General features: G+C 49.0%; 45 protein-coding genes (1 of these 45 running past the window's edge). 26 read left to right on the forward strand and 19 right to left on the reverse strand.

Features of this window, described 5'->3' with window-relative positions:
* Positions 1 to 110: 110 nt before the first annotated feature.
* Genes cobT through cobC form a run of 3 tightly spaced genes read left to right on the forward strand, consistent with a single transcriptional unit; the run spans position 111 to position 2,433 of the window.
* On the forward strand, positions 111 to 1,133 hold the full coding sequence (cobT, locus tag AC1XTG_RS19825; protein ID WP_484843138.1) for a nicotinate-nucleotide--dimethylbenzimidazole phosphoribosyltransferase: 1,023 nt from the start codon (positions 111 to 113) through the stop codon (positions 1,131 to 1,133).
* Positions 1,130 to 1,921 (forward strand): adenosylcobinamide-GDP ribazoletransferase, encoded by a 792-nt coding sequence (locus AC1XTG_RS19830; RefSeq protein ID WP_484843139.1) that lies wholly within the window; start codon positions 1,130 to 1,132, stop codon positions 1,919 to 1,921. The genes cobT and AC1XTG_RS19830 overlap by 4 nt, the downstream gene beginning before the upstream one ends.
* Complete coding sequence (gene cobC, locus AC1XTG_RS19835) at positions 1,906 to 2,433, forward strand: alpha-ribazole phosphatase (protein WP_056284533.1); 528 nt, start codon at positions 1,906 to 1,908, stop codon at positions 2,431 to 2,433. The genes AC1XTG_RS19830 and cobC overlap by 16 nt, the downstream gene beginning before the upstream one ends.
* A gap of 16 nt (positions 2,434 to 2,449) precedes the next feature.
* Here the strand turns inward: cobC and AC1XTG_RS19840 are convergent, their stop codons facing one another.
* From AC1XTG_RS19840 to AC1XTG_RS19860, 5 genes are read right to left on the reverse strand one after another with little or no spacing between them, the layout of a single operon-like run.
* Entirely contained in the window at positions 2,450 to 2,803 is a 354-nt protein-coding gene (locus tag AC1XTG_RS19840; RefSeq protein ID WP_484843140.1) for a hypothetical protein, read from the reverse strand.
* Positions 2,804 to 2,811: 8 nt separating this feature from the next.
* Positions 2,812 to 4,554 (reverse strand): ABC transporter ATP-binding protein, encoded by a 1,743-nt coding sequence (locus tag AC1XTG_RS19845; RefSeq protein ID WP_056284527.1) that lies wholly within the window; start codon positions 4,552 to 4,554, stop codon positions 2,812 to 2,814.
* 31 nt (positions 4,555 to 4,585) lie between these two features.
* The gene (locus tag AC1XTG_RS19850; RefSeq protein WP_484843141.1) at positions 4,586 to 5,263 is read right to left on the reverse strand and encodes a hypothetical protein; all 678 of its coding nucleotides are present in this window, start codon (positions 5,261 to 5,263) and stop codon (positions 4,586 to 4,588) included.
* Positions 5,264 to 5,297: 34 nt separating this feature from the next.
* Positions 5,298 to 5,660 carry a VOC family protein gene (locus tag AC1XTG_RS19855; RefSeq protein ID WP_484843142.1) on the reverse strand — a complete coding sequence of 121 codons (363 nt, stop codon included), beginning with the start codon at positions 5,658 to 5,660 and terminating at the stop codon, positions 5,298 to 5,300.
* A 59-nt stretch (positions 5,661 to 5,719) separates the two neighbouring features.
* Positions 5,720 to 6,715, reverse strand: a complete 996-nt coding sequence (locus AC1XTG_RS19860) for a glycoside hydrolase family 43 protein (protein ID WP_484843143.1) — start codon at positions 6,713 to 6,715, stop codon at positions 5,720 to 5,722.
* 95 nt (positions 6,716 to 6,810) lie between these two features.
* Here AC1XTG_RS19860 and AC1XTG_RS19865 point away from each other — a divergent pair, with 95 nt between their 5' ends.
* Positions 6,811 to 7,419, forward strand: coding sequence for a hypothetical protein (locus AC1XTG_RS19865; protein ID WP_484843144.1), 609 nt, complete (start codon positions 6,811 to 6,813; stop codon positions 7,417 to 7,419).
* Here the strand turns inward: AC1XTG_RS19865 and AC1XTG_RS19870 are convergent.
* The gene (locus AC1XTG_RS19870; protein WP_484843145.1) at positions 7,414 to 8,934 is read right to left on the reverse strand and encodes a GH3 family acyl-acid amido synthetase; all 1,521 of its coding nucleotides are present in this window, start codon (positions 8,932 to 8,934) and stop codon (positions 7,414 to 7,416) included. The two genes, AC1XTG_RS19865 and AC1XTG_RS19870, sit on opposite strands and share 6 nt — an antisense overlap.
* A gap of 354 nt (positions 8,935 to 9,288) precedes the next feature.
* Here AC1XTG_RS19870 and AC1XTG_RS19875 point away from each other — a divergent pair, with 354 nt between their 5' ends.
* A complete protein-coding gene (locus AC1XTG_RS19875) occupies positions 9,289 to 9,822 on the forward strand; it encodes a DUF2911 domain-containing protein (protein WP_484843146.1) in 534 nt (177 codons plus the stop codon).
* Between the two features lie 104 nt (positions 9,823 to 9,926).
* On the opposite strand, the gene AC1XTG_RS19880 is transcribed toward AC1XTG_RS19875, so the two are convergent.
* The 3 genes from AC1XTG_RS19880 to AC1XTG_RS19890 form a co-directional block, all read right to left on the reverse strand.
* Entirely contained in the window at positions 9,927 to 10,673 is a 747-nt protein-coding gene (locus AC1XTG_RS19880; protein ID WP_484843147.1) for a DUF3891 family protein, read from the reverse strand.
* Between the two features lie 64 nt (positions 10,674 to 10,737).
* Positions 10,738 to 11,115, reverse strand: coding sequence for a helix-turn-helix domain-containing protein (locus AC1XTG_RS19885; protein ID WP_484843148.1), 378 nt, complete (start codon positions 11,113 to 11,115; stop codon positions 10,738 to 10,740).
* A 3-nt stretch (positions 11,116 to 11,118) separates the two neighbouring features.
* Positions 11,119 to 11,424, reverse strand: a complete 306-nt coding sequence (locus AC1XTG_RS19890) for a type II toxin-antitoxin system HigB family toxin (protein ID WP_056284503.1) — start codon at positions 11,422 to 11,424, stop codon at positions 11,119 to 11,121.
* A gap of 193 nt (positions 11,425 to 11,617) precedes the next feature.
* Here AC1XTG_RS19890 and AC1XTG_RS19895 point away from each other — a divergent pair, with 193 nt between their 5' ends.
* Positions 11,618 to 12,019, forward strand: coding sequence for a response regulator (locus AC1XTG_RS19895; RefSeq protein ID WP_056284500.1), 402 nt, complete (start codon positions 11,618 to 11,620; stop codon positions 12,017 to 12,019).
* Between the two features lie 75 nt (positions 12,020 to 12,094).
* On the opposite strand, the gene AC1XTG_RS19900 is transcribed toward AC1XTG_RS19895, so the two are convergent.
* The 5 genes from AC1XTG_RS19900 to AC1XTG_RS19920 form a co-directional block, all read right to left on the reverse strand.
* The gene (locus AC1XTG_RS19900) at positions 12,095 to 13,645 is read right to left on the reverse strand and encodes a SusD/RagB family nutrient-binding outer membrane lipoprotein (RefSeq protein WP_484843149.1); all 1,551 of its coding nucleotides are present in this window, start codon (positions 13,643 to 13,645) and stop codon (positions 12,095 to 12,097) included.
* 32 nt (positions 13,646 to 13,677) lie between these two features.
* Positions 13,678 to 16,854 (reverse strand): SusC/RagA family TonB-linked outer membrane protein, encoded by a 3,177-nt coding sequence (locus AC1XTG_RS19905; protein WP_484843150.1) that lies wholly within the window; start codon positions 16,852 to 16,854, stop codon positions 13,678 to 13,680.
* A 429-nt stretch (positions 16,855 to 17,283) separates the two neighbouring features.
* Positions 17,284 to 18,723 (reverse strand): TolC family protein, encoded by a 1,440-nt coding sequence (locus AC1XTG_RS19910; protein ID WP_056284490.1) that lies wholly within the window; start codon positions 18,721 to 18,723, stop codon positions 17,284 to 17,286.
* Complete coding sequence (locus tag AC1XTG_RS19915) at positions 18,713 to 21,919, reverse strand: efflux RND transporter permease subunit (RefSeq protein ID WP_484843151.1); 3,207 nt, start codon at positions 21,917 to 21,919, stop codon at positions 18,713 to 18,715. Before AC1XTG_RS19915 ends, AC1XTG_RS19910 begins: the two co-directional genes overlap by 11 nt.
* Positions 21,920 to 21,947: 28 nt before the next feature.
* Positions 21,948 to 23,030 carry an efflux RND transporter periplasmic adaptor subunit gene (locus AC1XTG_RS19920; RefSeq protein ID WP_056284484.1) on the reverse strand — a complete coding sequence of 361 codons (1,083 nt, stop codon included), beginning with the start codon at positions 23,028 to 23,030 and terminating at the stop codon, positions 21,948 to 21,950.
* Positions 23,031 to 23,373: 343 nt separating this feature from the next.
* On the opposite strand from AC1XTG_RS19920, the gene AC1XTG_RS19925 reads away from it, so the two are divergent.
* Both AC1XTG_RS19925 and AC1XTG_RS19930 read left to right on the forward strand, forming a co-directional pair.
* Entirely contained in the window at positions 23,374 to 25,836 is a 2,463-nt protein-coding gene (locus tag AC1XTG_RS19925) for a TonB-dependent siderophore receptor (RefSeq protein ID WP_484843152.1), read from the forward strand.
* A gap of 89 nt (positions 25,837 to 25,925) precedes the next feature.
* The gene (locus tag AC1XTG_RS19930) at positions 25,926 to 26,927 is read left to right on the forward strand and encodes an FAD:protein FMN transferase (RefSeq protein ID WP_484843153.1); all 1,002 of its coding nucleotides are present in this window, start codon (positions 25,926 to 25,928) and stop codon (positions 26,925 to 26,927) included.
* 9 nt (positions 26,928 to 26,936) lie between these two features.
* On the opposite strand, the gene AC1XTG_RS19935 is transcribed toward AC1XTG_RS19930, so the two are convergent.
* Genes AC1XTG_RS19935 through AC1XTG_RS19945 form a run of 3 tightly spaced genes read right to left on the reverse strand, consistent with a single transcriptional unit; the run spans position 26,937 to position 31,117 of the window.
* On the reverse strand, positions 26,937 to 29,132 hold the full coding sequence (locus AC1XTG_RS19935) for a PepSY domain-containing protein (RefSeq protein ID WP_484843154.1): 2,196 nt from the start codon (positions 29,130 to 29,132) through the stop codon (positions 26,937 to 26,939).
* Positions 29,133 to 29,147: 15 nt separating this feature from the next.
* On the reverse strand, positions 29,148 to 29,636 hold the full coding sequence (locus AC1XTG_RS19940; RefSeq protein ID WP_056284472.1) for a DUF2271 domain-containing protein: 489 nt from the start codon (positions 29,634 to 29,636) through the stop codon (positions 29,148 to 29,150).
* Between the two features lie 5 nt (positions 29,637 to 29,641).
* Positions 29,642 to 31,117, reverse strand: coding sequence for an ankyrin repeat domain-containing protein (locus AC1XTG_RS19945; RefSeq protein WP_484843155.1), 1,476 nt, complete (start codon positions 31,115 to 31,117; stop codon positions 29,642 to 29,644).
* A gap of 172 nt (positions 31,118 to 31,289) precedes the next feature.
* Between AC1XTG_RS19945 and AC1XTG_RS19950 the strand changes: the two genes are divergently transcribed.
* On the forward strand, positions 31,290 to 31,673 hold the full coding sequence (locus AC1XTG_RS19950; protein WP_484843156.1) for a hypothetical protein: 384 nt from the start codon (positions 31,290 to 31,292) through the stop codon (positions 31,671 to 31,673).
* 159 nt (positions 31,674 to 31,832) lie between these two features.
* Positions 31,833 to 33,095: a porin family protein gene (locus tag AC1XTG_RS19955; protein ID WP_484843157.1), complete on the forward strand. Its 1,263-nt coding sequence runs from the start codon at positions 31,833 to 31,835 to the stop codon at positions 33,093 to 33,095.
* Here the strand turns inward: AC1XTG_RS19955 and AC1XTG_RS19960 are convergent.
* On the reverse strand, positions 33,088 to 33,867 hold the full coding sequence (locus AC1XTG_RS19960; protein WP_484843158.1) for a hypothetical protein: 780 nt from the start codon (positions 33,865 to 33,867) through the stop codon (positions 33,088 to 33,090). The two genes, AC1XTG_RS19955 and AC1XTG_RS19960, sit on opposite strands and share 8 nt — an antisense overlap.
* Positions 33,868 to 34,079: 212 nt before the next feature.
* On the opposite strand from AC1XTG_RS19960, the gene AC1XTG_RS19965 reads away from it, so the two are divergent.
* The 10 genes from AC1XTG_RS19965 to AC1XTG_RS20010 all read left to right on the forward strand — a co-directional run bounded on the left by AC1XTG_RS19965 (position 34,080) and on the right by AC1XTG_RS20010 (position 45,472).
* On the forward strand, positions 34,080 to 35,051 hold the full coding sequence (locus AC1XTG_RS19965) for an aldo/keto reductase (protein ID WP_484843159.1): 972 nt from the start codon (positions 34,080 to 34,082) through the stop codon (positions 35,049 to 35,051).
* Entirely contained in the window at positions 35,052 to 35,870 is an 819-nt protein-coding gene (locus AC1XTG_RS19970; protein ID WP_056284459.1) for a helix-turn-helix domain-containing protein, read from the forward strand.
* Between the two features lie 260 nt (positions 35,871 to 36,130).
* On the forward strand, positions 36,131 to 38,506 hold the full coding sequence (locus tag AC1XTG_RS19975) for a TonB-dependent receptor (protein WP_484843160.1): 2,376 nt from the start codon (positions 36,131 to 36,133) through the stop codon (positions 38,504 to 38,506).
* Positions 38,507 to 38,541: 35 nt separating this feature from the next.
* Positions 38,542 to 39,777, forward strand: a complete 1,236-nt coding sequence (locus tag AC1XTG_RS19980) for a DUF4374 domain-containing protein (protein ID WP_484843161.1) — start codon at positions 38,542 to 38,544, stop codon at positions 39,775 to 39,777.
* Between the two features lie 33 nt (positions 39,778 to 39,810).
* Complete coding sequence (locus AC1XTG_RS19985; RefSeq protein ID WP_484843162.1) at positions 39,811 to 40,695, forward strand: helix-turn-helix domain-containing protein; 885 nt, start codon at positions 39,811 to 39,813, stop codon at positions 40,693 to 40,695.
* 30 nt (positions 40,696 to 40,725) lie between these two features.
* On the forward strand, positions 40,726 to 41,058 hold the full coding sequence (locus AC1XTG_RS19990) for a hypothetical protein (RefSeq protein WP_484843163.1): 333 nt from the start codon (positions 40,726 to 40,728) through the stop codon (positions 41,056 to 41,058).
* 3 nt (positions 41,059 to 41,061) lie between these two features.
* On the forward strand, positions 41,062 to 41,361 hold the full coding sequence (locus tag AC1XTG_RS19995; protein ID WP_056284441.1) for a hypothetical protein: 300 nt from the start codon (positions 41,062 to 41,064) through the stop codon (positions 41,359 to 41,361).
* Positions 41,351 to 43,027 carry a PepSY-associated TM helix domain-containing protein gene (locus AC1XTG_RS20000; RefSeq protein ID WP_484843164.1) on the forward strand — a complete coding sequence of 559 codons (1,677 nt, stop codon included), beginning with the start codon at positions 41,351 to 41,353 and terminating at the stop codon, positions 43,025 to 43,027. The genes AC1XTG_RS19995 and AC1XTG_RS20000 overlap by 11 nt, the downstream gene beginning before the upstream one ends.
* 51 nt (positions 43,028 to 43,078) lie before the next feature.
* Complete coding sequence (locus AC1XTG_RS20005) at positions 43,079 to 43,798, forward strand: DUF4198 domain-containing protein (protein WP_484843165.1); 720 nt, start codon at positions 43,079 to 43,081, stop codon at positions 43,796 to 43,798.
* Between the two features lie 132 nt (positions 43,799 to 43,930).
* Complete coding sequence (locus tag AC1XTG_RS20010; RefSeq protein ID WP_484843166.1) at positions 43,931 to 45,472, forward strand: sulfatase family protein; 1,542 nt, start codon at positions 43,931 to 43,933, stop codon at positions 45,470 to 45,472.
* A gap of 10 nt (positions 45,473 to 45,482) precedes the next feature.
* On the opposite strand, the gene AC1XTG_RS20015 is transcribed toward AC1XTG_RS20010, so the two are convergent.
* The gene (locus AC1XTG_RS20015) at positions 45,483 to 46,217 is read right to left on the reverse strand and encodes a FadR/GntR family transcriptional regulator (protein WP_484843167.1); all 735 of its coding nucleotides are present in this window, start codon (positions 46,215 to 46,217) and stop codon (positions 45,483 to 45,485) included.
* 153 nt (positions 46,218 to 46,370) lie between these two features.
* On the opposite strand from AC1XTG_RS20015, the gene AC1XTG_RS20020 reads away from it, so the two are divergent.
* From AC1XTG_RS20020 to AC1XTG_RS20045, 6 genes are all read left to right on the forward strand, one after another.
* Positions 46,371 to 49,757 (forward strand): SusC/RagA family TonB-linked outer membrane protein, encoded by a 3,387-nt coding sequence (locus AC1XTG_RS20020; RefSeq protein WP_484843168.1) that lies wholly within the window; start codon positions 46,371 to 46,373, stop codon positions 49,755 to 49,757.
* Positions 49,758 to 49,761: 4 nt separating this feature from the next.
* Positions 49,762 to 51,339 (forward strand): RagB/SusD family nutrient uptake outer membrane protein, encoded by a 1,578-nt coding sequence (locus AC1XTG_RS20025; RefSeq protein WP_484843169.1) that lies wholly within the window; start codon positions 49,762 to 49,764, stop codon positions 51,337 to 51,339.
* A gap of 157 nt (positions 51,340 to 51,496) precedes the next feature.
* Entirely contained in the window at positions 51,497 to 52,438 is a 942-nt protein-coding gene (locus AC1XTG_RS20030; RefSeq protein WP_484843170.1) for a dihydrodipicolinate synthase family protein, read from the forward strand.
* 47 nt (positions 52,439 to 52,485) lie between these two features.
* Positions 52,486 to 55,089 (forward strand): sodium:solute symporter family protein, encoded by a 2,604-nt coding sequence (locus AC1XTG_RS20035; protein WP_484843171.1) that lies wholly within the window; start codon positions 52,486 to 52,488, stop codon positions 55,087 to 55,089.
* Positions 55,086 to 56,618, forward strand: coding sequence for a sialate O-acetylesterase (locus AC1XTG_RS20040; protein WP_484843172.1), 1,533 nt, complete (start codon positions 55,086 to 55,088; stop codon positions 56,616 to 56,618). The genes AC1XTG_RS20035 and AC1XTG_RS20040 overlap by 4 nt, the downstream gene beginning before the upstream one ends.
* A gap of 6 nt (positions 56,619 to 56,624) precedes the next feature.
* A protein-coding gene (locus tag AC1XTG_RS20045) for an AGE family epimerase/isomerase (RefSeq protein WP_484843173.1) crosses the window boundary here: on the forward strand, positions 56,625 to 57,671 show its 5' portion. 180 nt of this gene lie beyond the right edge of the window; 1,047 of the gene's 1,227 nt are visible here — the first part of the coding sequence; the start codon lies at positions 56,625 to 56,627; the stop codon falls past the right edge of the window.

Here is a 57,671-nt window from a genome sequence, read left to right on the forward strand (position 1 = left end):
GCAAACTTAGGTCTGCTACTGTTTCAAAACTTTAATTTATTTATCCCAAACCTGTATCGGGTTTTCAGGACTAGTCATAACAATTGGAACAAAATATTACAACACCAAAGATGCAGCAGGATTTAGATGCCCGGATCAGGGAGAAGATTGATTTTAAAACCAAACCGACAGGTGCACTGGGCTTGCTGGAAGACCTGGCTTACCAGATCGCCTCGGTACAGAATACGCTCAGCCCCCGCCTGGTTTCGCCACATATCATTGTTTTTGCAGCCAGCCACGGGATCGCTGCAAGCGGGGTAAGTGCCTATCCGACCGAGGTAACTGCGCAAATGGTACTGAATTTTCTGAATGGAGGCGCGGCGATCAATGCATTTACCCGGCAGCATCAGATTGAACTGACGGTGGTAGATGCTGGTGTGGATTATGAATTTGCGCATCACGATATGTTACTTGACCGCAAAATCGGTTTTGGGACAAAGAACATCCTGGAAGGCGCTGCTATGACGGCAGACGAATGTTTGCGCTGCCTAGATGAAGGCGCCAAGCTGGTGGAATTCATTAGCCAAACAGGCTGCAATGTGATTGGTTTTGGAGAAATGGGCATTGGTAATACGTCTTCTGCGGCAATGATCATGAGCCGGTTGCTGGGCCTTCCTCTGGAAGATTGCGTGGGAAAAGGTACCGGGTTAGACAATGCGGGATTGGAAAGGAAAATCCAGATTCTGACGGAGGCTGCCGAAAGGCATAAGCCTGGCGGGAATGATCCGTTGCAGGTATTACAGACTTTCGGGGGATTCGAAATCGTGATGATGTGCGGCGCAATGCTGGAAGCGGCTGCCCGGCAGATGCTTGTGCTGGTCGACGGGTTTATAGCTTCGGCTGCTTACCTGGCGGCTTTGAAAATGAACCATCGCGTGCGACAAAATGCTGTATTCTGTCATCAATCCGAAGAAAGGGGACACCGGATCTTACTGGAAACGCTGAATGCGAAGCCGATCCTGCAACTGGGAATGCGGCTGGGCGAGGGGACAGGCTGCGCAGTGGCTTACCCGATCCTGCAAAGCGCAGTTGCCTTCTTTAATGAAATGGCGAGTTTTGAAAGTGCCGGTATCAGCGGAAAGCCAGATTTATGAAACACCAGGCTGCCCTCTTTTTTGCTGCGCTGCAGTTCTACACCAGGATACCTATCCCGGGCTGGGTAGTATTCAAGCCCGACCATTTGAGCCCGGCGACACGTTTTCTGCCGTTCATCGGCTGGATTGTCGGGGCGATTTCGGCTGCGGTGTGGCTGGTGGTTTTCCCGCTGACGAGCATTCCCATTGCGATTATCTTTTCGGTAATAGCCTCGATTCTCACCACCGGCGCACTTCACGAAGACGGTTTCGCGGATACCTGCGACGGTTTCGGCGGCGGCTGGACACGCGAGAAGATCCTGATTATCATGAAAGACAGTCGCCTCGGTACCTACGGTGCAGTGGGGCTGGTTTGCATTCTTGCGCTGAAATTTGCTTTGTTACAACTGCTGATTAACCTTTTTGGAAGTCAGATCTCCCATGTTTTCGGGTTATGGATTGCTGCGCATGCGATCAGCCGGTTGATGCCGGCATTTATCATTTACAGTCAGCCTTATGCACGTGATACCGACGACAGTAAATCGAAGCCAGTGGCGCAAAATGTAACGGTTGCCACATTGGCGATTGCTGCTGTTTTCGGGATTATGCCTTTGCTTTTCCTCTGCGTAATGGTCAACTCTGCGCTTCCGCTCTTGTCGATCCCATTCCTGGGAATAATTACCTGGGCAATGAGCCGCTATTTTGTAAAATGGATCGGCGGATATACGGGGGATTGTCTGGGTGCGGTCCAGCAGGTGTGTGAAGTGGCTTTTTACATTTGCCTGGCTGCATCATGGAAATTTATCTGATCCGGCACACTACCCCGGCACTCTCGCCAGGCTTGATCTACGGCCGGCTTGAAGTCGCGCTTACCGAAGATTTTGAGAAGGAATTTGAAACTATAAAAACGCAGCTCCCTGCGGATTTCGATCAGGTATATTCCAGTCCTGCCACACGTTGTACGCTGCTCGCCGGGAAGATCGCTCCTGCATTCACAACAGATTTACGCCTCGCCGAGCTCGATTTCGGTGATTGGGAAGGAAAAGCCTGGGATACGGTTGATCAAAATGACCTTCAAAAGTGGATGGATGATTTTGTAAACTGCCGCGTGCCCGGGGGCGAAAGTATGATCGACTTGCAGCAGCGGGTAAGTACATTCTGGAATGAACTCATTGAAACAAAACTGCAACGCATCGCCATAGTGACGCATGCAGGTGTAATCCGGATGCTGCTGACAATCTACCGCGGAACAATGCTTGCCGACTTTTTCAAGATTGAAGTAAAATACGGCGCAGTGATCGTAATCACGCCTGAAAAATGAACAGAAGAAGCTTTGATTACCAAACCATATTTGACGTGGTAGCAAGCATATCGAGCACGTACTGCGCCAAAGGATCGTTCGGGTCGTGGGCGGTCAGGAACTCATTTAATTTTACATCCCAATCCAGCATAGCAGCCCGGGCAGTATCTCCCACGCCCAGAATGCCGGAATCAAGGTCTGGCCCGAGCAGGCATTTGTAAGTATCCCCGTCTTTAAAGACAGCCGGGCGGAAGATTTTAAGATTGCGGGTCAATGCCTCGTTTTCAAAATCCACGGAAACCAGTGCTTCCTGGTCTATTTTCATTTGTTCCATATTGTTCAAAAGAATGTTGACCGGACTGTAAGCAAGGATTGTGCCAAAAACCTGCATGCATTCATTTACCGGCGTTCGCCTACCTGCTGCCGCCACATGGAATAGTAAAGCCCCTTGTGTTCGAGCAGCCCGTCGTGTGAGCCAGACTCGGAGATTTTGCCTTTTTCCAAAACATAAATCACATCAGCATGCATAACTGTCGACAACCTGTGTGCAATCAATATGGTCATTTGGTGCCGGCTGGTGGATATGTCGCGGATCGTGGCGGTGATTTCTTCTTCGGTAAGTGAATCGAGGGCGGAAGTTGCTTCGTCAAAAATCAGCAGTTGCGGATTACGCAGCAATGCACGGGCAATGGACAGCCGCTGCTTTTCTCCGCCCGAAAGCTTCATCCCGTTTTCTCCCAAAATAGTATCCAGTCCATTGGAAGCTTTTGCAACAAGCCCGAGTGCAGAAGCTTTCCGCAACGCTTCCCGGACTTCTTCATCCGTCGCGGCGGGTTTTACCAGAAGCAGGTTGTCGCGGATAGTGCCTGCATAAAGCTGGGTGTCCTGCGTCACAAAGCCGATTTGTCTTCGCAATGGGTTGTACCGTACCTGCGTTGCAGGCGTTTCGTTGAAATAAATGTCGCCACTTACCGGCGTGTACAAGCCCACCAGCAGCTTCACCAGCGTAGACTTACCCGAGCCAGAGGGACCTACGAAAGCAATGGTTTGTCCCAGGGCAACATCAAATGAGATATCATCGATCGCATTGTAACCTGCCGTTTGATGACGAAACACAATGTGATTGAAGCGCAGACTTTGCAGTTTGCCCAGCTCTACCGAGTTCTCGGGTCTTTTTTCGATAGGCTTTTGCATTAACTGATCAAAACTCTTCAAAGAAGCATCGGCCTCGCGGTAAAGGATGATCATATTTCCCAAATCCTGCAAAGGCGTGAAAATGGCGGTTGAAATAAATTGCATTGCGATCAGCTCGCCGGTACTGAGCACTTTCCTGAAAATCAGCCAGAGCAGAATGAAGAGGATCGATTGTTTGAGCAGGTTTAGCATGTTGCCTTGCAGGAAGGAAAGGAAGCTTACCTTGCGCGCTTTCTGCATTTCCAGCTCGAAAATGTCCAGTGTTAATGCATTTAATCGCCTTATCTCGGCAAATGTCAAACCCAGGCTTTTTACGAGTTCGATGTTCCGCAGACTTTCGGTAATTACACCTGCCTGCTTGGTTGTTTGTCTGTTAATGGAACGTTGAATGCCTTTGATGCGCTTGGACAGGAGCCCGGTCAATGAGCCTAACAGCAGGACGCCGATGAAGAACACGGGAACCAGCAGCCAGTTGCGGTTGATACTGTACCAGACCAGAAAACCAACCCCTACAAAAGACGAAAAGAGCACATTAATAAATGCATTGATAAACCGCTCGGCGTCGGTTTTTACCTTTTGCAGTACCGATAGGGTAGTGCCGCTCCGGCTTTCTTCAAATTCCTGAAAGGAAAGGCGGAGGGTCTGTTTAAGTCCGTCGTTGAAAATGTACATTCCAAAACGGGCGACTGCCTTGCGGGTAGTGTAATCCTGTGCGGCTTTACATAAGCGCGCCAGCACAGCTATCCCGAGTGCAAGCAACAGCCAGCGGGTCGCGCCGTGCAGCAATTCCTGCTCGCTGAGCCCGGACGTATTGGTAGCATACTGATCAATGATTTTTCCGAAAATAACAGGATCTATCAAAGTCAGCAGCTGGGCGACACCGGCTAGCAGCAGGGCAAAGGAAATGAGGAGGTAGTGCGGACGCAGGTATTTCAACAGAAGTCTCATACCTGCTCACAGCAAAAAAGTTGCGCCAGTGCTATTGCTGCCAAACCAGCATGCCGAATTTTACGCCAACTGAAACAATGGGTGTGAATTTCTTGCCGGGATAAAAGTTTTCTCCTTCCCAGAAAGGATCGTAGGATACTTCTTCGGCGTCCTGGATTTCGGAGTATTTCACGGTGGTGCGGGCCAGGCCGAGTCCGGTGTACAGATCAATGGTCAGCTTTTTCGGGATCAGGAATTTAGCGCCGATTTTTCCTACTAAGCCAAATTTGGTTTTACTGAAGTCGGAGCGTTCGAAGGAAAGCTGGGTTGTGTCCGAGATATAATGTGAATTCCGCGCCAATTCCTTCTTTACACGGGAAATCACGCCTTCTGCGGCGAGGTACCAGCCCATATAATCCCGTTTCAGCCAGTAGAATTTCACCTCGGGACGAATTTCCAGCATGTTGTAGCTGCGCGGCTTGTCTGAGCTAAAAAGTGTCCTGCCCAATGCAAGTGCCCGCAGCCCGGCGCCTACACTTAAACCGTAGCTCCACCGGCCGCCGGTCATAAACTCACTTCCAATCCGAATGGACGGGTCGGGGAAGGCCAGTGCGACGGGCATAATGTGCACATCCACATTCCGCCTGAATAAATCGGGCTGCTTTTGACCAAAACTTACAATTGCATTCAAAAGCAATGCAGATACTAACAAAAAAGTAAAATTTTTCATGGGCTGTTTGTTGGAAGTGTTTAGCAATGAGTTTTCAGAAGAATTCACCAAAATGCCAGAGAATACCCGACGGATCGTGTAAAAAGCATTCTTTTCCCCAGGTTTCGTTACGGACGGGCGTTAGTTTTACTCCTTCATATCGGCCTGGCAAATCCAGGGCAAAAAGTTCTTTCCAGTAGCGGTCGGCATCGTCCACTTCCAGGAAAAGCATGGTATTCTCAATCCACTCTTTGGCGTAGTAATCCTGCAGGTAAAAGGCGAGTTCATTGAGCTTAAAGACGGACATATTGTGACTGATCACGTGTTCTTCGAAACCAAGATCCCGGTAAAAGCTTCTTGAAATTTCAAAATCCTTTGCGCCTATAAAGGGTCTTAAAGATTTGGCTTTATGTTCCATACGTGCAGTTTTGGCTTGTAAAGATAGGGTGCCTTTTTATTAACTCACAACAAGTTACTTCAAGGCACAAAGGTTTCGCCCACTATAAGTTTTTCACCTGAAAAATCTACTTCAAACAAATGCGGGTACCGGATCGTGCGTCCGTTGACGCTCTTGTGGCTATGTATGGACATCAGCCATTTGCCGCCGAAAGTTTTGAAAAGCATTCCATGGCCGAAGTTTGGTGGGGTGATCGGGTCTTTCTCCTGTACCCAGGGCCCGTCCAGCTTGCCGGACTGAGAATAGGCCACACCCTGGGTATACACGTCGTAAATCCAGCTTGTCCAGATCATACCCAGCTTGCCTGTACCTGTGCGGAATAGCCAGGGGCCGTCGGTTACTTTGTTGGGCAGCACTTTATCCTTTACATTTTCACGGCTCCACGGGCTTTCACTTGCTTTGAATAGCAGCTTGCTGTTGCCGGTAGTGCCGCTCAGGTCAGGTTTCAGTTCAATTTTTTCGATGGTACCATCGAGATTTTGCAGCCATTCATAGCAATAAACGAGGTATGGTTTTCCATTTTCAACCCAGAGCGTACCATCGAGGGTGGGCATGTTGGCAGGAAGGTAAGTGGGGTCTTTCATCGGAACATACGGTCCCTCCGCTTTGTCGCTCACGAGCACGTGGCAAGCGCGGCGCTCGATTACGTTTTCACCTACCGTATCGATTTTTACATCCCGGTTTGTGAAGGTGGCGAAGTAGTAGTATTTGTTCTGATAGTAATGCAGTTCCGCCGCCCAGATCATCGGGTTTTTGCCCATCCAGGATGCAGGATCAGTGTTAGCCACTTTGTACGGGCCTGACCAGCTTTTTAAATCCGGGCTCTTCCACAGCATCCCGCCGGTGCCTGTCATGTAGTAAGTTTTTGTTTTCTGATCGGCAAGGATACACGGATCGCTCAGGCGGATCGAATCGAGCGGAATGTTGTGTTTTACGACTGGCTCGCGGTTTTGGGCAAAGGCTGAGGCAATGCCGGCGGCGAGGAATATATACAGGAACAACGCTTTTCTGATCATCGGGCAAGGATACAGTTTGTAAATGAAATCCCTAAACTAAGGTTTAGATTGGAACAATTATTGGAGATCGAGAGGAGAAATGAATTTTTGATTTTATGCTTAATCCAGACAATCACACACCCGCACCGGCCGGACCGGCGCAGTTCGGTACCAATAAGTGCATCCCGAAGGTGATAGAAACGGAAGTACTGCGCGCATTGTCGCATTACCCTGAACTGAAAGAGACGCACATCAACTTCGTTTTCAAGCGGCGGATCAGAGGTTCCGTCATGCAGGCACAGCCCAAAATCAGTACGATGTTTAGTACAAAACGCGCCTACAACATCAACATCAGCGCGATGTTCAGGCTGACGCATTCGGCTATACCTATTCACCAGATCCCCTCAGATATTATCGTCGGCTGGATCGGGCACGAGCTAGGGCATGTTATGGATTATGAAAATCGCAGCCTGACGGGGATGATGCGTTTCGGGCTGGGATACCTGCTTTCGTCAAAATATGTGAAGGAAGCGGAGCGGGTCGCGGATACTTATGCCGTTAATCACGGTTTGGGAAATTACATTCTCAAAACCAAGCACTTCATATTAGACCATGCATCCTTGTCGGAAAAGTACAAGCGGAAGATTGCCCGCCTGTACCTTTCGCCGGATGACATCGTGGAACAAGTCAAAAAGCTGGAAGCAAAAAGGACACTACCCTCATGAATGTGCCTGTGCAAAAGCGGCAAATTCGAGGAAGTCTTCTTCTTTCATAACGCGTGGTATTTTAACCTGGCCGCCCTTCTTTTTAGTTTCTTCACTCCATTTATAAAATACCTCTTCGGGGATAAGCTCCACTTCAACTCCCTTCAATGCGCGCGTGCGGGCTACATTGTAGTTTTTATTATTCTCGCGTAAAGTTGCGTCCAGTGACTCGGCAACTTTGCTTTTGTCAATGGATTTGTCGCAGCTCAGGTACCATTTGTTAATGTACTCGTCGCCACGGCGGATAGCTGAAATGATAAATTCCTTGATCACCACATCATATTCGTTTTCTATCACGCGCAGCCCGTCGTTCATCTGATTCACGGAAAGCTGCTCGCCCACTACATTGAGGTAATGCTTGGTGCGGCCCGTGATCCTGATCTCCGCGCGGGCTTTGTCCGTGATCATCACGGTATCGCCGATCATATAGCGCCAGGCTCCCGAAACAGTCGAGATCAGCAGTACGTATTCGACATTCTCTTCTGTATCCGCCAGGGAGAGTACTGTGCCGCCGGGCTTTACCATACCGTCTTCATCCACATTGTCCGCATTGAATGGTACAAACTCGTAGAAGATCCCATTGTCCGGGAATAATGCCATTGACGTTGTATCAGGCCGTCTCTGGATTGCGATGAAACCTTCCGAGGCAAGGTAAGTGTCAATGTAAACAAGCGGCCGCGCAAGCAGTCGTTCCAGACTTTTACGATAAGGTTCAAATGCAACGCCGCCGGTGGTATACACCATCAGGTTTGGCCAGATATCGTGGATGGTTTCGAGTTTGTTATGTCTGATAATCTCTTTGAGCATCAGTTCAACCCACGACGGAATGCCTGAAATGCAACCAATATCCCACTTCGGCGCTTCTTCGGCGATCCTTTTCACGCGTTCATCGAAGTCGGCAATGGAGGCAATTTCCTGCCCGGGCTTGTAGAATCCTCCAAACCACGCAGGCAGGTTACTCGCGCTGATCCCGCTGATTTCACCTTCCTGGTGATCGTCTTTCTGGATCAGGTTGGTACTGCTGCCCAGCATGAGAATCTGCTTGGTGAAGAAATCAGCCGGAAGGTCGAATACACCCAGGTTGGTGATTTCCGAAACGCCGGCTTTGCGGATGCAGGCGAGCATATCGTCTGTTACCGGGATGTATTTGCTGTTGCTGGTAGTACCGCTGCTGAGTGCAAAATAATTTTGTCCGCCCGGCCAGGTCACATTTTGATGTCCTTCCAGCAGAAAATGCCACCATTCGGCGAACATTTTGTCGTAATCATGTACGGGAACTTTCTCCTGAAATTCCCTGACTATATCGTCTGCTGCCAGGATTTCGGCGAACTGGTATTTTTTGCCAAAAGCAGTGAATTTTGCTGTTTCGAGCAGCTTTCCCAGTGCTTCTTTCTGGGCCTGGACAGGCTCGGGATCACTGAGGATCTTGCCTGTGAAATCAATTGCTTTCTTGATCAGCTCGCCAATTACAGCCATATTTTGAGTACATATCGTTGGTTTCTAAGAGGGGAGGAAAAAATTTGTGCCATGGAAGTGGAAGAATGTAGAAATGCAGCAAAGCGGCTTGGTGTCAGGAGTGATCTACGATCTTTATCACTACCGGTAACTAAAGGAGGCTCCACAGGACCCCATTTATATGCTCTGCCAACTTTTTTCTATAAACAGGGGGCTCCTCAGGAGCCACTTTTTCCTTGGCTGCGCTTTCTCTCAAAAGGACCGCAGAGCGGTCTCCTGTTTATAGCTGTTTTGCCGGCGAATATCTCTTTCATTATCAACCGAAATGACGATATTAGAGGAGTTTTAACCTATTGTTTAACAACACAGACCGACATGGAAAAAATGGTGATTACAAAAGGGTTTTTAATGCTGGCGTTTGCGCTGGCAACAACGGTTAGCTGGGCCCAGGGAGACAAACCCAAACCAAGTCCTGCTCAAACTGCTACCGGCAAAGCGGGTGCTGCTACTATCACGATCAACTATTCTGCGCCGTCGGTAAAAGGCAGGAAGATTTTTGGAGAGCTGGTGCCTTACGATAAGGTTTGGCGCGCCGGTGCGAACGAGGCTACTATTTTTGAAACGGATAAAGATATTACTGTGGAAGGACAAAAGCTGCCGGCAGGAAAGTACAGTCTTTATGCGATTCCGGGAGAGTCTGAATGGTCTTTTATCTTTAATTCTCAAACCGGACAATGGGGTATCAAAAGGGGCGGAGAGACTTCGAAAGACGTAAGCAAGGATGTGCTGACCGTGAAAGCCAAGCCAAAGAAAAGCGCTTCCATGGCGGAGCAGCTGGCTTACGAGGTAACCGGAAGCGGGTTTGTTTTGCGATGGGATAATACCGAAGTCCCGGTTTCAATCAAATAATACTATTGCAGAGTCTGAAAATCAAAAATGGCGACGGTACTCTTACCGCCGCCATTTTTGATTTTAGAATTTTCCTGGCCGGTTCATTTACAAGTTCGCAATCGTTACTCCTGCGTTTCATCGCTGCCAGGTTCAATGAATTGGTAAACCACTAGCTCCGGCTGTTGTTCCAATATTTTCTTGCGAAAAATCGCCTCGCTCCTGAACGACATATCTGTCAGAATCCTCCTGTCAAAGCAGACTTCAAACTGTGGTGAATCAAATGGCCAGGGCGTGACAGTAAGTACATTTTCAGCCGGAGAAAGCAGGTCGTAGCTGATCCCGCCCGGGCCGATCCCGATCTCAACTTTCCGGTTTTCGGGCTGGACCCATTTCTGGCAGATAAGGAGCGACAAGGCATCGCACCATTGCAGCAGCATATAAGCTTGTTCAATGTCAGCTTGTGTAAGTTCCAGCTGTTTGAGCCAGTTCTGATCCTGCTTCTTCAATCCTTCGCAGTATTTCTTCACAGCGGGATCTTCGGATTTGTCGTATAAAAATTGGATGTGCCTTGAAGTCAGCAGGGCGATATAGCGACTTTTGGTAAGCGCCATATTCAGTAGTTTGTCGAGCTTCGGCCTTTCAAAGTCACGCATTTTGTAGTTGACCGGCCCACCGTGTTCGTTCAGAAGTATATCGTCTTCTTCCAGCTCGTTGAATGCATCGTCGTGCCCGAGGGTAGCGGCAATCGTTTCCATCCAGAATTTGGTTCTGAATTCGGGTTTCAAATGGAAGCAAAACTTTCCGGCGAGCAGTCCGTGTGCGCGCTGTGAAATCAGTTCCCAGCCTTTTTCCGTGTAGTTGACGATCATGTAAGTAATAGTTTGCGGGGCTAGTTCAAATATTATGCCTTATCCCAACCTGACCAGCAAGCTATTACGCATTATCAAGCAAAAATCCTGGATCAATGCCCAGTTTCTGGTACACCGCTTTGAGAAAAGGTACGTCGGGTTCGCGTTTTCCATTCAGGATCTGAGACAATTTTGGTTTCCCAAGCCCCAGCATATCAGCCAGCGCAGCCTGCGTAAGTTTCAGCTGAAACCGCTTCAATTCGACCATTTCGGGGATGGTTTTGGGCTTGGGAAGTGGATAATGCGTGTCCTCAAATGCTTCCGCGGCGACAGCCATTTTGCGGAGTTTTGTCTGTTCATTTTTTGTAAGATTGCCTTCGCCTTTATTCATGAGGCTCAGGATCTCCGCCATTGCAGACTCGTATTCTTTGGTGTTTTTATAAAAAATTTCCTCGTTTTCCATAACCTAACTTTTGTAAATAACTTTTGAAGCATCAACCCTGTCGTATTCTGCGTGTGTGCCGATAAAAAGTATGTATACGGTACGAACATCAAAATGAATCTTGGCGATTAACCTGTAATCGTTGCCTTTGATGTTGAAAACATATCTGTCATTTCCTACAAAGTCAACCGTGTTGAAGCTCTGCTTCATCTCAGAAAATTTTGACCAGTCCGCGGCTTTGCAGCGCTTGTACCAACTCAGCAATGCATCCGTCGCCCGAGGTTCTTTTTCTGAAAAAGCATTTATAATCCTCTTGGAAAGAATTACCATATAGTGTGGTTTGTGTTAATACAAAGATGAAATGTTTTTTCAAATATTGAAACAAAATTTCATTATTTGAAACACCAGGTTGCTGCCGTGCAGTATCGTGTTACCTTAATGTTAACAAAACAGCTACTTGCATTCATTTGAATTTGTAACTTAGCAACTCTGGCAATTTGGTATTATCCACCCTCTCTAAACTATGCAGCAGAAAATCATTTACCTGGTCGATGATGACGAAGATGACCGTTTCTTTCTGACGGACGCCATTCAGGCTGTTTTTGAAAATGTATCTTTCCGGGAATTTAAGAATGGTCTGGAATTCCTCACGCACGTCTCCACGCACGGATTGGAGGAGCAGCAATGCCTTGTGCTGATGGATATGAACATGCCGCTGATGAGCGGGATTGAGACGATCAAAGAGCTGCGTTCCGGACAGCTTTTTTCTGAAGTACCTGTGGTGGTGATCTCCACATCTTCCAGCGAAGAGCTGATCAGGGAATCCCATTCAGTCGGCGCTTCTGCTTACCTCGTGAAACCGGATAGTACCACCGGCCTGCTTCAAACTGCCAAATCCCTGGAAGGTTATTTCAGCAGGGCATAGGAGTGGTCAGGCAACTATAAACAGAAAAAGGATGTCACTTTCGGGACATCCTTTTTCTGTTTCATTCCTTCAAGATTATTTATTCCACCAAAGTGGCGTCGTGATATCATCGTTGCCTTGGGCTTTTACCGCATTCTGGTAATTGGCCAGGTTTACACTCTGCTCTTTCGGCGGGTAGTACAGGCGCTGGGGAACGCCGGTCCCGAATAGCGGCTCAAATTTGTAATTGGTCGTTTGTCCGCCGACAGTTCTGCTCCAAACCACTTCTCCGGGTTTCACCAGGAAGGTCGGGTAACCTGTACGGCGCACCTCGGCCCAGGCTTCGTCGCCCTGGGTGTACAATGCAAGCCATTTCTGGTTGAGTACATTCGCTTTGTCAGCTTTTGGCAATGCAGCCACGTAAGTAGTGATATCCGCAGCAGACACGCCCCATTTCTGTAAGGAAGCAGTTACGCCTTTTATATATTCCTCCTGGTCCCAGTTTTTGTATTCAGAGATCAAAAAGGCAACCTCGGCAAACTCCTGCAAAACCTCCCCGTAGTTGGCTGCATTCACAACAGTGCCCGGCAAGCTTACGTCAGTGGCAGTCAGCAGGCCGGCTGCGGCTACGGGTAATCCGTAAGGCTGACCAACAAATTCGCCAGCTGCATTTTTAGTAGCATAAATGGGCAAACGCGGGTCCTGTACTTTCACTGCGCCTCTTTGTCCTTTCAAAACATCGATCAGCACGTGGGAAACTGCGAAATCTTTCCGGTTGGCAGTCACTGTTGCCCGGTACAATGGCGCTTCATTTGGTGCGAGTGCCTGGTATCTGAAAACGGCATTGTCTGCATTGGAAGTGAAAACACCTTTTGCCAGTGCATCTTCAAAATGCGTGTTCGACTCAGCTGGTGCAGCTTTGCGGATGCGGGTAGCAATGCGAAGACGAAGCGAGTTCGCAAATTTGGTCCATAATTCGTTTTTGCCTTTGTAAATCACATCGTAGTTGCCGAAAGTAGTGGCAGTCTTGTACTTGTTCAGCGTATCGCCGGCTGCTTTCAGCTCATTCAGAATGTCGAGATAAATCTTCTGCTGACTTGCGTAAGCCGGGCTCAGGTTCTCGGGAGTTTGCTGTAAAGCCTGGAACTCAGGATCATTGTTTCCGTAAGACTGATACGGAATATTGCCAAAAACATCTGTCAGGTTCTGGAAAGTGTAAGCTTTCAGAATACGCACAATGGCGATTTGATTCGCATTGGTGCCGGCTGTTCCAGCCGCCGCCACATCTTTCGTCGCCGGATTTGAATTGAGAATAATGATCTCGTTCAGGTTGTTCAGCGCTTTGTAAGCATTGCTCCAGTAAGTGTCCGAATAGGAGCGGGGAATATCGTAGCGGGACTGATCGCTGTAAATATTCTGGCTGTAATATTGCGCAAAGAGCTGCGAGCCACGCAGTGAACTGTTTTCGTTGCGGATGTTATCGATCACCTGTTTTTCTGCATTGAGCAAAATGGTCGTGGTGGTCGCATTCGTTGGCCGGTTAGGGTCCTGATTGATTTCCTCAAAATGGCTGTCGCTGCATGAAGCGAGCAGGCCGGCGCCTAGTGCGAGGAAAAGGATGCTTTTACTATATATGAGCTTTTGCATGATCTTCAAATATTAACTTGTTAATTGGCGGGTTAAAACTTCACATTGACATTCAAACCATAAGTTGCCGGTACCGGAATATTTCCGCCTTCCAAACCCTGGATGTTCCCGCCACTGCTGGTGAATTCAGGGTCAATGTACTTGCTGGCAGTATAAATGTTCGCCAGGTTGCGACCGTATAATCCGAAATAGATCGACTTCACCGTTTTGTTGGCCAGCGGCAGGCTGTACCCGAATGTGATTTCGCGCAGCTTCACGAAGGTTGCATCAAAGATCGTCTGTGGGGTAGGGCCGCTGTACTCGCCGCGCGCCCAGGCTTGTGCCGTAATGCGGGTATCGTTGGGTGAAGTATTGCTCACCGCGTAGCTTCCATCTGCATTGTAAGTCACGGTACCTTTTACACCTTCGAGCACCACGCCGGTTTCGCGTACATTGTTGGCAGCCGTTTTGTCGAGCACACCTGAGTACATACCCACTTTATAGGTTTGCGAGAAGAATTTCCCGCCCACGCGACCGTCGATCAGGAAGCCCAGATTGAAGTTTTTGTAAGTGAAATTGTTTTGGAAACCAAACAGGTATTTAGGTAAAACACTACCCAGCGGCGTCAGTTGCTGCCCGCGGTCGTAGGTACCATCGGCTTTGATCACCTTTTGTCCGTCAGCGGCGTAGATGAAATCGTTGCCCAGGATCTGTCCGTAAGGCTGACCTTCCCGTGCCACCAGTGTAACGAGGCTATTCGCAAGCTGGAAAGTATTCACACCCGGCGCCAGCTGGATCACCTTATTGCGGTTGCGCGACCAGTTGAGGCTCGAATTCCATTCAAATCCACTCGCCCGGATCGGCGTGCCTGTCAGCGTTACCTCGATCCCTTTGTTATTGATCTTACCCGCATTGATCACCTTCGAATCATAACCGAATGCAGAAGAAACCGGGATATTGATGATCTGGTTGCGGCTTACATTATCGTAGTAAGTTACGTCCAGACCAACCCTGTTTTTAAATGCCTGCAAGTTAATACCTGCTTCCCAGGAGCTCGTGATCTCCGGTTTCAGGTTCTGGTTGTTGAGCTGGTTAGGCAAACGATAAGAAGCCAGCCCGTCGAAAGATTGCGTGGCTTCGTAAGCGCGCTGCAGCTGGTAAGGGTCGGTATCATTACCTACCTGCGCCCAGCCGAGACGTACTTTGGCAAAATCCAGCCAGTTCACATCTTTAATTCCATTCAGTTCCGTAAGGATCAGGCTGGTTGTAAGAGACGGATATGCAAATGAATTCCGGCCGACCGGCAAAGTGGAAGACCAGTCGTTACGCAATGTTCCGTCGAGGAACAGCAAGCTTTTCCAGCCCGCCGAGAAGCTCGCGAATACGGAGTTGATCTGCTTGCGGTATGCATTGGAATTGACCAGCACAGAGCTCGCATTTTTCAAATTGTAATATTCAGGAATGATCAGTCCGCCCTGCGTAACCGCGTCGCTGATGCGGCGGCGCTGGCTCATGATATTACCACCCGCATTCACATTCAATGAGAAATCTCCCCAGCTCTTGTTCGCCGAAGCCAGCAACTCGTAGTTGAATTCGCTGAAATTGTTATTGTACTCCTGGTATTGCGATTGTGTTCTGGAATATACAGCAATGCGGTCCTGATACTGATATTGATAAACATCCGCATTTACTTTTCCGCTTACTTTCAGCCAGTCATTTACGTCGTAAACCAATCCTACGTTTCCGTAAAAACGGTCGCGGTTCTCTTCCAGGTAACTTTCGTAAGCCGACCAGTAAGGGTTATCAATAAACTTCGCGGCTTCGCCAGCAGGTGTATTCTGGTAGCCGCTTCTGTTCCACAGGATCTGGGTACCGTCCGCGCGTTTGTAGTTTTTCAGCTTGTCGTAATCCACCTGTACCTGTCCCCATTGAAAAGCTTCCAGGATAATATTCCGGTTGGTAGCACCTGTCCACGGCCGGCCGGTCGACTGGTTTTTGATGTAGTTGAAGTTGTTATAAACTTTCAATTTACCCAGCTGTGACGAACCTGAAAAATTGATAGAATTCCGTTTCAGGGAAGAATTCGGCACGGTACCTTTTACATTTTTATTGGTGTAAGAAAGGCGGTACGTAGAATTGGCATTGCCGCCGCTCACAGATAAGCTGTTGGTATTCGATACCCCGGTTTCGAAAAATGAATGCACATCATTTTTAGGATATGCCCAGGGTTCGGGTTTCAGGTATTCCGCTGTGTTTTCAGGATCGAGGTTATACCAATGTAAAACGGGCGTACCGTCCAGTTTCGGTCCCCAGCTTTCATCTACTGCATATTCCGCAATGTTATACTCGGTTCCGTTGATGGTCGCTTTCTGGAAGGACGGATTAAAACCGCCGCCGTACAATTTCTGGCGTTTAGGCAGACGTACGATATTCTCAAACTCTACGCCTGTATTCAGCGTGATATTCACCTTGCTGTTTTCCTTGCCTTTTTTGGTGGTTATCAAAATGACCCCATTTGCCGCGCGGGTACCGTAAAGTGCCGCCGCTGAGGGGCCTTTTAATACGGATACATTTTCAATGTCGTCCGGGTTCAAATCCTGGATCATGTTACCCACGTCCTTACCGCCCGAGCCCGAGCTGGTGGCCGCGCTGTTCAGGTCCGCATTGTCGATAGGCGTACCGTCAATTACGTAAAGTGGCTGGTTGTTGCCTGATATGGAGTTGATTCCGCGCAGCAATACCCGCGACGAACCGCCCATGTTACCACCGGAAGAAGTTACCTGCAAACCTGCGACGCGTCCCGACAATGCACTTAGCGCATTGGTCGGCCTGGTTTGCAAAGCTTCGCCTTTGATCTCCTGAACTGCATAACCCAGCGCACGTTTTTCACGCGAAATGCCAAGAGCGGTTACAACTACCTCATTCAGGATCTTGGTATCCGGTTTCAGGGCGATGGTAATTCGGTTGGTATTGCCGATTGTCACATCCTGCGCCAGATAACCAATAAAGGAAACCACGAGTACCGAAGCATCGTCGGCCACATTGAGACTGAAAGATCCGTCGGCATCGGAGAGTGTACCTGTAGAAGTACCTTTTACCGCAACCGATGCGCCGGGTAGCGGACTATTGTCATTCGCATCAGTGATAATCCCGGTGACGGTCCGCTGTGCCTGAACAAGCCCGACCGAGAAGATTGTCAGCAAAATCAGGTAGAGAATTCTGTTTTTCATAATTGTATTTTAAAGAGAGTAATTGGTGAGTACTGCGGCATGTTTGTTTGTGTTGTTTGTAATCTTATTTAAATTTTATACTGAAATTAAAGTATTTTTAAAAATATTATTCTGTTTGATTGTCAAATAGTAATTATTTAAACTATCTGAAAAGTTAATCTTCTGTAAAGGTATTAAAAACTGGTTAAAACTTTATTATCTATCGAAGTAATAGAGTAAATACTTTAATTGTGTTATTCCCTGATTGTAGCCTAACAAGAAACCGCATCTTCTGGTGCCTGAGAAGCGCAAATCTTTGCCAGGTTTTCGCGTGGTGACTTACCTGCTGGATGCATTGACGAAAATGACCAGGTATTTGTAAGTTTATGGCAAAGAAAATGCCGGCTCATATTGGGCCGGCATTTTACTTGATTCACATAACTACTAATCCTAGTTCCATCCGCCGCCAAGTGCGCGGTAAATGTTGACTGTTGCATTCATTTGCTGCATTTTGGTTTCAATCAGGTCAAACCTTGATTCCAAAGCTTCGCGTTGTGTTAATAATACCTCCATATAATCTGCCCGAGCTGAGCTGAAAAGGCGGTTTGCGATGTTGGTAGATTCGTTCAATGCCTGCACCTCGGCCGTTTTGGTCGTAAAGCTCTGTTGCAGGTTGTTGATATTCGAAAGCTGGTTTACCACTTCAATATATGCATTCAGAACCGTCCGCTCGTAATTGTAGATCGCCTGTACCTGACGTGCATTGGCGCTGTAATAAGTAGCCTGGATCGCATTCTTATTGATCAGCGGACCAGCCAGATCAGCTACCAAAGTCGACATCAATGATTTGGGCACATTACCCAAATAGATCGGATTGAAAGCCTGTAAACCGACTGCCGCATTCAAACCCAGAGAAGGGTAGAAGTTAGCTCTTGCCACCTGAACATCCAATTTTGCAGCTTCCAGGTCCTGCTCCGCCTGCCGCACATCCGGCCTGTTTTGCAGCAATTGGGAAGGAACACCGGTCTGGACCAGATTCGGAACCATATTCTCAAAGTTCTGACTGTTCCTGAGCACCGGCTGCGGGTAGCGGCCGAGCAGGAAGTTGATCCGGTTTTCAGTTTCCACAATCCGTTGACGAATTGCATACTGGCGGTTCTGCGTGTTCAGTACCTGCGCTTCAAAACGGCGGACAGCCAGTTCCGTTACGCGGGTTGCTTCTTTCTGCATTTTCACAATGCGCAATGCATTGTTCTGGATTTCGATATTCTGATTGATGATGTTCAGCTGGGTATCCAATGCGAGCAGCTCGTAGTAAGAGTTGGCGATTTCGGAAACCAGGTTAGTCATCATAAAGTTTTTACCCTCTATCGAAGAAAGGTAGCGGTTTACGGCCGCCTTTTTTGCGTTGCGCAGCTTGTGCCAGATATCCACTTCCCAGCGTGCATAGGCAGCTACCACAAAGTCAGGCAGCGGCTCGGGCGTTTCCCTTCCGGGTTTGATCTCGGTCGTAGCCTCACTTGAACCTACCTGCGTGTAGCGGCCTGCTTTCTCGATGCCGGCACCGCCCCGCAAGCCTACAAACGGAAGGTACTCTCCTTTGCGGGCGCGGATCTCGTTGCGGGAGATTTCGATTTCCTGCAAAGTGATGTTCAGCTCCTGGTTGTTCTTGAAAGCGGTGTCAATCAATGCATTCAGCTGCGGGTCCGTGAAGTAATTCTTCCAGCTCATTTTTCCTACGTTGGCAGTGGAATCCGCTGTTTGTCCGTCGTAAGAAGCTGATAACGTCTTATTAGGTGATCTCTGGACCAGTGAAGGCGCATTGCAACCTGTATAAGCCAGGGCGCTGATGGTAATCCCGACCCAGGTCAATATTCTTTTATTGCTCATCATTTTGAGTTTCTTGAGTATGGGGAAAAGCGTCGACTGCATGGACAAATTGTTCGGATAGGGAGCCGTCCTCTTCATCTTTGATCATTTTCCGACCGTCAGCCAGCGTACCAAATATGTAGTACAATCCAGGGATGATAATGACCCCGAAAATGGTCCCGAAGAGCATTCCGCCCATTGCAGATGCACCGATCGTACGGTTACCAATGGCACCGGCACCTGTGGCAATGATCAACGGGATCAAACCAGCAACGAATGCGAACGACGTCATCAAAATCGGACGGAAACGAACTCTCGCGCCTTCGATGGCAGCATTAAGGATGGTCTCGCCCTGCTGCCGCTTCTGGACGGCAAACTCGACGATCAGTACGGCGTTTTTACCCAGCAACCCGACGAGCATGATCAGACCGATCTGCGCATAAATGTTGTTTTCCAAGCCCATTAATTTGAGCAGAAGGAAAGAACCAAACACCCCGACCGGCAGTGACAACACAACTGCGAACGGGATAATAAAGCTTTCATATTGCGCTGCCAACACGAAGTAAACGAAGGCCAAAACGATTGCAAATACAACCAGTGACTCATTTCCACGGATGGATTCGTCATAGGAAAGACCTTCGAATGCGATGTCATAACCTTGCGGCAATGTCTTGGCGGCTACTTCGCGAATGGCGCCGATAGCATCTGCCGTAGTGTAACCTTTCGCAGGAAGTCCCTGGATCGCGGCCGAGTTATACAGGTTGAAACGCGTGATCTCGTTCGGGCCCTGGCCTTTTTTCAATGTCATAAAAGAGGAGTAAGGCACCATTTCGCCTGCATCATTTTTTACAAACAATTTCAAAAGATCCGAAGGAAGCCTTCTGAAACTTGGATCCGACTGCACGTACACTTTAAAGAACTGGTTGAATCTTGTAAAACCCTGTTCGTATGTACTACCGATCATAATGTTCAGGTTGTCCATCGCTTTTCCGATCGAGACGCCTTTTTGCATCGCAAGCTGGTTGTCGATCTGCAATTCATACTGCGGATAGTTCGCTGCGAAGAATGTAAACAAGCCCGTAAGCTCAGGACGCTTCGCCAGGTCTTCCATGAATTTCTTATTGATCTTGTCAAACTCAGCGTAATCGGTGTCAGAAGTTTTATCCAAAAGACGCATCGAGAAACCACCTGATGTACCAAAACCCGGGATCGCTGGTGGTTCGAAGAATTCGACAACCGCACCAAGTCCTCTTGTTTCGGCTTCCAGTTCTTCCATGATCTCTTTCACATTTTGCTTGCGATCGTGCCATGGTTTCAAGTTGATCAAACAGGTTCCTGCATTGGAACCGCGACCTTCCGTCATGATCTCGTAACCTGCCAATGAAGAAACGGACTCAATTCCTTCCACTTCTTCGCATATCTTTTGAAGACGGCGGGAAACTTCGTTGGTTTTTTCAAGCGTTGATCCCGGAGGCGTTTGAATGATGGCGTAAATCGTGCTCTGGTCTTCATTCGGAATAAAACCTGCGGGCAGAATTTTATTTACAAAAACAATCCCGGCGCAGAATCCCAACAACACAACCCAGGTTACAACCCTGCGGCTCACAATGCGTTTCAGCAGGCTGACATATCTGCCGGTTAGTTTGTCAAATGTTCTGTTGAAACCGTCGAGCGCTTTGGTAAGGATGTTTTTCTTCTTCGGATGACCGTGGTGATTTTGCAGCAGCATCGCACACAAAACCGGCGTCAATGTCAAGGCGATAAGGGCCGAGATCACGATAGAGCTGGCCATGGTGATGGAGAACTGGCGGTAGAATGTTCCGACCGGACCCGACATGAAGGAGATCGGAAGGAATACCGAAACCATTACGGCGGTGATCGCGATAATGGCACCGCTGATCTCACCAAGCACTTTTTTCACCGCATTGAATGGGGAAATCCCCGGCTCTTCTTCAAACTTCGCATGGACGGCCTCGACGACGACAATCGCATCATCGACCACAATACCAATCGCAAGTACCAATGCAAACAGCGTAATCAGGTTGATCGAAAGTCCAAAACCCTGTATCACAAAGAAGGCTCCGATCAGCGAAACCGGCACAGCCAGGATCGGGATCAATGTAGAACGCCAGTCTCCAAGGAATATGAAAACCACGAGCGCAACGAGGATAAATGCATCGCGCAATGTGTCGATTACCTGCTCAATAGACGCGTCGAGGAACTGCGAAACGTCATAGCTGATCTTGTAATCCACGCCCGGAGGGAAGGATTCTTTCATCACATCCAGCTTCTTTTTCACTTCTTCAATTACATCACTCGCGTTACTTCCGTAGTTCTGGCGCAACACGATCGCCGCCGAAGGATGACCGTCGAGGTTGGAGTAAATATCAAAGAATTCAGATCCAAGTTCCACTTTGGCAATGTCACGAAGGTGAACGCTTTCACCTTGTGCATTGGCACGGACAATGATGTTTTCGTATTCTTCCGGCTTGTCGTAACGGCCTTTGTAAGTAAGCACATATTCCAGGGACTGGGCTGCAATACCGGAGCTTTGCCCGATACGGCCCGGACGACCCACGATACTTTGTTCTCCCACGGCCTTCATTACTTCTTCCGTAGAAATGTTGTAAGCACGCATACGCTCGGGGTTCAGCCAAAGACGCATTGCGTATCTCCTTGATCCTAATATTTGTGCTCTTGCAATCCCTTTTGTCCGCTGGATTTCGGGGATCATTTTTACTGTTGCGTAGTTAAAAAGGAATTTTTCGTCAATGCTTTTTTCCTTCGAATAAAGGTTAACGTACATCAACATACTGGGCTGAACGGGCGAGATAATAACCCCTTCCCGCTGAACCAGTTCGGGCAAAAGTGGCATAACCTGATCCACCCTGGTTTTTACCCGGATCACGGCCACGTTCGGGTCGGTGCCGGGCTCGAAGATGATCCTGAGCGTCGCCTCCCCCGCACTCGTTGCATCGGTAGCAATGTACCGCATGTCCTGAACCCCGTTAATGGCTTGTTCAAGTGTGATCAATGTTGATTTTACCAAAACGTCGGCACTCGCGCCAGGATAGGCGATGAATATGTTGACGGTGGTAGGGGCAATGTCCGGGAACTGGGAAATGGGTAATTTCTCAATCGCCAGGATGCCTATAAATACGATCATGATCGAGATCACGATTGCAAATACAGGTCTTCTTATGAATTGATTGAACATGTCTTTTTGTGCTTTTTAAGATACCTGACTATTCAGCGTACAGACTCAGATTGGAAATCACAGAATCAGGTTTCACGAACGTGGAGTGAATCTTTTCGTTTTCTTTTACCTGACGCAAACCTTCCAGCAGGATTTTATCGTCTGCCTTCAAACCCGACTTCACGACGAAAATGTGCGGAAGCTCGGCTTCAATCTCGATTTCCCGTGAACGGATCTTGTTCTCTTTGTCTACCACATACACATATTTCTTTTCCAAAACTTCGAAAGTGGCTTTTTGCGGAATCAGCAATGCATTCTTCATCGGCACTGTCACCAGGATGTTACCCGTTTCACCATGTCTTAAAAGTCTCTTCGGATTAGGGAATGTGGCCCTGAATGCGATGTTCCCCGTTTCATTATTGAAATCCGCTTCGATCGTTTTCACCGATCCTGAATGCGGGAACATTTGATTGTTCGCCATGCGGAGGTTCACATTCAGCATGCCTGCTGTGGCTTCGTTGGCTTTGTAGTCCAGATATTCAGCTTCCGGGACATTGAAATAAACCCACATTTCGCTGTTGTCTGATAATGTTGTCAGCAAATCACCTTCGTCCAAAAGACTTCCCAACCTCACCTGGAAATGGTCCATAATGCCGTCGAAAGGTGCGCGGATTTCGGTGAAGCCCAGGTGCGTTGTAGCTAAGCCCAGTTCTGCTTTTGCTTTGTCCAGTTTGGCTTTGGCAAGCGCCAGCTCATTTTTGGAAACCACATTGCTGTCGGCCAGCGCCTTGGTGTTTTTGAATTCAATCTCTGCGAAATTGGCCTCAGCCTGTGCTTTTTGCTGTTCAGCCTGGTAGAGCATCGGCATGATCTTGAACATCAGCTGGCCTTTTTTGACAGTCTGACCTTCATCCACATAAATATTCTGGAGATAACCCTTTTCCAATGCACGCAGCTCGATGTGGCTGATCGCGCGGATCTGGCTTACATATTCCTTGGTGACCAATGTGTCTTTTTGAAGGGGGCTCGTAACGAGGAATTTTACTTCTTCCTCCTTCTCTTCTTTTTTTGATTCACAGCTTGTTTGCACAAACAATGCACACAAGCTCATGACCATCAGAATTCTCTTCATGGTAGTTAACTTTTTGAAACAATATGATTTTGTTGGGGAATGCTTTTTCACAAGGCGGGCTGGATCAGTTATAATGCTTTACAAAAAGCGCACACTAACCTTAATGGGGTGTTAAAAACGAATTAAAAACCCGTTAAAAACACAACTATCCGCCCAGAGCCTGCGCCAGGGGAGATTGGATATTCCTAATGTGCTATTAAATCCTCCGATGCTGCTATTGCTGAAATCGCGGCAGATCAGCGCTCCTGAATTTTCTAATTCCGTTCTAATTAATTCCTGGTAACTATTAGAAAAACATAGCTCCGCCACTATATTTGCGACCGTTTAATTAATCTAAATAAGTATGAGTCGTTTTTATAAATATTTACTTTTTCTAAGCTGCCTGTTCTCCCAGGTTGCCAATGCACAGAGTAGTAACGGGACCATTCGCGGGCGGGTAACGACCAGCGACGGAAAGCCGGCTGCGTATGTGAGTGTGGGTATCGGCCATTCGAATAAAGGAACTACTACAGACGAAGATGGAAACTATATGATTACCGACATCAAGCCGGGTAGCTACACTTTGAAGGTTTCATTTGTAGGTCTGCAAAGCCAGGAGCAGGCTGTAACCGTAGCAGCCCGTGAGAAGGCGCAGCAGGATTTTACATTGTCGGAAAGCGCCTCTCAGCTTAATGAGGTGATTATTACAGGCGGCGCCAGTTCCAACAGGCCCGTGTCGCTTGGTAAGGCGGATATCCGTCCGCTCGATCTGCCGCAAAGCGCAGGTGTGATCCAGAGCAAAGTGATCGCCGATCAGCAGGCTGTCCGCCTGGGTGACGTAGTGAAAAATGTGAGCGGCGTTTCGCTGACGCAGTCGCGCGGTGGCGTGGCTGAAACTTTTTCGGCACGCGGTTACAGCATTGGTATCGCAGGTTCAGGCGGCAGTATTTTCAAGAACGGGGTTATCTCCAATACGCAGGGTTTTCCCGATGCAAGTACATTGGAGGCGATTGAAGTGCTGAAAGGAAGTTCTGCATTGCTATATGGTAACGTATCAGGTGGTGTGATCATTAACATGGTTACCAAAAAACCAGTTTTTGACTGGGGAGGACAGGTTTCCATGCTTTTCGGCAGCTATAATCAATTTAAGCCGACTGTGGATGTTTACGGACCGATTACCAAAAAACTGGCATTTCGCGTGATTGGGACGCATGAAAATGCGAGGAGCTATCGGGATGTGGTCAAAACAAACCGGACTTACGTTAACCCGTCGCTTTTATATAAAATCAACGACAAAACAGACGTATTGCTGCAAGTGGATTACCTGAAATCTGACCTGGTGCCTGACGCCGGGGTAGGTATCCCCAATGCTCGCATTACCGTAACCGAAGTACCGGAAGCGCCACGCTCCCGCTTCATTTACCCTAAATGGGCGTTTAACAACACCGAACAAAAAGCAGCTTACCTGACCATCAACCACCGTTTCAACGACAACTGGAAGCTGACTGCAATCGGATCGGCCCAGGCTACGAAGGTGGATGGTTTTGGTGTGGGCGTTCCAACCAGCGTTGCCGCAAATGGCGACTGGAACCGCTCGCTGAGCGCGGTTAAGTCACGCGAGCACGACTATACCGGACAGCTTAATTTAAACGGTAATTTCAAAACCGCCGGCATTCAGCACCAATTCCTGGGAGGAGCTGATTTTACGCGCATTGTCACAGAGAACAACACATTTAAATATACCTCGGCAAATGGAGTGGTAGGTACTGCGTATGACAAGATCAATATCTACGATCCTGCAACTTTCAATGTGCGCACGGATATCCCGACCGTTAATGATACTGCCAGAACAACCACGCCCCAGAACAGACTTGGGATTTATGTACAGGACCTGATCACCCTGACGACCAAGTTCAAAGTGCTGGCCGGCGTGCGCTGGTCTTACCAGAAGGCTTTCCAGACTACTATTTTCAACCAGGAAAAGCAGCAGGAGCGGAGAGGAACAGCTGCTGACAAGTCCGACAATGCATTTTCTCCCAAAGTGGCGCTGATTTTCCAGCCGGTGCAAACCAGCTCCATTTACGCGAGCTATACCAATAATTTTACGATCAATTCGGGTACTGATATCTACGGAAATAACCTGGATCCTTCGATCATCAACCAGTATGAACTGGGGATGAAAAATGAGTTCTTGAACGGACGTTTGGCCGCCAATGTAAGCGTGTACCGCATTCAGAACAGCAACTTTGCGCAAACTGCCCTTTTTGACCAAAACGGAAATCCGAACACGAACAGCAGCATCCGCGAGCTGAACGGACAAACGACCAGCGACGGTTTTGAAGTAGATTTCAATGGAACGCTATCGCGGAACTTCTACTTCCTGGCTGGCTACGGATATAATTTTATGCGGTATACCAACACCACAGGCGCAGTTGGTTCGCAGGTAGAAGGGGAGCGTTTGATCAACAATCCCGCGCACACCGCCAACGGTTCGATTTTCTACACGTTTGATAAAGCGGTAAAAGGCCTCAAACTAGGCGCATCTGCATTTTATACGGGCCAGAGAATGGGCGGTAACAACAATGTGGTAGGTCTTGATGGCGGCCTGAACAACACCGCAGCCAACCAGACTTCCTACAATGCACAGGTGCCACTGAAAGGTTTTGCAACGGTAGATCTTTCGGCGGGTTACAGCCTGCGCGGCGTTTCACTGCTGGTGAAAGTATCCAACATCTTCAACGAGCTGAACTACATTGTTCACGACCGTTACAGCATCAACCCGATCCCGCCACGTATGTTTGCGGCGACATTGTCGTACCGTTTCTAAGTTTTTTTTCGCAGTTTTAACCGGGAGAGGATATACACTCTTCCGGTTTTTTGTTTTAAATGGGGTTTAAAAATTGCCGCTGCTGCTTCATGAGAGTAATTTCCGCTTGTCTTCTCTTATTTTTTGCCATCCAAACCGAGGCGCAGGTGCTGCGGAAGCGGACTACCATGCTCATGGGCGGGCGATTCGATATTACGATTGTGGCGCAGGATTCAGCGGCGGCCGAAATGCACATTGATACCGTCATTTCTGAGATTACCCGCATCGAAAACCTTATTTCGGACTGGAAGCCTTCCTCGCAGGTATCGGAAGTGAATGCAAATGCGGGTATCCGGCCGGTGAAGGTAGATGCAGAAGTTTTTGAGCTGACAGAAAGGGCATTGAGCCTGTCGGAGCTGACCGGCGGTGCATTCGATATCAGTTTTGCTGCCATGGAGCGGATCTGGAAATACGATGGTTCAATGACGCAGATGCCTTCACCCGAGGCAGTAAAAAAGTCAGTAGCGCTTGTCGGCTACCGGAATATCATTCTTGACAAAGCGAATTCAACGATTTTCCTGAAAATGAAAGGAATGAAGATCGGCTTCGGTGCATTGGGCGAGGGTTATGCCACGGACAAATGCAGGCAGATGATGCTTGCCAAAGGCGTCGAGGCCGGCATTGTAAATGGCTCGGGCGATATGAGCGTGTGGGGAAAACAGCCCGATGGCCGCGACTGGGTGATCGGGATCAACGATCCGGCGCGGGCCGGAGAATTGTTCGCGGTACTGCCAATTCACCAGGGCGCAGTGGTCACCTCGGGCAGCTACGAAAAGTTTGTTATGCTGGACGGAAAGCGCTATTCACACATCATTAACCCCGCTACCGGCTATCCCGCTACCGGACTTACCAGCGTAACCGTATTCGGCCCGAGCGCCGAAATGGCGAACGGGTTCAGTACTTCTTTGATGGTGATGGGAAAAACAGCGGGGCTTGCTCTTTTGGATCAATATCCTGCATTCAGCTGCATGATGATCGCCGACAATGGTCAGGTATTTTGTTCCAAAAACCTGGATATTAACAAATACAAAGTCAGGCGGAAAAAGCGCTGAAAATGCCCGTCAGTAACAATCCATCAGCACCTGGCTTCTCGACTGGTAATAGCTCACGGATTTTCCTAAGCGCTTCGCGCAAATATCTTCCAGCAATGCAACCACATTGTTCTGCATAGAAAGTGACCCGCAAAGCATGATCACGCCGCCATTTGCGAGGGTTTCGGTTAGCAGAGGTTCGTCCTTTGCGAGCAGGTCTTTCACATACTCCTTTTCACCTTCCCGCGAGTAGGCGATGTGCAGGCCGCGCAGCTTCTTTTCACTTTTATATTTATGCAATGCATTTTGATACAATGCAAAAGAAGCCCTGTCACGGAACCCGCAGTACAGGTGACAATCTGCATGCTCGGGCTGCTGATCGATCATTCCCAGAAATGGCGCAATGCCGGTCCCGTTTGAGATCATCACCACTGTTTTGCCAGATTCCGGAAGGTGGAAATGCGCATTGTTGACGATCCTGGCATTTAATACCTCACCCGGATTAAGCTTTGAAAGATATTCCGAACCCAATCCACCGGCATGCAGCTTGACACTCAGCTGGATTTCCTTTCCGATTTTACCAATCGAATAAAGGCGCTCGCGGTGGTCATTTGCGGGATAGATAGCGAGCAGGTCGCCGGATGTAAATGGAGTGGGGGATTGTGGCTGCAGGCGGATCAAAAACGAATCACCTGCTACGAACACGGGCGTTTTGTCCATTACGGTCAAAGCTTGCAAAGGTTCCTGCCTCGTTACCGCCAGGCCCGGCGATACCAGCAAAGGTACGCCCGCATGTTGCGACCAGTTGGCTGCCCATTGACTGAATTCGTCAGGGGATTTATCATTCACCGTATGGATTTCCAATAATGGAACTGCCCAATCCTGCCTGGCAAAGAGGGTATCCACCTCAAAAGCAAACTTGCAATAGTCAGGATAAGCATGCGAGCCGAAGCCCACCACCGAATACCGGATTTGCTGTGATTGCCTGTGCTGCTGAATGCGTTTTTCAAAGTGTGCCGCATTGGTTGGCGCATTTCCCAGTCCGTAAGTGGCGCTCATCACGATGATGTGCGAGGCTTTCGGAAATGCCGTGAAATTGTCCAGCTCGGTAACATACGCCGACTTCCCTGCATTGATCAGCTGCTCGTGGATCGCATTGGCGAAGCTGAATGTGCTGCCGTTTTCGGAGCCTACCAGGATGATGAACTCGCTTTCAGCAGCTGTATACTTGTTTTTTACCCGGTTTGCCCTGCGCCGGAATGTAATTGTAAAGCCCGAATAAATAAAGAAAAGGATGTTCCCGGAAGCAATTGCGAGCACAATCGCCCACCATGCATTGGTGCGGCCGGTGTGGAGATCGAGGCTCAGGTTGGTAACTATCACAGCGGCCGGATATTTCACTTCGCCCAGCACTTCACCTGTGATTTGATTAACGGTAACCTCCCGGTCAGTAAGTTTAAGTGTGTAGTAATCTTCCGGATCTTCGGAAAAAGGGAACTCGACCGATTGTACATCAGCCAGTCTGGTGTTTTTAAAAATCTCAAAATCGGCAGGATTATGCTCCGGACCGGACTTGATCGCATCGAAATCGACTTCCATGGAAGCCTGTTTCGTATCGATCAGTTCAAAACGCGCGAGTGAGAGGTAAGTGCCGGTCGCTGCGAGGATCAGAATGGGGATCAGGGAAAGGCGGCCTAGCACTACATGGTAGTATTGTGCAAAGTTATCGCGCACAATCCGCGTGAAGAACCGCTTCACGCCACGCTGCCGCTGGATGATCAGGATCGTGCCTGAAATGGTGATTAACAGCAACAAAAATGCCGTAATTCCGATAAAAAACCGGCCCGCTTCGTGCAGGAAAAGCGAACGGTGCAATGCAGTAACCCACTCGAAAAATTCGGAAGGAGCAGCAGGGGTACCGAGCACTTTCCCGGTCACAGGATCAACATAGGCGAGCAGCTTTTCCCCGGCCGCGTCGCTGCCTTTGATCTGTACAAACTGGTTTGCATCCACGGACAGCTCACTGATGCCGGGATATTGTTTTCTTAATGCAGGAAGGGTTTGGGAAAGATTGGCCTGACTGAATTTCTCGGAGCGGTAGGGTTGCGTTTTTTCTGATAACGGCTTAAAGGCCAAAATAATACCGGTGACGGAAGCCAGCGTAAGCAAAAGAAAAGAAGATACAGCCAGTGCAAGGTGGCTGTATCTCCATATTGAAATTGTCATAAAGTACTCCGATTGTTAGTTGGGGCTGAACCGGACGTAGCGGATGTAGCCGGTACCCTCACTTTTGGCTGAAAGCGCCTCTGTGGTCAATGGAATTTCCAGGTCTTTCACGTGGTAAGCTTTGTCCTCCACTGCACTCTCAAACCTGATCTTATAACCTGCATTGATCTTGGATTTGTCAATTTCGATCACATTCACGCTGCGGTCCCCGCCTGTAACGGATGCACCCGTGATCGCGCTGATGTTATCCTTCTTTTTGGCCTGGTACTTATGCCATTCTTTGAGACTGTTGTACCACTTCTTATCCGGTCCTAAAACGTACAGGGTTTTCTCGTAAGCATTTTTACTGTTGATCAATGAAATCACTACGTAAGCGCCTTCGCCCATATAGTTGGTCATCTGGATCATGCATTTGTACTTGTTTGTCGCCTGCGCAAAAGTGGTATTCGGGCGTGCAAATGTCAGCGCAGTAAAAAGGAGTGCTGTTGTTATGAACTTGGACATGAAAGTTATTTCAGAAAATTAACGGTTACATTGTTTTTGGAGAGCGACTCATTTTCACCCGCCAGGTCGAAGGCTGTTTCATCGAAGCTGGTCATGATGTCCTTCTTCGCGCCGATCGAGATCAGGTATTTGAGCATGCTATCGTCTTTCGCGATCATCGCAGCCTTGTGCAATGCAGTAATTCCTTCCTTGTTTTTTGCATTGACATCGATCTGGTAAGCTTCCAGCTTTTTCACGAGCGCCAGGTCATTTTTCGCAACTGCCAGATGGTAGAGCGTATTCCCGTTTTGCTGCGCTGCATTGAGCTTCAATCCTTTGTCTTGCAGGATCTTCATTTTTGCGTCAAAATCAGCAGCAGTCCGCGGACTGTATGACTGAACCAGGTAAGCAGCCAGGTTATCTCCGCTGCGATCACTTACATTCACGTCAGCGCCTTTGCTGAGCAGGTAACTTACCACCGCAGGCGAATTGCCGCGTACTGCCAGCGCAAGTGCAGTCGCACCTTTCTGGTTAGCCTGGTTGATGTTTTTTACTTTCGGAGCAAGCAGCGCCAGCGTTGCAGTGTCCGGGTTTGATGCCGCTGCATTCATGAACACCGTATTTCCATCCTCGTCAGCCTGGTTCACATCCACGCCTTTTGACAGGAAATAGGTAACGATATCGTCCTGCTTTGGTCTGCGAACCACCGAATGCAATGCATTCTGGCCATTTTTACCCGTTACATTTGGTTTGATATTCAGGCTTTCCAGGTACTTATAAACTTCGATCGAATTGGCACCACGGCGTGATCCCTGAGCAGCCATTAACATGGCGGTCGGATTGGCGGGTACTCCTTTTTGCAAAAGGGCTTTCAATACTTCAATGTTACCACCGCGCGCCGCATAGCTGAATGCGTTGTTGCCGGCAGCATCGGTACTTTTCAGGTCCAGGCCTTTTGAAACAAAATAATTTGTAAGTGTCAGGTCTTTATCGTTCGCCACAGCCAGCAGCAATGCATTGGCGCCGTCGTGGTTCAGGTCTTTTTTCAGGTTAGCGCCATTTGCAATGCAGATCTCGTAGATTTTGGTATTCGCCTGTCCGGCGCCGGCCGCGAAATTCAGCGGGGTGGAGCCGTGGCTGTCAATTACATCTGCTTTCGCACCTTTTGAGACCAGGTACTCCATGATCTCAACATTTCCTCTGCTTGCGGCCCAGTGCAGGTAAGTGCGGCCGTCGTGGGTAAGCTTGTCTACCGTATTTCCCGGTTGTGAGAGTAAAAATTCAATGGTTGACTGGGGAGCTCCCGAGTTGATCGCCATGACGACTGCATCAAAGCTCATCGGGTTCAGCTGAGCAGGATCTGCTCCTTTCTGGATTTCTGCTTTTACTGTATTAACGTCCGGAGAATTCTTCCAGAACGCTTGATCAAGAAGGGTGTTTTTTTGCTGTGCATAACCCGCAATGGAAGAGCATGCGAAGAGGGCAATCAGAAGTTTTTTCATAAAAACAATGTTAATGGGACGCTCGCAGCCTGCGTAATACTTCGATACAGGCACGCTACAAAGCTAACGATAATCAGTCTAAATAAAAGACCTTTTTTGAAAGAATGTGCCTGTTGATGTTACCTGCGGGGGGTTTGAGTGTATAAAGGCTGAAAAAGAAAATCTTTATACTATGGACACTTTCATTATTTTAGCTGTCATCGCTGGCATTGGTTACTGGATGTTTACCGTCTCCAAAAGAAGAAAAACGGTTGTACTGGACGACAATTCATTTTACCAGAACGGGGTTCGGGTAAACTTTACCGAACAAACCATCACCATAGGCAGGTACACCTATCCGGTACACAAAGTCACGGGCATCAAGGCAAATACAGTGGTGAAAACCAAGGCTTCCATTCTGGCCAATGTGGGTACGGTCGACATTGAAGTAGACGATTTTACAAAGCCTGTACACAGCATTAACTTCAATGGTTATTCGGTTCAAAAAGACACCAAGGAATTCGCACAGCGCCTATCGGTTGCATTGCGAAAAGCCGGTGGACCGAGTTTCAGCTAGGCAGACGCTTCATTCAGGGAAAGCCCGGCATATTGCCCGGAAAAAGGGTGGGACAGGAAACAGAAAAAGCCGCATCAAACTAGTTGGGTAATACATAGTGTAAAATGCCCTTGACAGTTGTTACTTTGTGTCTGCTTCCTCTCTCCCAACTGTTGTTATATGATTTACAAGATTACCCTGTTTGTCTTTTTATTCGTATCCTTCCATTATTCAAAAGCCCAGAAATCATTTGAACCCGGCTACCTGCTTGTTTCCGCCGGCGACACGCTGAAAGGGTATATCGATTACAAAAACTGGTCAAGAAATCCCGAAACGATCAGCTTCCGGAATGCGGCAGACGCGGCAGTAAAAACCTACGGATTGAGTGATCTGGAAGGTTTTTATGTGCACGGAGAGAGTTATATCAAAGCAGAAGTAGATGTGAATACCAGTCCGTCGTCCATTGATGAGCTATCATATTCCCCATTGCCAAAGCTAGAAAAAGCAACTGCCTTTTTGTTAACACTCAACAGCGGGCCAAAGGGCCTTTATTATTTGAAAGGAAAGGACGATAAGGTCCAGCTGTATGTGAGCGACAAGCCCGGCGCCTACGAATTGCTCGTGGAACACAGGTACCTCGCTAATAATGCAACACGGCAGGTCGTGACTGTTAACCAATACAGGGAGCAGTTGAAGAAGTTCTTTTCTGATTGTGAGGCTGTTATGGCGGGAAATAAAAAGGTCTTTTATTCATCCAAAATGATCGGCCAGCTGTTTGACAGGTACTATGCGCAATGTGCTTCCACCAAACCGGCCGTCTCCTATAAATCTCCGGCTTCTGTAACCCAGTTCGGGATTATTGCAGGATTAACGGGTTCGAAGTTGAGCTTCGAAGGTGTTTATGATCCCAGGCTCGTGCATGGAAATTTTCCCGTATCGCGCAATGCAACGGGCGGACTTTTCTTTAATATCCTGGTACCCCGACTCAAACAACGCATTTCGGTCTACAACGAACTTGCATTTGTATCCTACAAAACCAGCAGCGTAGATGAGACCCGATACAGCGGAGACAGCTACAATAGGTGGACCAGCACAATGGGGTACAACTATATCAAGCTTACCAATATGGTGAGGTACTACATTCCGGCGGGTGGGTTGAAGCTGTTTTTGAATGCGGGTATTTCCAATGCAGCCGCCATTTCTGAAACAAACGAGGAAATCATAGAAAGCAAATTTTCCGGCCCGCAGCCGCTCGTTTCGAAAAACATAGTATTGGGCGCTACCCGCAAGCATGAACTGGGATTTGTTGCCGGCCTCGGAGCGACTTACAAGAAGTTCGGTGCCGAGTTCCGCTACGAGTCCACCAATGGGATGTCGGCATTGCAGGATTTAAAGTCAAAAATCAGCAGGACCTATTTGCTGGTCAGCTACCGGATTAAGTAGGTAAAAGTCCGGGCTTCAAACGTTCCGCATGGAGAATGTCCTTGCCGGAAGCCGCGAGCTCTCCTGATCTTATAGCCGGTTTTTCATGTAGTAACCTGTTCCATACCAGCAATCCTGCGACAGCGCAGGCAATGCCGGTTACGAAAACCAATCCCCGGATTGTACCTGACAGTGCACTGCGACTTCCGGATTCTGTCGCGTCTTTCCAGCCAACAGCCCAATGTAGAAGCAGCGGGATAGTCGCCAATGCGTTAAACCAGGATAGCTTGTTGTGAAAATTTTCAACGGCAGCCTTATATGCAGCATCCGTAGCGTACAAGTACATGATCAGTGTAATGACAAGAACCGCCGTGCTGCCAGCTATGTAAAATCCGGCCGTTTTCAGCCAGACCCGCCTTGTTTCAGCAGTAAACAGGAGACAAATTCCATACAAGCCCCACGTAGCCAGCACCAGGGAATAAGACGGAAAGTACAGGTTAATGTAATCGCCAACTACGAAGACGCGGTACATTATATAGTATCGTAGGATAGTTGCGATCAGGTGTATTGTGACGGCAACTTTGGCCGCATGATGACCGGCAGTAACGTGATACCATAACAAAGCCGCCAGCCACAGCATGGAAGTAGCGAATGCGACAACAAGCCACGGCAGAAAGGAGGGCAGGAGAAATAGCCTGGAATCAAGCAGGGCTTGTAATGAGATTTGGAGCGCGGTACTGGCCGCGTAAATCACGCCGCAAAATATCAGTAATACATACATGCTTTTTGTCATGGCTGAATGTGGGTCAGGCTATCAAATGAATAAACAGGACTTCGACGGGCAATGTACTTCGCTGCAAACTGATTTGCTGCCCGGTTAAGATTATTTAACAGATCACTTGTGCAGCTTTCCATCTCCGAGAATGGAAGAGTGTGAGCCGTAGAGACAAAACATTTGAGCCGCAGGAGCAACTCGCGCGCGGCCGGAAACCTGATCTTTGTGTTATGAAAAACATCACAAAAATTCAGTTGGGCCAAAACGGCCCGTTCGTGTCCAAACTTGGTTTGGGCTGCATGCGTATGTCGTCTGTCTGGGGTGGGCCCACAGCTGACGAGACCGAAAGTATAGCTACGATCCAGCAGGCGCTGGATAGCGGCATCAACTTTCTGAACACCGGGGATTTCTATGGCGCAGGCCACAATGAAATGCTGATAGGAAAGGCTGTTAAAGACAGGCGCGACGATGCATTTATCAGTGTCAAATTCGGCGCTATCTTTCACAATGGTCAATGGCTGGGAATGGACCTTCGTCCTGTTGCTATCAAAAATTTCATCAACTACTCGCTGACCCGTTTGGGCGTTGAAACCATCGACCTTTACCAGCCAAGCCGAATGGATGGAAGCGTGCCCGTTGAAGATATCATCGGAACAGTAGCCGACCTGATCAAAGAAGGCAAGGTTCGTTACATCGGCGTATCAGAAATTACAGCCGAACAGCTTCGCGAGGCCAACAGCGTTTATCCGATCAGCGCGCTGGAAATCGGCTACTCACTCGCGGACCGCCAGATAGAGAGCGACCTACTTCCCGCAGCAAAAGAATTGGGAATTGCCGTGGTTGCATTTGCCAACACCGCCGAGGGACTGTTGACAGGTAACATGAAGGCCCCGCTTTCCGAAACCGACCACCTCAACCATTTCTCGCGGTTCCAGGGTGAAAACCTGGTGAAGAACCTTGAAAAAGTGGAGGTGCTGAAGCAACTCGCCGGCAGCAAAGGCTACACACCCACACAGCTGGCCATTGCCTGGGTGAATGCGCAGGGTGACCATATCATGCCTTTGGTGAGCATGAGCCGCAGGTCGCGCTTGCCGGAAAATATCGCAGCTATGGATATTGTATTTACGCCGGAAGAAATGAACACCTTAAATACTACTTTTGCACCAGGTGCTATCCTAGGCGGCACTTATTTACAGCGCTAAATGACCAGTCCAGCAGAAATTCTCCCAGGCGTGATCTTCTATTCTTACCTCTCTGCAGAGCGGAAGGAGAAAGTGGCTTTCTGGAACCATCATACATTGGTATTACAGGTTTCAGGGCACTTTACACTGGAAACATCTTCACAAACGATCTCCATGACCGGAGGAGAAATGCTGCTGATTGGCAGAAATCAGCTGGGTACGCTCATCAAAACACCCGGGCCCGGCGGTTATTATGAAACAATCGTTATATCCCTGCAGGAAGATCTCCTGCGCAGGATCGCGCTGGAAGAAAAACTGGAAGCAGAGCGGAAATACATTGGTCCGCCCAATATCCTGATTCCAACAAACGAATTCCTGCAGGGATATTTTCAATCCATCGTTCCCTACGCGCGCAGTTCGGGAGCGGCGATGACAGATGAAATGGGCATTCTCAAAGTGAAGGAAGGGGTGAAGTTGCTGCTACTTGCCCTGCCGGGACTCCGCAACTTTCTGTTCGACTTCTCAGAACCTTACAAGATCGATCTGGAAAAGTTCATGCTCAGCAATTACCACTTTAATGTTCCCATTGAAAAATTCGCGCAGCTTACCGGTCGCAGCCTCGCGGCCTTCAAACGTGATTTCGTAAAAACATTCGGCTCCCCGCCGAGACACTGGTTGCAGGAAAAGCGGCTTAACGAAGCCAAGCACCTCATTGAAACCAGACACGAAAAACCCTCCGCCATTTACCTCGACCTGGGCTTCGAAAGCCTTTCCCATTTCTCACGCTCGTTCAAGAAAAAATTCGGCAAAGCGCCCACTGCATTGAACAATGCGGGCTAGTATGTACAAATTGTCCATGTGAATCGGCAAGTTGTATAAGTGAATGTCAAACAAAGCGCATACTTTTGTGGCTCTATTTAGAATAAGTCTATTTACTAATAGGAATAGGCTTAGTCGTTATTGAAATAATCCATTTATGGTCGTAAAACTTTTACCAGGCTCCTTTATCTAACTATAAAGCAAAAAAAGCCGGATGGCTGGTACCCACCCGACTTTCGCGCCAAGGCGCGGTGCTTTCAAACGCTGAACATTTTTAAGCAATGCAAATTAGCAAAATTCTGCTTACAGGGCTGTTTTGTGCCCTGTCTACCATCGCCTTTGCCCAGCAGTCGGGCATTCTGCTTTCCGGGCAGGTCCGCACAGAGGATGGCGACGCGCTTCCCGGCGCATCTGTAAGTCTCAAAGGTACTTCTTATGGTACCGTCGCTGATGCAGCAGGCAGGTACACGCTCGACAATGTACGTCCGGGCGACTACCAGCTGATCGTCACTTACCTCGGTTATCAGACACTCTCGAAAGACATTACATTGAAACCGGGTGAGCATGCCAAACACAGTTTCCGGCTGGTTTCCCAAAGCCGCGACCTGGAATCGCTCTCTGTAATCGGCCGCTCCGAGGCAAAGGAGGTCAATCGCCAGGCATACAACGTAACGGCGATTGATGCGCGAAAGCTGCAAAATGCTACGCTGGACCTTTCTCATGCACTCGACCGTGTTTCCGGTGTGCGGGTTCGGGAGAGCGGCGGGGTAGGGTCCAACATGAATTTTTCACTGAATGGATTCACAGGTCGCCAGGTGAAGTTCTTCCTCGATGGTGTACCGATGGATAATTTCGGCTCCTCTTTCCAGCTCAACAACATTCCCATCAACCTGGCTGAGCGCGTGGAGGTATATAAAGGCGTCGTACCTATCTGGCTGGGCTCCGACGCACTGGGCGGGGCCGTCAATATCGTGACCAATACCCGCCAGAACAGCTACCTGGATGCATCCTATTCCTACGGATCGTTTAACACGCACCGCACAACGATCAATGCAGGTTATACCAGCAAAAATGGCTTCACAGCGCAGCTGAATGCATTTCAAAACTACTCGGACAACAACTACTGGATCAATGTGGACGTAGCCGATGTGAATACGGGCGAGTACTTCCGGAACCAGCGACTCAGGCGCTTTCACGATACCTATCACAATGAAACGGTGATCGCGAATGTAGGTGTGGTCAACAAAAAGTTTGCAGACCGGCTGCTGATGGGCATTACGCTTGGACAAAACAAGGCCGAGATCCAGACTGGCGCCAGGATGGTAAGCGTTTTTGGGGCGTGGCACCGCAGGGGTAACATCGTGATGCCAAGCCTCAAATACCAGAAGAAGGACCTTTTTGTAAAAGGATTAAATCTGAGTATCTCAGCCAATTACAATCTCGGGCAGGAGCAGAATGTGGATACCGTATACCGCCGCTACAACTGGTTCCAGCAGTTCAAACAATATGAAGGTTTGGGTAGCGAGCGCGAAAGGTCGCTCTACCGGTTCCGTAACAACAATGGACTTGCCACTGCCAACCTGACCTACCAGATCAACGAGCGGCATTCATTTACCATCAATAATGTATATAACACCTTCAACCGAACGGGCGAAGACGAGCTTTTTCCGGATGCAGAGAAGTTTGAGCAACCGAGGATCAACAGGAAAAATGTGCTGGGACTAGGTTATAAATTCGATTACAACGAGCGCTGGAACACGTCGGTTTTTGTAAAACGGTTTACCCAACACAACAAATATTCGGTATCGTACAACCCGAGCGGCAACTGGGGCGACAATGCATTTCTTGAACAGAAAAACAGTTTCAGCAAGCTTGGTTATGGGATTGCATCTACGTATTTCCTTTTCAAAAATTTCCAAGTCAAAGGTTCATTTGAAAAAAGCTACCGCCTGCCTGAAACAGACGAGCTGTTCGGTGACCTGATCAACCTGGAAGGTAACATTGAGCTCGATCCGGAGACCAGCCATAATTACAACCTCGGGTTCAGCTACAATGCAGCCATAAACCGCATGCATAGGTTTAGCCTGGATGCAAATGTGCTCTACCGCGACGCACGAGGCTTTATCCGCCCGCGCCTGAATGCAAACCAGACCAAGCAGGTAATGGATAACCTGGCCAGTGTGACCAACTTCGGGATCGACGGCGAGGTCCGTTATTCGTACAAGCAGCTGCTCACCGCCGGCGTCAACCTGACCTACCAGTCACTGCGCAACAACACCCGCTTTGAGGAAGGCTACACTACACAAAGTCCGCTTTACCGCGACCGCATTCCAAACATGCCGTTTATGTTCGGGAATGCAGATGCCGCATTGTTCCTGAAAGATCTGGGGCGGAAGGGGAATACACTTACATTCGGATACAACCTCCTGTTTGTACACGCCTACTATCTCTACTGGCCCAGCCTGGGCAGCGACAAGCTCGACATTCCGCAGCAGCTGAGCCACGATGTAAATGTGGTATATGCGATGGCCGGCGGGAAGTACAACATCGCGCTGGAATGCAAAAACCTGCTCGACGCCAAACTGTATGACAATTTCAGTCTGCAAAAGCCAAGTCGCGGTTTCTATGTCAAATTACGCTACTTCATCAGTAAATAATTTCTCTCAACTCATAATCAACTCTAATCAAAAAAATGAAAAAGTCATATTTAAAATGGTTTTTCGTCGCGGGTGCAGGTTTGCTCCTGAATGCGTGTGATAATGGAAGTTCTACGCCGGAACCAGGACCCGGGCCAAACCCTGGCGGTGTGTCGCGCTATGTGGTAGCCTCGGCGCCTATAGGGTCACAGGGCGTGGCTGATTACCTGCTGACTACGAGCGACCTTACGCAGGGGACGATCAGTACAGTAGGGCAGGGAATTGAGCAGGATGGATCGTACCGCTACTATGTGACGCACAAAGGGAAGTTTTTCAGTTTGTTGTACGGACAAGGTAACCCGGGCGCGGTAACTACCTATGCATTGGATGAAAAAGGCGCATTGCAGAAAACTTCTGACTTCCAGGCTGAAACTGTGCATGTATTCGCCCCGGCAGGTGATGATATTCTGACGATCAGAGTGCCGCGGAGTGGAAATGAAAGTGCATCCTGGTTCCGTATCAATGCCGATCAGTCTAAAATCGTAGCGGAAGGCCAGGTGAACATTGTGAAGCTGGCTGGTAATGGAGAGCGCGCGCACTTTACCTGGGCCACGCAGGTGGGCGACAAAATCTATGCACCTTATATGAGTATCAAAGGAGCCGCGCCGGATGTGTTCGGCACTGCTTACCCCGACAGCAGCTGGGTCGCGGTGTTTTCTTATCCTGGAATGGTTTACGAAAAAACGATCAGGGACAACCGTACAAGCTTTATTGGCACTTACTTCAACAATGGCCTCGCTGTGGACGAAAATGGAGATGTATACGGATTCTCGTCAGCTTCTGCCAGCAATGCGGGAGTGGCTACATCTAAAAAGCCGTCTGCATTTATCCGCATCAAGAAAGGTGCGAGCGAATTTGACCAGAGTTATTTCTTTAATGTACAGGAGAAATCGGGTGGTTACAAGATCGCGAACCAGACTTACCTCGGCGGCGGCAAGATACTGCTGTATATGTATGGAAATGTAAATACAGCCACCGGTAACAAAAAGCTGGCGATCGCTGACCTTTACGCCCAAACATTTACCTGGGTAACCGGCGCGCCCGACCTGTTTGCATCGTCATCGGCATCTTACAACAACAACACGGTAAGTGACGACAAAAAGAGCGTGTTCGTCGGCATTAACACCGAAGCAGGCAGCTGGGTTTACACCATCGACATCGCAACTGCCACGGCCAAACAGGGCCTGAAAGTAGAAGGCGGCGCGATTACCGCGATTGTAAAAGTCAAGTAAAAACCGGAGAGAAAAGCAGGCTGGTAAGCACCTATGGCATACAGGGATTTCGAAAACAGGCAGACATTTGAACAGGAAGGAGAGGTCCTATCCGAGGAAGTTCCCCTTCATGAATTGGGCAATGCATTTTTTGAAATGACAACGATCGAGGAAGCAGATGAATATTTTTTCAAAGGAGCGCACCGCCACGATTTTTATGAACTGCTCTGGTTCAGGAACGTGGGAGCCGGTCAGTCCCACTGCATTGATTTCATCCGCTGCCCGATCGCCAACAACCAGGTGTTTCTGTTATTACCCGGTCAGGTGCACAGCATTGACCAGCGTGGCAAGTCCGGATTTCTGATGGCAGTTTCCCGGGATTTCTTTGAGCGACAGCTTGGTCGCGATATGATGCAGGCTTTCAGCTACTCCACCAATTTCAATGTGGTCATTCCTGAGGAAATGGTGCAGGTACTGAGCACGCTCACAGACCTGATCAAAAATGAATACGAAGGCGAGTGCCGGCCTGCCATACTTGAATCCTATCTACGAAGCTGGCTGCTGCATTGCATTGAGCTGCAAAAGCAGATCAATGCGGTATCGCACAGTGACCCGCGGCTGCATGCATTGATCGGGTTTATCGAGGCGAACTACCGCAAACAGCGCCATGCAGATTTTTACGCAAAACAGCTGTCTATCAGCGCCAAGCGCCTGAATGAACTTACCCGGGAGTCTTTTGGCAAAACGATCAACCAGATGGTCAGCGAGCGGCTGATCCTGGAAGCCAAACGCGAGATCGGCGACATCAGAAAGCCCATTAAAGAGATCAGCTACGAGCTGGGCTTTTCAGAGCCCGCCTACTTTTCACGGTTTTTCGGAAAGCAGACAGGCTTGGCCCCGCAAGATTTCAGAAAGCGGATCGCAGCATTGAATAACTAGCAATCTTTCATTCTTACAATTCAAAATCAGATGTTTAGTACCATTTGCCTGCTTTTTCTCTGCGGCTTTATCTTCTGGATGAACACCTCCCGGCGCATTGCCTGGTCTGACAGAAATCCGGTAATGGCCTATATGTCGGCCAAGCCAGTGTACAGCCGCTATGCTGCCGCCGCTTTGTTTATCATCGCAGCCGCCCTGTGCGTGATCCGGCTGGGCGCAGGGAGCGGCTTGTTTGCTGCGGTCACCATTTTAATGGCTGCGGGCTCGGTCTCAGTGCTGTTTTTTCCTTTTCAATATCTCGGTGTAAAAGGCATCGGGATCCTCTATCTCTGTGTGCTTGCACTTGAACTGCTCACCTCTTAAACTATGCCTGCTAACAAGAAATATCTGACCAAATCTCCGTGGCTGCGCCTGAGCAAGATCCTCGCCGGGTCGGTTGGCGGTTATGCTGTGATGATGAGCCTGCATTTGTTCTTTACCGCTTTTTTGCCAAAAGAAGAGGTGATCATAACCTCCTATTTCACTGGCTATATCCTTTGGGCTTTCCTGCTGCTTTATGCATTTGTTGCCCAGAATGTATGGCGCGTATGGACGATTTACATTGTCCTTACCCTTGTGTTTTCACTGCCTTACCTGCTGAACTTCAATCTCAATCATGGATCTTAGAAAGTACAACATCTATTTTCACACCCATACAATCAGCGGGATCATCATTGCTGCGATATTGTATGTGATCTTCTTTGCAGGTTCTTTTTCCTTTTTCAAAGACGATATCTCGGCCTGGCAAAAAGGGAAATCGATAGCGACGCAAGCGCCTGAGCTCAGGTTTAACCACCTGATCGATTCGCTGGGAGGGAAGTACAACCTGCGCGGCCGCAACTTCGACTTTTATATCCAGCGGCAGGGCCAGGGTACTTATGTGAATATGACGGCGTCGGCCGATACCACCATCAGCAAACCCAAACCCAAGCCAAAAGGCGAAGGCAGGCGAAAGGGCAGAGGCCGGCGGGGCGGCGATGACGATTCGGCTTACTTCCTGTACAGCTTCACAGACCAGAAAGCCGCAGGCGACTATTCGGAAGCCTATGATATGGGCGAGTTCCTGTACCGGCTGCATTTTCTTGCACAGCTCAACCAGGTATTTACATTCAACATCGGCACGCCGGTGGGTTATCTGATTGCAGGTATCGTCTCATTTCTGTTCCTGTTTGCGCTGATTACAGGTTTGCTGGTGCATTGGGATAAAATAAGGTCCAATTTCTTCGTGTTCCGGCCGCTTAGCAAATGGAAGACAGTCTGGACAGATATGCACACGGTGCTTGGGGTGATTGGCTTTCCGTTTCAGCTTGTTTTTGCTGTGACCGGCGTGGTACTGATCGTAAACTGGTGGATACTGACCCCCTTTGCCGACTTGCTCTATGAAGGCAACTCCGAAAAGCTGTACGAAAGCCTGCAATTCAGGCGCGAGATAAAAGCGGAGTACTCCTACAAACCGATGAATGCAGATTTTGACCTTGACGCTTTTGTTTCCAAATGGCAGAAAGAATGGAAAGGGAGCCCGATCACGGGCATTCATATCCGCAATTACATGGACCAGAATATGCAGGTTAGCATGGAATCCAAGCCAAATCCGCAAACCAGTTTCGCCGGTTCCGGTATGGTGCATATCGAAGCCGCGTCGGGCAAAATTATCGCGCAGAAATCGCCGCTGACGGGCGGCAATTACATTGATCGCGTGAAAAGCCTGGTGTACCACCTGCATTTCGGGGATTTTGGCGGGAAGCCTTTGCGCATTGTCTTTTTTGTCCTTGGATTAATGGGCTGTGCGGTGATCATTTCCGGTATCCTGATCTGGTTTGTGGCCAGGGACAAAGTGAGCACCGAACCGCACAAGCGCGCATTCAATTTCTGGGCAAGTAATGTGTTTCTGGCTGCCTGCCTGAGTATGCTGCCGGTAACTGCATTCACTTTTGTGATGCTTAAAGTTTTGCCGAAAGTGGATCAGACAGCGATTTACCATACCTACTTTTACAGCTGGCTAGCCTTATCCGTATACTTCATCATTCGCCGGAGCTTTCCGCTGATGAACCGCCAGACGCTGCTATTATCCGCCGTGCTCTGTCTTGGGGTTCCTATTGCAAACGGCATTTCTTCCAAACTCTGGCTCTGGCGTACCTGGCAGCAGGGTGCATTCGACATTTTCTTTATTGATGCATTGTTCCTGGTACTGTCTGCCTGCTGCACATTCGCTTACCGGCGCGTGATGCTGGATGCAAAGCCTTTCAGGGTTTTGGGTAAAGAAAAGAAAAAGCCTGCGCTGGTTGCTCCGTAATGCAGCCGGGTACCTGTTTTCACATTCATGTTTGATAAAACCTTTGAAATAATGATCATCAAGAAAACACTTTTAGCAATCGTTGCATTTGTCGCGGCCATTTCAAACCTGCAGGCGCACGCACTCTGGATACAAACTGCTCCCACCGGCGTTCCGGGCAAAGAACAAACTATAAAAATCACCTACGCCGAGCCAGGACTGCAGCCCGAAAAGGTTTATGAATGGTACTCCGATGTGAAGGAGTTTGAGCTGTGGCTTACTGCACCTGACGGAAAAAAAGAAAAACTGACCACAGTTGCAGCAGACGATCATTTCACCTCCCGGTTCACCCCTCAGCAGCAAGGCGTTTATACGATATCGGCAGGTCACAGCGCGAAAGAACTGGGCGGGAAAACCGTCTACCAGTTCAATGCGAGCGCGCTTGTGAAAGTGGGTAATGCGGCAGAAGGTAATACTCCGGGAGTGAATAAAAACGAATTGAACGTGTTCGCAGACGCGGCGAAATCATACAAAAACAACAAGCCGATTCAGGTTACCACGCTCTATAAAGGGGCGCCGGGCGAGAAGATCGTTGTAACGGTATCATCCCCAAGCGGCTGGTCGAGGCAGATCGAGACCAATCAACAGGGAATAGCCGAATTCACACCGCTCTGGCCGGGAACATACTTTATCGAAGCCTCCAAAAGCTGGAAAGAAAGCGGTACCCACGGCGATAAGGAATACAGCGCCATCTGGCGGGCAGCAACGCTGCTTGTGGAAGTTGCCAGGTAAGAAGGCAGACAGGCAGGTAAGCAGCCAGGTTCTTCCTTGTATTATGTATGATTTATCCTTTATTTTGTGAGACCTAAGTTATACAGAGAGTATCTGTAAGATCTGGTTAAGGGATTTAATCAAAACAATACAATGCTGAAAAAAGGCTGCTTACTTACCTGGCTCTTTGTAATCGCGTGGATTTCACCAGCTCAGGCGCAAAAGGCAGATGCGAGACCAAACATCGTCATCATCATTTCAGATGATCATGCTTTTCAGGCGATCGGTGCTTATGGAAACAAGCTGGTTGCAACTCCCAACATCGATCGTATAGCCAGTAGCGGTATTCGTTTTGACAAAGCGTATGTGACGAATTCCATTTGCGGCCCGAGCAGGGCTGTTTTGTTGACCGGGAAGTACAGTCACAAGAACGGATTCAAGGATAATGAAACTTCCACTTTTGATCATCGGCAGGACAATTTTGTAAAGCACCTGCAGGCAGGCGGCTATCAGACTGCCTGGATCGGGAAAATGCATTTGGCAGGCAAGCCGGAGGGTTTTGATTTTTACAACATTCTGCCGGACCAGGGTTCTTATTACAATCCCGAGTTCATCGGAATGAATGGGGAAAAGATCAAAAAAGAAGGATATGTAACCAACCTGATCGAAGATATATCGGAACAATGGCTGGATTCACGGGATACCGGCAAGCCGTTTTGCATTGTAATAGGTCATAAAGCCACACACCGGAACTGGCTGCCCGATACCGTTGATTTTGGCCGGTATGATGCTGTCAAATTCCCATTGCCTCCCAACTTCAATGATACATACCAGACCAGGTCGGCGGCGGCTGTTCAGGATATGAGCATCGACAAAACCATGCAAATGGGATACGACCTGAAAATGCTGGGATACAGCAAGAATAGCGAGCCGACGGTCAACAGGATGAATGCCAGCCAGAGAGCAAAATTCGATGCCTATTATGGAGCGATAGAAGCGGAGTTGAAATCTAAAAAGCTTAGCGAGCAGGAATTGGCTGAATGGAAATACCAGCGGTATCTGAAAGATTATTACAGTACCGCCGCCTCACTGGACCGAAACATCGGCCGCACTCTTGACTATCTCGACAAACACAATTTACAACAGAACACGATTGTCATTTATCTGTCCGACCAGGGTTTTTATCTGGGTGAGCACGGTTGGTTCGACAAGCGGTTTATGTATGAAGAGTCTTTCCGGACACCGATGCTGATGCGCTTTCCCGGTGTTATCAAGCCCGGTACAACCAGCGATCACCTGGTCATGAACCTGGATATCGCACCTACATTGCTGGAAGCGGCCGGGGTGCCTGTACCTGCTGATATGCAGGGAAAATCAATGATGCCGCTCCTTAAAAACAACCGCGCGAAGGGCCGCGACGCATTGTACTACCACTATTACGAGAATGGCGAACATTCCGTTTCACCGCATTTCGGTGTGAGCGCGAACAACTACAAGCTGATCCGGTTTTATAAGCGCGTCGACTCCTGGGAGCTGTTTGACCTGAAAAAGGATCCTTCGGAAGAGGTCAACATATTCGGTAAGCCGGGACTTGAAAAGGTCACGGCCGAGCTGAAAAACAAGCTTGATGAGCTGATCAAATTGTATGATGACCGGGACGCGAGAGGTATTTTAGACGCAGCATCAGGAAAGTAAAATGGTACACCTATTTCATGGCAAGCCTTGCAAAGTGGTTTTCCAAATGGCTGCGCATGCCGTTTCTCAGCTGCTCCGAATTGCCGTTTTCGATAATCTCAACAAGTCCTTTGTGTGAAACAAAATCGGCATTGGCTGAATATTTGCGCAGCAAACCGCTTTTGTGCACGTAGTCAAACACCGGCAAGAGCATGCGCTGAAATTTCTTCATGGTCTCGTTACCCGTGATCTCATACAGTTTTCCATGAAATGCAATCTCATGCTCGATCTGGAAAAGCATCCGGTCGGAGGATGAGGGTTCGTTTTCAACCAGCACTTTCAAAGCAGCGATATCCTCGGGCGTAACGCGCTCCATAATAAAGTCGGCCATCCCGATTTCCAGTGACAGGCGCATTTCAAAGATCTCTTTCAATGTATTGCCATCCAGGATCTTCGGGTTCATACTTTTTTCCAAGATGGACACCAGATCCGGACTGGTAATCACGGCGCCGCGGTGCTTTTTGGATTCTACCAATCCCATCAGCCGCAGGCGCAGCATGGCCTCCCGGACCACCGTCCGGCTCACCCCAAGTGACTGCGCCAGTTCCAGTTCTTTGGGAATGGAGTCGCCCACTTTGAAGTTCTTTTCAATAAATAAGGCGATCAGGTTACTCTCAACTTTGTCTACCAGCGAGCTTGTGTCAATGCTCTTAATACTCTGAAAAATGTCGTCCATTTGAAGCGTAAAGCGTATTATGTATGACAAATGTGCGGGTTTTCTTTCAATCCGCAAGTGGATTTTTTAACTATCAATTTACCATCATAAAAAATAATTTTCACAAGATGCTTGGAATCAACGTCGCCAACACTTTACCTTTATTATGTCATACATAATACAAATCCTAAAACTTAACCTTTTATGAAATTTAACATTACACGCCTGAAAGTGCTTCTGAGCCTGGCCGGGGTTTGCCTGGCGATGGCCCTGCAAGCGCAGTCGGGCAGGTTACTCACCGGCAAGGTGGTTTCCGAGGACGACAAGCAACCGCTTCCGAACGTCACGGTTTTGCTCAAAGGAAAAAGCGTTGCCACAGAAACTTCGGTGGACGGCGATTATTCGATCCAGGTGAGCGGCGGCGATGTGGTGCAGTTCAGAATGGTAGGTTACGTGATCCATGAAGTGCCCGTGGGCGCGGCTGCGACGCTTGATATTTTTCTTAAACCAGATGTTTCTTCATTGAATGAAGTCGTGGTGACGGGTTATGGATCCGCCAGCCGGACCAAGATTACTTCCTCCATAGCCAAGCTGGACGCCAAGGTTTTGGAAACGGGCATGCGCTCCAATCCGGCGCAGGCATTGGTCGGAACCATTGCAGGTGTGCGGGTCTCCACTTCCACAGGCCGTCCGGGATCTGTGGCAACGATCACCTTACGCGGCGGGACCAACTTCGATGGCAGCGGAAGTCCGCTGATCGTGGTCGACGGCCAGGTCCGCGGGTCATTAAGCGACATTAACCCGGATGACATTGAAAGTATGGAAGTGTTGAAGGATGCTTCTGCCACAGCCATTTACGGCGCGCGCGCCAGCAACGGTGTGGTGCTGATCACTTCTAAAAGAGGTAAGGCCGGTTCTTCTTCTATTACATTCAAATCCAAAACCGGGATCAACTTCCTGAATGTGCCTTACGATTATCTCAATGCAGAAGATTACATCAAATGGACGCGGATGGGCGTGGTGGAAGCCATCAAGAATGGTGTAACCACTTCATCGTTGCTCAGCGGCGTTGGCCCGCGCGGTACAGGCAACTTATATAAGGATGCAAACGGCAATATTCTCGACGGAAACTACGATTCGCGCGCGATATGGAGCACAATGAGACTCACCGACCAGAACCGTGAGTTGCTAAGTGCAAATGACGGCTGGAAAACGATGAAAGATCCGATCAAAACCAACGAAGCAGGCGCTTACGATCCCAACGGCACCAATGCAGATCTGATTTACAAAGGCTTCAATTACGGCGATTATGCATTCAAATCACCCGCTATTTCGCAGGATTACAACATTGGGATGAATGGCGGGAATGAAAAAGGGGGTTATTATGCCAATTTGGGATATTACAATGAAGACGGGCTTTCGCTGGGCACATTCTATCGCCGGTTAACCTTTACATTGAATGGCGATTACAAGATCAAAAGCTGGCTGAAATCGGAGAGCAGTCTGGCATTTGCAAAGGCCAACTGGCGGGATCAGTCGCTGCAAAATGGCGAGGCAAACTACTGGGGCAGAATGCTTTCTGCGCCACCGACCATGCGTGGAACGAATGCAAATGGAGCGCTTATCCTCGGCCGCGATGCCAACGACGGCAATCCCAGCCTGAACCTGGACAAGTACAAAAGAAGAAACCAGTCCGACAAATTCACGCTCGGGCAAGCATTCAAGGTGGATTTCAGCGATGACTTGTTTTTGCGTGTGGGCGGGATATTAATGTACGACGAGGCCGAAGCCGAATCTTTCAACCGCGACTTCCGGATCGGAATCATGAGCGCGACCAATCCGAACACAGGCTGGAACCGGGACAGGGCATCATCCGCAGGCTTCGATCGCACCATTCGTCAGACTTACAATGCCATTTTGAACTACAAAAAATCATTTCTCGGCAAAAGCTACATCGACGCCATGGCTGGATTTGAATATTACGACGAAGCCACGCGTGGTTTCTCCGCAGCCGGAAGGCTCGCGCCCACAGACGATTTCCAGGATCTCGGCCTGACGATCAACGACGCCAACACGCGCACCATCGATTCCTACCACACGCAGGAGCGCATTATCTCGGGTTTTGCCAGATTGAATTACGATTATGACGGCAAATATCTGGCTTCGTTTACAGTAAGACGTGACGGATATTCAAGGCTGATCGGCGATAATCAATTTGGCACTTTCCCGGCACTCTCTGCGGGCTGGCTTGTGCATAAGGAGGAATTCATGGCGTCTACCCAGCAATGGCTTTCCTTCTTGAAACTGCGTGCGAGTTATGGTAAAAATGGCAACATTGGCATTGGTACAAATAATGGAATCGGTGTTTACGAGTTACAGGGTGCTTACAGTTCGCAAATTCCCTACAATGGCAGCATTGGATTTTTGCAAACCGGCGTAGCCAATCCGAACCTTAAATGGGAGAAAAGCAACACGGTGGAAGCGGGTGTGGAAATGGGATTTTTCAATAACCGGATTACCACCAACATTGGCGTTTACAACCGCGTGACTACGGACAAAATTGCCAGCGTATTGCTGCCGACATCCGCAGGTGTTACCAGCATTCGTACCAACAACGGGAGCATGCGCAACCGCGGCGTGGAGCTGGAAGGCGTTTTCAAGGCTGTTCAGAAACAAGATTTCACTGTGCAGATTGGTGCGAATGCGGCCTATAACAAGAATCTGGTGCTGAAACTGCCCTTTAATGGCAATGCGAATAACCGTCAGGGCGGACAGCGCATTTACGATCCGCGGTCAGGCAATGTGATCTGGGCGGGTGGATTGCAGGAAGGGCAGGAGCCGGGTGAAATTTTTGGTTACGTGAGCGACGGCATCATCCGCACAGGTGAAGATCTGGACAAATACAATAAAATAGACATTGCCGCTGGCGAAGTGCAATATGGTGCATCAGCCGGAAAACGGGTTGCCAGTAATGCACTGATCAATTCAAAAAACCTGAACCGGGCCACTTACATCTCCACGCAACTGGGCGATATGATGTGGAAAGATCTCGATCAGAACGACACCATCGACACGCGCGACATGGTTTCACTGGGGCGGACGATTCCAAGATGGACGGGCGGTTTCAACACGACGATCCGCTGGAAAAACCTCTCGCTGTTCGCAAGGATGGACTTTGCATTGGGACATAAACAAATGGATTTCCAGCAAATGTGGTCGCTGGGCAGCTTCCAGGGCGAATTCAATGCAACCGAAATGGTAAAAGAAACCTGGACACCCGAAAACCCAAACGCAAAATATCCGCGCTATACCTGGGCGGATCAGTTGAATTCCAAGAATTTCGACCGGCCGAGCAGCATGTTCTGGGTAAACTCGTCTTACCTCGCTTTCCGCGAAGTTTCCCTGAGCTACACCGTTCCCTCGTCGTTGTTGCAGCGGGCCAAGATCGCCGGATTAACATTTACTGCCACGGGTCAGAACCTGGGCTATGTGACCAACAAAATGCTGAGCCTACCTGAGCGCACCGGCTCGCAAAACAGCGCTTATACTATTCCTACCACCCTTATTATCGGAGCCAACTTCACTTTTTGACATGATGAAAAAGATCAGAATTTACATCTGCTGGGCACTGCTGTCAGTGCTGGGCAGCTCCTGCCAGGATGCGCTTGAACTTGTTCCGCAGGATTATTTCGGGGACAGCAATTTTTGGCAGAACGAATCGCAGGTTAGCAATTTTATGGTGGGCTTGCACAAGCAATTCCGCGATAACCAGTTTCAGTTTTTGCGCCTGGGCGAGTTGCGCGGTGGAAATTACAGCACGGTAGACCGCCAGGCCACGTCCCTGAATGAGCTTCCGGTGATCGAGCAGCGGCTCGAAGAAACGTCTTCGGGCGTGAGCAACTGGGCGGGATTTTACGGGCCTATTTTGCAGATTAACCTGTTTATCCAAAAAGTGGAAGCAATCAGTTTCCTGCCTGAAACGCGTAAAAGTTACCTTTTGGGTCAGGCTTATGCCATGCGCGCTTACTACTATTTCCATTTGCTGAGAACTTACGGCGGCGTGCCGCTGGTGCTGGAAGCCGATGTTTTGAATGGAACCACCGATGCCGTGCTTTTGCGGAAAGCCCGTGCGGCCGAGGCCGATGTGCTGGCGGCGGTGAAGGCCGATGTAAACAAGTCTATCTCGCTTTTTGGCGCGCATGCTGCGGTTACTGATAAAAGTCAATGGTCGCCGAATGCGGCTTTGATGCTGAAAGGAGAGGTTTTTCTGTGGTCTGCCAAAGTGTATGGCGCAACAGCCGATCTGGCGGAAGCCAAAACTGGATTGAATGCAGTGACAGGCAGCGCGTTACTGCCCAATTTTGCCAATGTTTTTGCCTATAACCAGAAGAACAACAACGAGATCATTTTCGCGATCCGTTTCCGGGTGGGAGAGGCTGAAATGAATGGCGTGGCGGCTTACACTTACTCGACTTTCAATTTCAACGGGCTGCATTATAAGGATTCAACGGCGAGTGCAGGAGTAGGGAATTTCCTCGTGGACCCGCTCGTACTGGCCGCGCCTAATTCGCAGCAGGTGATCCAGCGGTATGCTTACACCTTCGAGCTCTTCCAGTCTTACGATATGACAGACAGCAGGCGTAATGCGACTTTTTATGATTATTACAAAGTAAACACGGACGTAAAACCCTATGTAACTACGATCAGGAACACTGCTTTGGTCAAATTCCTGGGAACGATTGATGCCAACAAGCGCTATTTTTCCGATGACTGGCCCGTTTACCGCGAAGCCGACCGCCTCTTAATGCTGGCCGAAATCACGAATGCAGAAGGCGGCGATCCCACACAATACATTCAGCCCGTGCGTGACCGCGCGTTTGCGCCTGCGAAAGATCCGAAGCCATTTAAGAATGCAGGGAAAGATGCCAACGAGCTGGCGATTTTCGAGGAGCGCACCAAAGAATTTGTACACGAAGGAAAGCGCTGGTACGACCTGCGCCGGATGAAGTATGGGGCTGAACCACTTATATTTAGGAGTGCAAACCATCCTTATGGAGTCTTGGACAAAACCACCCAGGCTTACCGAATTCTGTGGCCGATCGAGGCTGCCATCTGGACCAATGATCCGCTCGTGGCACAGACGCCGGGTTACACCACTGCAAGACCTAACTGATTTTGCCCGTAATGTCCTCTGAGTGCGTTACGCTCGGTTCAAAAATGCTCATTTACAACAGTAAACTCCGCTTTTTGAACCTTCGCAAGCCTTCTCAGAGAACATTCCGAATAAAATCAAATACATAGAGAGCTTTACATTTCAATATTTAAGATCAATGAATTTACATTTGAAAGGCCTCATTGCCGCTCCGTTTACACCCATGCGCGCCGACGGCAGCCTTAACCTGGATTTGATCCCGGCCTATTATCAATTTTTAAAACAAAACGGCATCAACGGCGCATTCATCTGCGGCTCCACGGGCGAAGGCGTTTCGATGACCGTTTCCGAGAAAAAGCAGGTGGCCGAGGCGTGGGCAGATTGCGCCGGCGACGATAAGAATTTCACCATTATGCCGCTGCTGGGCGGAACCTGCCTTGCAGATTGCATTGACCTGGCCAAACATGCCCAACAGATCGGATTGGATGCGGTTTCGTTTACGAGCCCGTTTTACTTTAAACCCGCTAATGTGGAAATGCTGGCCGAATGCATTATCGCCATTGCGGAGCGGGTGCCAGAGATGCCGTTCTACTACTACCACATTCCCGTGCTTACGGGCGTCGGTTTTCCCATGTTCGATTTGCTGAAAGCGATTGACGGGCGGATTCCAAATTTCGCGGGCATCAAGTATACGCATGAGGATTTCATGGACTTTCAATCTTGTCTGAATTTCCAAAATGGCAAATATGATATGCTCTGGGGACGCGATGAAAACATGCTTTCTGCGCTGGCCGTGGGTGCGAAAGGCGCAGTAGGGAGCACATTCAACTACGCCGCGCCACTGTATCATGCGCTGATCGAGGCATTTGAACAAAATGATATGGCCAAAGCGGGCGCGTTGCAGCAGCAGTCGATTGATATGATCCGCCTTTTGGGCAAATACGGTGGGATTTCCGTTGGTAAGGCTTATATGAAGGTTGTTGGGATGGATTGTGGTACATTTCGCCTGCCGGTAAAAAACATGAGCGAGGCGCAGTTTGACGCATTCCAATCGGACGTTGCCGCGCTGGATTTTGATACATTTAAATCAGGCCAGGCGATGGCCAAAACCACTCATTGATGCAGCGCCAGATTTCTTTTCTCTGTTTTCTACTTTGCTTACATTTTATGTGGTCACCAACCCTGCATGCCCAGGATCAAAAGGCGAATGAGATCGTGTGGACGGAATTAACCAACCTGCCGCCCGCATCCGACGGCCAAAAACAGCTGGGCGTAGCCGGTGCATTCACTGGCGTGCACAATGGTGTACTCATCGTGGGCGGCGGTGCAAATTTCCCCAATGGTATGCCCTGGGAAGGCGGCAAAAAGGTGTACCGTGATGAGATTTATGTCTTGCAGAAAAAGCAGGATGTATACGAATGGATCGCTGCCAACACAGCTCATTTGCCCGTTAAAACGGCTTACGGAGCCAGCGCGACTGTCGCGGACGGCATTGTTTGTCTCGGCGGAGAGCAGGAGAATGGCGTTAGCAACAAGGCATTTTTAATGCAATGGAATGCTGTAAAAAAAGAAATAATTTCTAAACCCTTACCGGATATGCCGGTTGCGCTGGCCAATGCCGGCGCGACCAGCATTGGTAACGTCATTTATGTGGCAGGCGGGGAAAATAATGGCAAGCCGTCCAGCCAGTTTTTTGCATTAAACCTCTCGGATGCTGCGCCGAAGTGGGAAATCCTGCCCGCATTGCCGGTTGCCATGTCGCATTCGGTGGTGGTGACGCAGCACAATGGCAAGCAGCCGCAAGTGTATGTGCTGGGCGGAAGAAGCGCGACGGCGAGTGGGATCAGTGATTTGCATAGCAGCAACTTTACGTTTGATCCGGCCATAAAAACGTGGCGGAAACTGGCCGATATCAGTGATGGAAAGCAGGTTACCACCTGGTCGGCCGGGACGGGCGTGGCCAGCGGCGCTTCCTACATCCTGCTCATCGGCGGGGACAAAGGCAATGTGTTTCACCAGATCGAAACATTCAATGCGCAGATTGCAAAAGCGGAAACCGCAGCATTGAAACAAAAACTGCAAACTGAAAAAGTAGCGCTGCTGACTTCCCATGAAGGTTTCAGCAAAGACATTTATTTATACAACACCATTACTAACGCCTGGACGACCCTCGATGCGCTGCCGGGTCCGGCGCAGGTCACGACCACTGCCGTGAAATGGGACAACGACATTTTCATCCCCAGCGGCGAAATCCGCCCCGGCACGCGCACACCCATCATTACCAAAGGCAGCATTAAGCACAAGCCATTCTTTTCCTGGATCGACTCGGCCGTTTTGGGCATTTGTTTCCTGTTGATGACGGCCGGACGATTCCTTTTTACCGGCAAGACCAGCAACACCGACGACTATTTCAAAGGCGGCGAGCGCATTCCGCAGTGGGCTGCGGGCATCAGCATTTTCGGGGCGAAACTCAGTGCGATCACATTCATGGGCATTCCAGCGAAAACGTACGGGACCGACTGGACGTACTTTTTCCTGCTTATGACTATCATTATGGTGATGCCGCTGGTGGCCCGTTATTTCATCCCGTTTTACAGAAGGCTGCACGTGACGTCGGCATATGAATACCTGGGTAAGCGCTTCAATTACGGTTCGCGCGTGATGGCCTCCTCACTTTACGTGCTGCTCCAAATCGGCCGGATGGGCATCGTGGTGCTGCTTCCGAGCATTGCGCTGACGTTGGTAACAGGCATCGACATCAACATTTGCATTATCATGATCGGCGCGATCAGCATTTTCTTCACCGTCAAAGGCGGCATTGAGGCTGTGATCTGGGTGGAAGTGATCCAGGTTCTGATCCTGGCAACCGGTGCATTGTTTTGTCTGTTTTACCTGCCGTTTCACATCACCGACTGGGATGCAGGCTTCAAGGCATTGGACAACGCCGATAAATTAAAGGTCTTCGATTTCCGTTTCGATTTCACCGAACCCACATTCTGGGTGGTGGTTATCGGCGGGCTGGCTATCAACTTACTGACATACGGGACAGACCAAACCACCGTACAACGTTACCTGACGACCAAATCCGAAAAAGAATCGATCAAAAGTCTGAAACTCGGCGCGTGGCTCACATTGCCTTCGACATTGGTTTTCTTCTCGATCGGGACTTTGCTGTTTTTGTTTTTCCGCGAGCATCCGCAGGAGGTTAATATGGCTTTGAGTGATCAGGACAACATATTTCCGTGGTATATCGTGAGCCAGCTTCCGGCAGGATTGTCGGGGTTGCTTATTGCAGGCATTTTTGCCGCAGCAATGAGCAGCACAGAGGCGAGCATGAACTCCACGGCCACATTGCTGACCACCGATTTTTACCAAAAATTCAAACCCGAAGTCACACCGAAACAAACGCTGTTTTTTGCCAGAACCACCACATTGTTACTCGGCATTTTCGTGACCTGCATTGCGCTCTACATGGCGCATAAGGGCGTTTCTTCGCTCTGGGATAAGTTTAACACCATTCTTGGCTTGTTCACAGGCTGCATCGGCGGCGCATTTATCCTCGGCATTTTTACCAAAAAAGCCAGTGGAAACGGCGTGATGATCGGCATGGCGATCAGCTGCTTCACGCAGATCCTGATCCAGCATTATACCAGCATTCATTTACTGATGTACGCCTTCACCGGCCTGGTAAGCTGCGTGGTTTTTGGTTATTTATTTAGTTTAATAATGCCTGCAAATCGTGATTTGAAAGGGTTAACAATGTACGAATGATGGTCAGGTTCCTGTTTTTGCTGCTGCTGAATGTGCTCACCTTTGATTTTTCCAAAGCCCAAAATGGCGTGGATAGCAAGCTTGCATTGGCCCCGGTTTTCTCGGATCACATGGTTTTGCAAAGAAACAAGCCCATTAAAATCTATGGAAAAGCGGCTGGTGGGAGCGATGTTACGGTTCAGTTTTTGGGTCAAACGATCAGAGCAAAAGCGGATCAATCCGGGAAATGGAATGTGGTTTTTCCGGCTGTGAAAGAGGGTAGTCCGTATGTGATTTCCGTTGCTGTAAATGAGCAGAAAATCAATGTAAATGATGTGCATGTTGGCGATGTGTGGCTTTGTTCGGGACAATCGAACATGGATTTTGCCTTGCGGGATGCGCAAACCGGGCCAGACGAATTGCAGGCGGATCAGTTTAATTCGGATATGCGATTGCTGAAACTAGGGGGCGCTGTTTCGACTGGTGATGTGGCCTGGGATTCCGTAGCATTGCAGAAAGTTGACAGGTTTGAATTCTTCTCAGGCAACTGGAAAACGCTCGATAAAGCATCTGCCGCCTCGTTTTCAGCGATTGCTTATTATTTTGGTAAACAAATAAAAAAAGAAACCAATGTGCCCATCGGCCTCATCCAGGTCGCATTGGGCGGCTCTCCGACAGAGTCCTGGATCGACCGCGCACTGTTGGAAAAAGATCCGCAATTCGCTGGCATGCTCGGTGACTGGTCGCATTCCGACCTGGTTATGGACTGGTGCCGCGAGCGTGCCGCCAAAAACATGAGTAATGCCCAATCCAAATATCAAAAGCACCCTTACCAGCCCGGTTACAGTTTCCAGGCAGGCATCGCGCCGCTCACCGGTTTCCCGATTACGGGCGTGATCTGGTATCAGGGCGAAAGCAATGTGTTCAATGTGCCGCTGCACGAGCAGCTTTTTACGATGCTGGTCAAAAGCTGGCGCGAAAAGTGGAATGATACATTTCCATTTTATTATGTCCAATTATCCAGCATAGAACGACCCTACTGGCCCGAATTCCGGGATTCGCAACGAAAGCTGTTGACTAAAATTCCAAATTCCGGCATGGCGGTCAGCTACGACTTTGGTGACTCACTAAATGTGCATCCGACCCGCAAAAAGGAAGTAGGGGAGCGGCTGGCATTACTGGCGCTTCGGGACCATTATCATAAGCCTATAATTGCCAATGGTCCGATTCCCGAAAAAGCCACATTGAAAAACGGATCAATACGGATTCAGTTTTTAAATCAAAAAACAACATTATCTCAAAATAAAGCTTTACCAAAACAGAAGCTTTCAACCAAAAACAATGCGCCGCTGACCGGCTTTGAACTGGTAACCGAGAGCGGCAAACGGATGCTGGCCAATGCCAGGATCGAAGCGGACGCAGTGATCATTACTATTCCGACTGGCGAGCAGGTTAAGAATGTTTTATACGCCTATCAGCCATTCACACGCGCAAATCTTTATAATGAGGCGGGTTTGCCTGCTTCGACTTTTTCAATAGCAGTAAAATAAAAAGCAATGCATTACACAAAATCAGAACTGGAAAACCTTGGGGATTTTTACAAAAATCAGCTGCTGAACGACACGTTGCCGTTCTGGTTCCCGAGGTCGCTGGATAAGGAGTTTGGCGGATATCTTTTAATGCGTGATCACGACGGAACATTGATCGACGACGACAAGGCTGTCTGGATCCAGGGCCGCACGGCGTGGCTGCTGGCGACATTATACAACACCGTGGAGCCGAGGCAAGAATGGCTGGAAGCCGCGAAATCAGGGATTGATTTTTTAAATAAACATTGTTTTGACACCGACGGACGCATGTTTTTTCATATGACGCGTGAAGGTGAGCCCATTCGCAAACGCCGCTATTTCTTCTCCGAAACATTCGCCGTCATCGCCAATGCAGCCTACGCAAAAGCCAGCGGCGACCCCGAAGCCGCCGAAAAAGCACGTTATCTCTTTGGCAAATGCATTGAATACGCAACCACTCCGGGACTGCTCGAACCGAAGTTCACATCCACCCGCCCCACCAAGGGAATCGGTGTGCCGATGATCCTGATGAACACCGCCCAGCAGCTCCGCGAAACCATCGGTGATCCGCGTTGTGATGCATTAATCGACCAGTTTATTGAAGAAATAGAAAGGGATTTTGTCAAAGACGATATCCAATGCGTGATGGAGCAAGTGGCGCCGGATGGCAGCATTATCGACCACATTGATGGCCGCACGCTGAATCCGGGACACGCGATCGAAGGGGCGTGGTTTATTTTACACGAAGCCAAATACCGCAACAACGATCCTAGCCTGATCGCGCTGGGCTGCAAAATGCTCGATTATATGTGGGAGCGGGGATGGGATAAGGAGTTTGGCGGCATTTATTATTTCAGGGATGTTTATGGCAAGCCGGTGCAGGAATACTGGCAGGATATGAAGTTCTGGTGGCCTCATAATGAAGTAATCATCGCCACGCTGCTGGCTTATACGCTCACGCAGGATAAAAAATACGCCAAATGGCACACCTTGGTGCACGACTGGGCTTATACCCATTTCCACGACCAGGAACAT

It is taken from the genome of Dyadobacter sp. HNCC25DJ183 (genome assembly GCF_056895175.1).

What these genes read in the sequence shown, in the direction of transcription:
- cobT (WP_484843138.1), top strand. Translation starts at nt 111, where the DNA reads ATGCAGCAGGATTTAGATGCCCGGATCAGGGAGAAGATTGATTTTAAA.
- AC1XTG_RS19830 (WP_484843139.1), top strand. Translation starts at nt 1,130, where the DNA reads ATGAAACACCAGGCTGCCCTCTTTTTTGCTGCGCTGCAGTTCTACACC.
- cobC (WP_056284533.1), top strand. Translation starts at nt 1,906, where the DNA reads ATGGAAATTTATCTGATCCGGCACACTACCCCGGCACTCTCGCCAGGC.
- AC1XTG_RS19840 (WP_484843140.1), bottom strand. Translation starts at nt 2,803, where the DNA reads ATGCAGGTTTTTGGCACAATCCTTGCTTACAGTCCGGTCAACATTCTT.
- AC1XTG_RS19845 (WP_056284527.1), bottom strand. Translation starts at nt 4,554, where the DNA reads ATGAGACTTCTGTTGAAATACCTGCGTCCGCACTACCTCCTCATTTCC.
- AC1XTG_RS19850 (WP_484843141.1), bottom strand. Translation starts at nt 5,263, where the DNA reads ATGAAAAATTTTACTTTTTTGTTAGTATCTGCATTGCTTTTGAATGCA.
- AC1XTG_RS19855 (WP_484843142.1), bottom strand. Translation starts at nt 5,660, where the DNA reads ATGGAACATAAAGCCAAATCTTTAAGACCCTTTATAGGCGCAAAGGAT.
- AC1XTG_RS19860 (WP_484843143.1), bottom strand. Translation starts at nt 6,715, where the DNA reads ATGATCAGAAAAGCGTTGTTCCTGTATATATTCCTCGCCGCCGGCATT.
- AC1XTG_RS19865 (WP_484843144.1), top strand. Translation starts at nt 6,811, where the DNA reads ATGCTTAATCCAGACAATCACACACCCGCACCGGCCGGACCGGCGCAG.
- AC1XTG_RS19870 (WP_484843145.1), bottom strand. Translation starts at nt 8,934, where the DNA reads ATGGCTGTAATTGGCGAGCTGATCAAGAAAGCAATTGATTTCACAGGC.
- AC1XTG_RS19875 (WP_484843146.1), top strand. Translation starts at nt 9,289, where the DNA reads ATGGAAAAAATGGTGATTACAAAAGGGTTTTTAATGCTGGCGTTTGCG.
- AC1XTG_RS19880 (WP_484843147.1), bottom strand. Translation starts at nt 10,673, where the DNA reads ATGATCGTCAACTACACGGAAAAAGGCTGGGAACTGATTTCACAGCGC.
- AC1XTG_RS19885 (WP_484843148.1), bottom strand. Translation starts at nt 11,115, where the DNA reads ATGGAAAACGAGGAAATTTTTTATAAAAACACCAAAGAATACGAGTCT.
- AC1XTG_RS19890 (WP_056284503.1), bottom strand. Translation starts at nt 11,424, where the DNA reads ATGGTAATTCTTTCCAAGAGGATTATAAATGCTTTTTCAGAAAAAGAA.
- AC1XTG_RS19895 (WP_056284500.1), top strand. Translation starts at nt 11,618, where the DNA reads ATGCAGCAGAAAATCATTTACCTGGTCGATGATGACGAAGATGACCGT.
- AC1XTG_RS19900 (WP_484843149.1), bottom strand. Translation starts at nt 13,645, where the DNA reads ATGCAAAAGCTCATATATAGTAAAAGCATCCTTTTCCTCGCACTAGGC.
- AC1XTG_RS19905 (WP_484843150.1), bottom strand. Translation starts at nt 16,854, where the DNA reads ATGAAAAACAGAATTCTCTACCTGATTTTGCTGACAATCTTCTCGGTC.
- AC1XTG_RS19910 (WP_056284490.1), bottom strand. Translation starts at nt 18,723, where the DNA reads ATGAGCAATAAAAGAATATTGACCTGGGTCGGGATTACCATCAGCGCC.
- AC1XTG_RS19915 (WP_484843151.1), bottom strand. Translation starts at nt 21,919, where the DNA reads ATGTTCAATCAATTCATAAGAAGACCTGTATTTGCAATCGTGATCTCG.
- AC1XTG_RS19920 (WP_056284484.1), bottom strand. Translation starts at nt 23,030, where the DNA reads ATGAAGAGAATTCTGATGGTCATGAGCTTGTGTGCATTGTTTGTGCAA.
- AC1XTG_RS19925 (WP_484843152.1), top strand. Translation starts at nt 23,374, where the DNA reads ATGAGTCGTTTTTATAAATATTTACTTTTTCTAAGCTGCCTGTTCTCC.
- AC1XTG_RS19930 (WP_484843153.1), top strand. Translation starts at nt 25,926, where the DNA reads ATGAGAGTAATTTCCGCTTGTCTTCTCTTATTTTTTGCCATCCAAACC.
- AC1XTG_RS19935 (WP_484843154.1), bottom strand. Translation starts at nt 29,132, where the DNA reads ATGACAATTTCAATATGGAGATACAGCCACCTTGCACTGGCTGTATCT.
- AC1XTG_RS19940 (WP_056284472.1), bottom strand. Translation starts at nt 29,636, where the DNA reads ATGTCCAAGTTCATAACAACAGCACTCCTTTTTACTGCGCTGACATTT.
- AC1XTG_RS19945 (WP_484843155.1), bottom strand. Translation starts at nt 31,117, where the DNA reads ATGAAAAAACTTCTGATTGCCCTCTTCGCATGCTCTTCCATTGCGGGT.
- AC1XTG_RS19950 (WP_484843156.1), top strand. Translation starts at nt 31,290, where the DNA reads ATGGACACTTTCATTATTTTAGCTGTCATCGCTGGCATTGGTTACTGG.
- AC1XTG_RS19955 (WP_484843157.1), top strand. Translation starts at nt 31,833, where the DNA reads ATGATTTACAAGATTACCCTGTTTGTCTTTTTATTCGTATCCTTCCAT.
- AC1XTG_RS19960 (WP_484843158.1), bottom strand. Translation starts at nt 33,867, where the DNA reads ATGACAAAAAGCATGTATGTATTACTGATATTTTGCGGCGTGATTTAC.
- AC1XTG_RS19965 (WP_484843159.1), top strand. Translation starts at nt 34,080, where the DNA reads ATGAAAAACATCACAAAAATTCAGTTGGGCCAAAACGGCCCGTTCGTG.
- AC1XTG_RS19970 (WP_056284459.1), top strand. Translation starts at nt 35,052, where the DNA reads ATGACCAGTCCAGCAGAAATTCTCCCAGGCGTGATCTTCTATTCTTAC.
- AC1XTG_RS19975 (WP_484843160.1), top strand. Translation starts at nt 36,131, where the DNA reads ATGCAAATTAGCAAAATTCTGCTTACAGGGCTGTTTTGTGCCCTGTCT.
- AC1XTG_RS19980 (WP_484843161.1), top strand. Translation starts at nt 38,542, where the DNA reads ATGAAAAAGTCATATTTAAAATGGTTTTTCGTCGCGGGTGCAGGTTTG.
- AC1XTG_RS19985 (WP_484843162.1), top strand. Translation starts at nt 39,811, where the DNA reads ATGGCATACAGGGATTTCGAAAACAGGCAGACATTTGAACAGGAAGGA.
- AC1XTG_RS19990 (WP_484843163.1), top strand. Translation starts at nt 40,726, where the DNA reads ATGTTTAGTACCATTTGCCTGCTTTTTCTCTGCGGCTTTATCTTCTGG.
- AC1XTG_RS19995 (WP_056284441.1), top strand. Translation starts at nt 41,062, where the DNA reads ATGCCTGCTAACAAGAAATATCTGACCAAATCTCCGTGGCTGCGCCTG.
- AC1XTG_RS20000 (WP_484843164.1), top strand. Translation starts at nt 41,351, where the DNA reads ATGGATCTTAGAAAGTACAACATCTATTTTCACACCCATACAATCAGC.
- AC1XTG_RS20005 (WP_484843165.1), top strand. Translation starts at nt 43,079, where the DNA reads ATGATCATCAAGAAAACACTTTTAGCAATCGTTGCATTTGTCGCGGCC.
- AC1XTG_RS20010 (WP_484843166.1), top strand. Translation starts at nt 43,931, where the DNA reads ATGCTGAAAAAAGGCTGCTTACTTACCTGGCTCTTTGTAATCGCGTGG.
- AC1XTG_RS20020 (WP_484843168.1), top strand. Translation starts at nt 46,371, where the DNA reads ATGAAATTTAACATTACACGCCTGAAAGTGCTTCTGAGCCTGGCCGGG.
- AC1XTG_RS20025 (WP_484843169.1), top strand. Translation starts at nt 49,762, where the DNA reads ATGAAAAAGATCAGAATTTACATCTGCTGGGCACTGCTGTCAGTGCTG.
- AC1XTG_RS20030 (WP_484843170.1), top strand. Translation starts at nt 51,497, where the DNA reads ATGAATTTACATTTGAAAGGCCTCATTGCCGCTCCGTTTACACCCATG.
- AC1XTG_RS20035 (WP_484843171.1), top strand. Translation starts at nt 52,486, where the DNA reads ATGTGGTCACCAACCCTGCATGCCCAGGATCAAAAGGCGAATGAGATC.
- AC1XTG_RS20040 (WP_484843172.1), top strand. Translation starts at nt 55,086, where the DNA reads ATGATGGTCAGGTTCCTGTTTTTGCTGCTGCTGAATGTGCTCACCTTT.